The organism is Rhodophyticola sp. (genome assembly GCF_965284195.1).
GTDB lineage: Bacteria > Pseudomonadota > Alphaproteobacteria > Rhodobacterales > Rhodobacteraceae > Rhodophyticola.
On the sequence record NZ_CBDIRM010000001.1, the window covers coordinates 1,344,492 to 1,401,841 of the forward strand.

At 63.9% G+C, this 57,350-nt stretch carries 52 protein-coding genes and 2 pseudogenes (2 of these 54 cut by a window edge); 30 read left to right on the top strand and 24 right to left on the bottom strand.

The window, feature by feature from the left end; translation table 11 throughout:
• On the bottom strand, positions 1-89 hold the beginning of the coding sequence (locus ACQ651_RS06710; RefSeq protein ID WP_430448842.1) for a hypothetical protein. 523 nt of this gene lie to the left of the window's left edge; 89 of the gene's 612 nt are visible here — the first part of the coding sequence; its start codon is at positions 87-89; the stop codon falls past the left edge of the window.
• Between the two features lie 95 nt (positions 90-184).
• Here ACQ651_RS06710 and ACQ651_RS06715 point away from each other — a divergent pair, with 95 nt between their 5' ends.
• Positions 185-1,096: a LysR family transcriptional regulator gene (locus tag ACQ651_RS06715; protein WP_430448843.1), complete on the top strand. Its 912-nt coding sequence runs from the start codon at positions 185-187 to the stop codon at positions 1,094-1,096.
• Positions 1,097-1,198: 102 nt separating this feature from the next.
• On the opposite strand, the gene ACQ651_RS06720 is transcribed toward ACQ651_RS06715, so the two are convergent.
• The gene (locus ACQ651_RS06720) at positions 1,199-2,149 is read right to left on the bottom strand and encodes an AraC family transcriptional regulator (protein ID WP_430448844.1); all 951 of its coding nucleotides are present in this window, start codon (positions 2,147-2,149) and stop codon (positions 1,199-1,201) included.
• 271 nt (positions 2,150-2,420) lie between these two features.
• Here ACQ651_RS06720 and ACQ651_RS06725 point away from each other — a divergent pair, with 271 nt between their 5' ends.
• The 5 genes from ACQ651_RS06725 to ACQ651_RS06745 all read left to right on the top strand — a co-directional run bounded on the left by ACQ651_RS06725 (position 2,421) and on the right by ACQ651_RS06745 (position 8,799).
• The gene (locus tag ACQ651_RS06725; RefSeq protein ID WP_430448845.1) at positions 2,421-3,641 is read left to right on the top strand and encodes an MFS transporter; all 1,221 of its coding nucleotides are present in this window, start codon (positions 2,421-2,423) and stop codon (positions 3,639-3,641) included.
• A 155-nt stretch (positions 3,642-3,796) separates the two neighbouring features.
• Positions 3,797-4,273 carry an Isoquinoline 1-oxidoreductase subunit gene (locus ACQ651_RS06730; protein WP_430448846.1) on the top strand — a complete coding sequence of 159 codons (477 nt, stop codon included), beginning with the start codon at positions 3,797-3,799 and terminating at the stop codon, positions 4,271-4,273.
• 31 nt (positions 4,274-4,304) lie between these two features.
• Positions 4,305-4,787 carry a (2Fe-2S)-binding protein gene (locus ACQ651_RS06735; protein ID WP_430448847.1) on the top strand — a complete coding sequence of 161 codons (483 nt, stop codon included), beginning with the start codon at positions 4,305-4,307 and terminating at the stop codon, positions 4,785-4,787.
• A gap of 3 nt (positions 4,788-4,790) precedes the next feature.
• The gene (locus tag ACQ651_RS06740) at positions 4,791-6,977 is read left to right on the top strand and encodes a molybdopterin cofactor-binding domain-containing protein (RefSeq protein WP_430448848.1); all 2,187 of its coding nucleotides are present in this window, start codon (positions 4,791-4,793) and stop codon (positions 6,975-6,977) included.
• A gap of 61 nt (positions 6,978-7,038) precedes the next feature.
• Positions 7,039-8,799, top strand: a complete 1,761-nt coding sequence (locus ACQ651_RS06745) for an FAD-dependent oxidoreductase (protein ID WP_430448849.1) — start codon at positions 7,039-7,041, stop codon at positions 8,797-8,799.
• A 1,121-nt stretch (positions 8,800-9,920) separates the two neighbouring features.
• Here ACQ651_RS06745 and ACQ651_RS06750 read toward each other — a convergent pair.
• The 10 genes from ACQ651_RS06750 to ACQ651_RS06795 form a co-directional block, all read right to left on the bottom strand.
• Positions 9,921-11,039: a SufD family Fe-S cluster assembly protein gene (locus tag ACQ651_RS06750; protein WP_227286016.1), complete on the bottom strand. Its 1,119-nt coding sequence runs from the start codon at positions 11,037-11,039 to the stop codon at positions 9,921-9,923.
• 31 nt (positions 11,040-11,070) lie between these two features.
• Positions 11,071-11,778, bottom strand: a complete 708-nt coding sequence (locus tag ACQ651_RS06755) for an ABC transporter ATP-binding protein (RefSeq protein ID WP_227286017.1) — start codon at positions 11,776-11,778, stop codon at positions 11,071-11,073.
• A gap of 91 nt (positions 11,779-11,869) precedes the next feature.
• Positions 11,870-12,280, bottom strand: a complete 411-nt coding sequence (locus tag ACQ651_RS06760) for a hypothetical protein (protein ID WP_227286018.1) — start codon at positions 12,278-12,280, stop codon at positions 11,870-11,872.
• 1 nt (position 12,281) lies between these two features.
• Positions 12,282-13,127: a siderophore-interacting protein gene (locus tag ACQ651_RS06765; RefSeq protein ID WP_430448850.1), complete on the bottom strand. Its 846-nt coding sequence runs from the start codon at positions 13,125-13,127 to the stop codon at positions 12,282-12,284.
• Between the two features lie 44 nt (positions 13,128-13,171).
• Entirely contained in the window at positions 13,172-14,368 is a 1,197-nt protein-coding gene (locus ACQ651_RS06770) for an MFS transporter (RefSeq protein WP_430448851.1), read from the bottom strand.
• A complete protein-coding gene (locus tag ACQ651_RS06775) occupies positions 14,361-15,002 on the bottom strand; it encodes a hypothetical protein (RefSeq protein ID WP_430448852.1) in 642 nt (213 codons plus the stop codon). Before ACQ651_RS06775 ends, ACQ651_RS06770 begins: the two co-directional genes overlap by 8 nt.
• Positions 14,999-15,595 (bottom strand): hypothetical protein, encoded by a 597-nt coding sequence (locus ACQ651_RS06780; RefSeq protein ID WP_430448853.1) that lies wholly within the window; start codon positions 15,593-15,595, stop codon positions 14,999-15,001. Before ACQ651_RS06780 ends, ACQ651_RS06775 begins: the two co-directional genes overlap by 4 nt.
• On the bottom strand, positions 15,592-16,350 hold the full coding sequence (locus tag ACQ651_RS06785; RefSeq protein WP_430448854.1) for an ABC transporter ATP-binding protein: 759 nt from the start codon (positions 16,348-16,350) through the stop codon (positions 15,592-15,594). Before ACQ651_RS06785 ends, ACQ651_RS06780 begins: the two co-directional genes overlap by 4 nt.
• Positions 16,343-17,401, bottom strand: coding sequence for a FecCD family ABC transporter permease (locus ACQ651_RS06790; protein ID WP_430448855.1), 1,059 nt, complete (start codon positions 17,399-17,401; stop codon positions 16,343-16,345). The genes ACQ651_RS06785 and ACQ651_RS06790 overlap by 8 nt, the downstream gene beginning before the upstream one ends.
• The gene (locus ACQ651_RS06795) at positions 17,398-18,477 is read right to left on the bottom strand and encodes an ABC transporter substrate-binding protein (protein WP_430448856.1); all 1,080 of its coding nucleotides are present in this window, start codon (positions 18,475-18,477) and stop codon (positions 17,398-17,400) included. Before ACQ651_RS06795 ends, ACQ651_RS06790 begins: the two co-directional genes overlap by 4 nt.
• Before the next feature lie 879 nt (positions 18,478-19,356).
• Here ACQ651_RS06795 and ACQ651_RS06800 point away from each other — a divergent pair.
• Positions 19,357-19,845 carry a hypothetical protein gene (locus ACQ651_RS06800; protein ID WP_430448857.1) on the top strand — a complete coding sequence of 163 codons (489 nt, stop codon included), beginning with the start codon at positions 19,357-19,359 and terminating at the stop codon, positions 19,843-19,845.
• Positions 19,846-19,933: 88 nt separating this feature from the next.
• On the opposite strand, the gene ACQ651_RS06805 is transcribed toward ACQ651_RS06800, so the two are convergent.
• The 3 genes from ACQ651_RS06805 to ACQ651_RS06815 form a co-directional block, all read right to left on the bottom strand.
• On the bottom strand, positions 19,934-20,314 hold the full coding sequence (locus ACQ651_RS06805) for a hypothetical protein (RefSeq protein ID WP_430448858.1): 381 nt from the start codon (positions 20,312-20,314) through the stop codon (positions 19,934-19,936).
• A 204-nt stretch (positions 20,315-20,518) separates the two neighbouring features.
• Positions 20,519-20,908, bottom strand: coding sequence for a hypothetical protein (locus tag ACQ651_RS06810; protein ID WP_375552398.1), 390 nt, complete (start codon positions 20,906-20,908; stop codon positions 20,519-20,521).
• 17 nt (positions 20,909-20,925) lie between these two features.
• Positions 20,926-21,264, bottom strand: coding sequence for a hypothetical protein (locus ACQ651_RS06815; protein ID WP_227286029.1), 339 nt, complete (start codon positions 21,262-21,264; stop codon positions 20,926-20,928).
• A gap of 441 nt (positions 21,265-21,705) precedes the next feature.
• Between ACQ651_RS06815 and ACQ651_RS06820 the strand changes: the two genes are divergently transcribed.
• Positions 21,706-23,484 carry a hypothetical protein gene (locus ACQ651_RS06820; protein ID WP_430448859.1) on the top strand — a complete coding sequence of 593 codons (1,779 nt, stop codon included), beginning with the start codon at positions 21,706-21,708 and terminating at the stop codon, positions 23,482-23,484.
• Positions 23,485-23,498: 14 nt separating this feature from the next.
• Here the strand turns inward: ACQ651_RS06820 and ACQ651_RS06825 are convergent, their stop codons facing one another.
• On the bottom strand, positions 23,499-23,861 hold the full coding sequence (locus ACQ651_RS06825) for a hypothetical protein (protein WP_375552402.1): 363 nt from the start codon (positions 23,859-23,861) through the stop codon (positions 23,499-23,501).
• Positions 23,862-23,873: 12 nt separating this feature from the next.
• On the opposite strand from ACQ651_RS06825, the gene ACQ651_RS06830 reads away from it, so the two are divergent.
• Positions 23,874-27,035, top strand: a complete 3,162-nt coding sequence (locus tag ACQ651_RS06830; protein WP_430448860.1) for an autotransporter outer membrane beta-barrel domain-containing protein — start codon at positions 23,874-23,876, stop codon at positions 27,033-27,035.
• Positions 27,036-27,226: 191 nt separating this feature from the next.
• Here the strand turns inward: ACQ651_RS06830 and ACQ651_RS06835 are convergent, their stop codons facing one another.
• A complete protein-coding gene (locus tag ACQ651_RS06835; RefSeq protein ID WP_375552404.1) occupies positions 27,227-27,748 on the bottom strand; it encodes a MarR family winged helix-turn-helix transcriptional regulator in 522 nt (173 codons plus the stop codon).
• A 119-nt stretch (positions 27,749-27,867) separates the two neighbouring features.
• Here ACQ651_RS06835 and dctP point away from each other — a divergent pair, with 119 nt between their 5' ends.
• The 5 genes from dctP (at position 27,868) to ACQ651_RS06860 (ending at position 32,489) form a co-directional block, all read left to right on the top strand.
• A complete protein-coding gene (gene dctP / locus ACQ651_RS06840; protein WP_430448861.1) occupies positions 27,868-28,848 on the top strand; it encodes a TRAP transporter substrate-binding protein DctP in 981 nt (326 codons plus the stop codon).
• Position 28,849: 1 nt separating this feature from the next.
• Positions 28,850-29,326 carry a TRAP transporter small permease gene (locus tag ACQ651_RS06845; RefSeq protein WP_430448862.1) on the top strand — a complete coding sequence of 159 codons (477 nt, stop codon included), beginning with the start codon at positions 28,850-28,852 and terminating at the stop codon, positions 29,324-29,326.
• The gene (locus ACQ651_RS06850; protein WP_227286036.1) at positions 29,323-30,612 is read left to right on the top strand and encodes a TRAP transporter large permease; all 1,290 of its coding nucleotides are present in this window, start codon (positions 29,323-29,325) and stop codon (positions 30,610-30,612) included. The genes ACQ651_RS06845 and ACQ651_RS06850 overlap by 4 nt, the downstream gene beginning before the upstream one ends.
• Complete coding sequence (locus tag ACQ651_RS06855) at positions 30,609-31,565, top strand: alpha/beta hydrolase (RefSeq protein WP_430448863.1); 957 nt, start codon at positions 30,609-30,611, stop codon at positions 31,563-31,565. Before ACQ651_RS06850 ends, ACQ651_RS06855 begins: the two co-directional genes overlap by 4 nt.
• A gap of 126 nt (positions 31,566-31,691) precedes the next feature.
• Positions 31,692-32,489 carry a methyltransferase domain-containing protein gene (locus ACQ651_RS06860; RefSeq protein ID WP_430448864.1) on the top strand — a complete coding sequence of 266 codons (798 nt, stop codon included), beginning with the start codon at positions 31,692-31,694 and terminating at the stop codon, positions 32,487-32,489.
• Here ACQ651_RS06860 and ACQ651_RS06865 read toward each other — a convergent pair.
• A protein-coding gene (locus tag ACQ651_RS06865) for an IS3 family transposase (RefSeq protein WP_430448865.1) occupies positions 32,399-33,501 on the bottom strand; the annotation gives its coding sequence in 2 pieces (ribosomal slippage) (positions 32,399-33,249 and positions 33,249-33,501; 1,104 coding nt in all). The two genes, ACQ651_RS06860 and ACQ651_RS06865, sit on opposite strands and share 91 nt — an antisense overlap.
• A gap of 412 nt (positions 33,502-33,913) precedes the next feature.
• On the bottom strand, positions 33,914-34,726 hold the full coding sequence (locus ACQ651_RS06870; protein WP_430448866.1) for an SDR family NAD(P)-dependent oxidoreductase: 813 nt from the start codon (positions 34,724-34,726) through the stop codon (positions 33,914-33,916).
• A 481-nt stretch (positions 34,727-35,207) separates the two neighbouring features.
• Between ACQ651_RS06870 and ACQ651_RS06875 the strand changes: the two genes are divergently transcribed.
• The 7 genes and pseudogenes from ACQ651_RS06875 (at position 35,208) to ACQ651_RS06905 (ending at position 41,684) form a co-directional block, all read left to right on the top strand.
• Positions 35,208-36,260, top strand: a complete 1,053-nt coding sequence (locus ACQ651_RS06875; protein WP_430448867.1) for an ABC transporter substrate-binding protein — start codon at positions 35,208-35,210, stop codon at positions 36,258-36,260.
• 66 nt (positions 36,261-36,326) lie between these two features.
• Positions 36,327-37,418: an ABC transporter ATP-binding protein gene (locus tag ACQ651_RS06880; protein WP_430448868.1), complete on the top strand. Its 1,092-nt coding sequence runs from the start codon at positions 36,327-36,329 to the stop codon at positions 37,416-37,418.
• A gap of 3 nt (positions 37,419-37,421) precedes the next feature.
• The gene (locus tag ACQ651_RS06885; RefSeq protein ID WP_430448869.1) at positions 37,422-38,288 is read left to right on the top strand and encodes an ABC transporter permease; all 867 of its coding nucleotides are present in this window, start codon (positions 37,422-37,424) and stop codon (positions 38,286-38,288) included.
• 1 nt (position 38,289) lies between these two features.
• Positions 38,290-39,129: an ABC transporter permease gene (locus ACQ651_RS06890; protein WP_430448870.1), complete on the top strand. Its 840-nt coding sequence runs from the start codon at positions 38,290-38,292 to the stop codon at positions 39,127-39,129.
• Between the two features lie 27 nt (positions 39,130-39,156).
• Positions 39,157-40,041: pseudogene (locus ACQ651_RS06895) on the top strand (NAD(P)-dependent oxidoreductase); the annotation flags it as partial.
• Positions 40,042-40,156: 115 nt separating this feature from the next.
• Complete coding sequence (locus tag ACQ651_RS06900; RefSeq protein WP_227286045.1) at positions 40,157-40,921, top strand: SDR family NAD(P)-dependent oxidoreductase; 765 nt, start codon at positions 40,157-40,159, stop codon at positions 40,919-40,921.
• 1 nt (position 40,922) lies between these two features.
• A complete protein-coding gene (locus tag ACQ651_RS06905; RefSeq protein ID WP_430448871.1) occupies positions 40,923-41,684 on the top strand; it encodes a FadR/GntR family transcriptional regulator in 762 nt (253 codons plus the stop codon).
• Positions 41,685-41,817: 133 nt separating this feature from the next.
• Here ACQ651_RS06905 and ACQ651_RS06910 read toward each other — a convergent pair whose 3' ends face one another.
• From ACQ651_RS06910 to ACQ651_RS06920, 3 genes are all read right to left on the bottom strand, one after another.
• On the bottom strand, positions 41,818-43,533 hold the full coding sequence (locus ACQ651_RS06910; protein ID WP_227286047.1) for a choline dehydrogenase: 1,716 nt from the start codon (positions 43,531-43,533) through the stop codon (positions 41,818-41,820).
• 62 nt (positions 43,534-43,595) lie between these two features.
• A complete protein-coding gene (locus ACQ651_RS06915) occupies positions 43,596-44,006 on the bottom strand; it encodes a GlcG/HbpS family heme-binding protein (RefSeq protein WP_227286048.1) in 411 nt (136 codons plus the stop codon).
• Between the two features lie 128 nt (positions 44,007-44,134).
• A complete protein-coding gene (locus ACQ651_RS06920) occupies positions 44,135-45,019 on the bottom strand; it encodes a LysR family transcriptional regulator (protein WP_375552432.1) in 885 nt (294 codons plus the stop codon).
• Between the two features lie 109 nt (positions 45,020-45,128).
• Here ACQ651_RS06920 and ACQ651_RS06925 point away from each other — a divergent pair, with 109 nt between their 5' ends.
• From ACQ651_RS06925 to ACQ651_RS06965, 9 genes and pseudogenes are all read left to right on the top strand, one after another.
• Positions 45,129-46,298, top strand: coding sequence for a pyridoxal phosphate-dependent aminotransferase (locus ACQ651_RS06925; RefSeq protein WP_430448872.1), 1,170 nt, complete (start codon positions 45,129-45,131; stop codon positions 46,296-46,298).
• Positions 46,291-47,484 (top strand): acyl-CoA dehydrogenase, encoded by a 1,194-nt coding sequence (locus ACQ651_RS06930; RefSeq protein ID WP_430448873.1) that lies wholly within the window; start codon positions 46,291-46,293, stop codon positions 47,482-47,484. Before ACQ651_RS06925 ends, ACQ651_RS06930 begins: the two co-directional genes overlap by 8 nt.
• Positions 47,485-47,492: 8 nt before the next feature.
• On the top strand, positions 47,493-49,688 hold the full coding sequence (locus tag ACQ651_RS06935; RefSeq protein ID WP_430448874.1) for a dehydrogenase E1 component subunit alpha/beta: 2,196 nt from the start codon (positions 47,493-47,495) through the stop codon (positions 49,686-49,688).
• Positions 49,688-50,716 carry an ACP S-malonyltransferase gene (locus ACQ651_RS06940; protein WP_430448875.1) on the top strand — a complete coding sequence of 343 codons (1,029 nt, stop codon included), beginning with the start codon at positions 49,688-49,690 and terminating at the stop codon, positions 50,714-50,716. Before ACQ651_RS06935 ends, ACQ651_RS06940 begins: the two co-directional genes overlap by 1 nt.
• A 10-nt stretch (positions 50,717-50,726) precedes the next feature.
• Positions 50,727-52,223: an L-piperidine-6-carboxylate dehydrogenase gene (amaB, locus tag ACQ651_RS06945; protein ID WP_430448876.1), complete on the top strand. Its 1,497-nt coding sequence runs from the start codon at positions 50,727-50,729 to the stop codon at positions 52,221-52,223.
• Positions 52,216-53,499: an NAD(P)/FAD-dependent oxidoreductase gene (locus tag ACQ651_RS06950; RefSeq protein ID WP_430448877.1), complete on the top strand. Its 1,284-nt coding sequence runs from the start codon at positions 52,216-52,218 to the stop codon at positions 53,497-53,499. The genes amaB and ACQ651_RS06950 overlap by 8 nt, the downstream gene beginning before the upstream one ends.
• A 502-nt stretch (positions 53,500-54,001) precedes the next feature.
• The gene (locus tag ACQ651_RS06955) at positions 54,002-54,211 is read left to right on the top strand and encodes a hypothetical protein (RefSeq protein ID WP_430448878.1); all 210 of its coding nucleotides are present in this window, start codon (positions 54,002-54,004) and stop codon (positions 54,209-54,211) included.
• Between the two features lie 2 nt (positions 54,212-54,213).
• The gene (locus ACQ651_RS06960) at positions 54,214-55,059 is read left to right on the top strand and encodes a Hint domain-containing protein (protein WP_430448879.1); all 846 of its coding nucleotides are present in this window, start codon (positions 54,214-54,216) and stop codon (positions 55,057-55,059) included.
• Between the two features lie 66 nt (positions 55,060-55,125).
• Positions 55,126-55,686: pseudogene (locus ACQ651_RS06965) on the top strand (Hint domain-containing protein); the annotation flags it as partial.
• A 180-nt stretch (positions 55,687-55,866) separates the two neighbouring features.
• Here the strand turns inward: ACQ651_RS06965 and ACQ651_RS06970 are convergent.
• Positions 55,867-57,057 carry a CaiB/BaiF CoA transferase family protein gene (locus tag ACQ651_RS06970; RefSeq protein WP_430448880.1) on the bottom strand — a complete coding sequence of 397 codons (1,191 nt, stop codon included), beginning with the start codon at positions 57,055-57,057 and terminating at the stop codon, positions 55,867-55,869.
• On the bottom strand, positions 57,054-57,350 hold the 3' portion of the coding sequence (locus tag ACQ651_RS06975; RefSeq protein ID WP_430448881.1) for a hydroxymethylglutaryl-CoA lyase. 663 nt of this gene lie beyond the right edge of the window; only the last 297 of its 960 coding nucleotides appear in the window; its start codon lies off the right edge, out of view; its stop codon occupies positions 57,054-57,056. Before ACQ651_RS06975 ends, ACQ651_RS06970 begins: the two co-directional genes overlap by 4 nt.

Sequence of the window (57,350 nt, forward strand, 5' to 3'; positions counted from 1 at the left end):
CCGTTGAGCTGGAATTCCTCGGCCTGAGCTGCGGGAGCTAGCAGGCTCGCCATGGCAAGTGCGGTGAAGGCTGATATCATTCGGGTCATGGTTTTGTCCTCTGTCGGTATGTTCCCACATGACATCGCATGTATTCTGAATTAGAAGAAATCTATTCCTTCTATTGGAAACATGAAGATTTTCTATGTCAACGGCACCGATCTCTTTGAACAAACTGTTGGTGCTGGATGAAATCCTGACCAGTGGCAGTATCTCAAAAGCGGCGGGACGACTGAACCGGACCCAACCCTCAGTCAGCAAAACGCTTGGAGACCTCAGAGCGTTCTACGACGATCCACTTCTGATCCGAGAAGGCGGCGGTTTGGTTCCCACGCCATTTGCCATGACACTGATGGAGGCGCTTGCAGCTTGGCGGCGAGACGGTGACGGTTTGCTATCGATGCGCAGCCGGTTCGATCTTGGCACGACGCGGCGGCACTTCGTGATCCGGGCCTCTGATTATCACCTCACCGCGTTTGGCCCAGTCCTTCAGGATGCGGCTTTTTCGGCAATACCGACGCTGAGCTTCGAGTTTCGAAGCCCGGTTGGCACGCTTTCAGAGGATTTCCGGCAATGGGGTTTCGATTTTGCCTTCAGGGTCAACGCCATAAGCACGTCCACTTTCGGAGCCCGAGAAATCCTGTCGGAGCCTTATGTCATTCTGTTCGATCCGAAGTATCGGACCGCACCGACGAATTTCGATGAGTTCTGCTCCGCAGTTTTTGTACTTGCCTCAGCTACAGGATCAGGTCCGAGCAAGATTGATATACACTTGGCCAGGATCGGGCGCACACGCACGGTCGGCATCCGGGTTTCGCGAATATCGGATGTCGCGCGGTTCGTGCTGGCCTCACCTTTCGTGAGCGTCGTACCCAAATCGGCTGCCATGTCCGCCATATCAAGCCATTCTTTACAAATGGCGCCGCTCTTTTTCGATGTGCCAAAGGTGACGTCCTCATTGGTCTGGCCAACATCCCGGGCCTCCGATCCGGCGGTTGAATGGCTTTCAGACAAAATTGTATCGGCAATGATATCTACGCCGGATTGCAAGAAATAGCGGGCGGTTTGTCCGGCAAAACGCATAGCTCTCGCATCTCCATCGTGGGACGTCGCCAATTGATGGGTGACATGGCGGGCCTGCCTCGGCCGCGCTGGTGGCTCAGCCGCTTTTCAGCGTTGTGCGGCCCTGCCGAAACCGCCCGGGTGTTACTCCAAACTGGCGCTTGAAGGCACGGGTCAGGGCGGCCTCGGAGCCATAGCCAACCCCGGCAGAAATCCCACCGATGGTCGCCGAGCCGCTGCGCAGCAGATCTGCTGCAAGGTCCAGTCGCCAGGCGGCGATGTAGCGGGCCGGGGTCTGGCCCACGATTTTGTTGAACCGCGCGGCGAACAGTGACCGCGAAAGGCCGGCGGTCTGTGCTAGTATCTCTACTGTCCATGGTCGGGCAGGATTTTCGTGAATCGCCGATAACGCCCGCCCGATCAACGGGTCGCGCAAACCGCTGAGCCAACCAAGGTTGCGCGGGCACTTTGTGCCCCATTCGCGGATGGTCTGGATGAACATCATTTCCAGCAGGCGTTCAACCATTAAGGCCGACCCGGGGCTTGGATTGCGGGATTCCTCAAGAAGGAAGCGGATGATCAAATGCAGCCGCTCCACGAGCGATCCCTCGCGCCCATCGACATGGATGAGCGCGGGCAGCACCGCAAGCAGCCGGGGGGCAAGGACGCCGGAAAAGGCGAACTTGCCGCAGATGAGATGGGTCGCCTGACCGTCACCGCCCAGGCGCACCATGATCCCATCGCGATGTCCCGATTGGGTCATAGCCTGAATGACGGGCACGGGGGTAAGATCGGGATTGCTGCTTAGCGTATGCCCGGCACCGAGCGGCAGCAGAGCAAGATCGCCCGGTTCCAGTCGGATCGGTCGCTGCTCGTCGACGCACAGCCACGCCGACCCCCGCTCGACCACGTGAAAATGTGCGACCGGTTCGTCAAAGCGAAGGCTCCAGGGTGCGCGGTAATCACCAACACAAAAAACCTGTCCACGCATCCGCATCAATGACAAAGCGTCCGATGTCGAATCCGGCAAGCCGCTGATGAAAGTCATGTCGCGCTGCGTCCTGAGTTTCGGACGCTGGATCAAAAAATACAGCGTCCCGGTGATAAGGATCTCGATGTCGTTCCTACTATACTCAAGTTGTGTAAGTCACTCCCGTTTTTGGTTTTGATGCGAACGGCAGTAGCGCCGGAGATATTGGAATGATCGGAGTATGGAATTTGGTTTGGTGGCGGACGAAAGAGGTCGCAGAAGTTTTGGCCATAGGTGGGCGTCCAAAGGTCAGCGCACGTCGTCTGCAACTGCGCGGGCGGAGTGCAGCATGACCAATGTCGCCATCCCCCGGCCAGCACAGAGCCAGCTCCCACTCTATACTCTCGGCTTTGGCAATTTCGTTGTCGGTGTCGGGGCTTTCGTGGTGATCGGTATCCTGTCACCGGTGCTGCGCGATCTTGGACTGACAGAGCAAGAGGCGGGGTTGCTGCTGACGATCTATGCGCTGACCTATGCCGTGGCCTCGCCCGTTGTCGTGGCGCTTACGGGCCGTTTCGATCGACGCGACGTGATGCTGGCGGGCCTTGCTATATTTCTTGCAGGCACGGTTCTGTCGGCAGTATCGACCGGCTTTGCCCCACTGCTGGCAGCGAGGGTCGTGACCGCTTTGGGGGGCGCGTTGTTTACGCCGGTGGCATCATCGGCCGCGATCGGGCTTGTTGCGCCCGCAGACCGCGCCCGCGCGCTTGGCATCGTGTTCGGCGGTCTGACGCTTGCGCAGGTCGCGGGTGTCCCGCTTGGCAGTTACATCGGCTATACCTTCGGCTGGCAAGCGGCCTTCTGGGTGGTCGCAGGGTTCGGGGTAGCGGCGCTACCGCCGCTTCTACGCACGGTGCCGCGCGGCATCGAGGTGCCGCCCGCCACGTTAACTGCGCTACTACAGGTGTTGCGCAACAGCGGCCTGATGCTAGCGGTCAGCTTCACCGCGCTTTTCTGTGCGGCACTCTATGTTGTCTATACCTTCATGGGCCCGATGCTTGAGGCGCGTTATGCGCTCGGCGCCAATGGCATCACGCTTTTCCTTGTCGTCTTCGGTGTGGGTGCGGTGATCGGCAACGCGCTGGGTGCGGCGCTGACCCGGCGGCTTGGCTCGGACCGTTCGCTGATCTTGCTGGCATCGGGGCAGATCGTGCTGATGCCAGCGCTGATGGTGCTACCGCTTGGCCTGACAGCGGCGCTGGGGATGACGCTGGTCTGGAGCCTTTGCGCCTGGTCATTCATGGTGCCGCAACAGGCGCGACTTGTGGCGTTGGCACCACATTTTCAGGGATTGCTTCTGGCGTTGAATGCTTCGGCGATTTACGTCGGCGCCTCCGTTGGCGCGACCTTGGGTGGAGCGACGCTGCGCGTCAGATCTTTCGCCTGGCTTGGCCCGGCGGCGGCAATGGTTGCGGCGCTGGCGCTGGTCAGCGTCCTTATTGCCCGCCGGGCCAGCGCAGCGCCGTCGGTGACGAAAGCAACAAACAGCAATCAGGGAGAAGATGCATGACTGCTCTGGATGGCCGTGGCCACGGCACTGAACGTCGCTGGTTTAACAAGGGCAGGACCGTCCTGATGGCAGCGGGCTTGGGCGTTGTGCTTGCGGCGGTGTTTTTTGCATCATCTGGGTCATCCCAATCGGATGGTCCTTTGTCTGGCGGCACTTTGTCCGGCGATGCTGACCTGTTCGGTCCGGTGGCGGACGTTCTGGAACATCCGCGTTGCATGAACTGCCATCCGCGCAGCGATATTCCGTTGCAGACCGATCTGCGTCGTGTTCACCAGATGAACATTCAGCGGGGGCCTGCGGATATGGGAGCGCCAGGTGCACCCTGCGCCGCCTGCCATGGCTCAGCCAACCGCGAGATCGCGGGCGTTCCGGGCGCGCCGCATTGGCAATTGGCGCCGCTGTCGATGGGCTGGCAGGGGTTGGGCCGGGCGGAGCTGTGCCGCGCGCTGACCGACCCCGCGCTCAATGGTGAGCGAGATCTGGCCGCGTTGGTCGAACATATGTCGGTGGATCCATTGGTTCTCTGGGGGTGGGCGCCGGGTGTCGACCTGACGCCGGTTCCGGTCCCACATTCCGACTTCGTGGTTCAGCTTATGGCCTGGGCCGAGGCGGGTGGTCCGTGCCCAGACTGATCCCTCCCCAAATTTCTAATAGGAGACTGCCATGGCGACGATGACGACGACCAATCTGAACATCAACGGGACCGACCGCGCCGTCGAGACCGAACATGACCCCGACGATTTGCCGCTGCTGTGGGCATTGCGGGACAATCTGGGCATGACCGGCACGAAATACGGCTGCGGGGCGGCCCTGTGCGGGGCCTGCACGGTGCATGTCGATGGCGCGCCGGTGCGGGCCTGCGTCACCCCGATTTCGGCCGTGGTCGGCACCCGGATCACCACGATCGAGGGGCTGGATGGTCCCGTGGGGAAAGCAATCCAGAGCGCCTGGCGCGAGCTTGACGTCGCACAATGCGGCTACTGCCAGTCCGGCCAGATCATGACCGCTGTGGCGCTGCTTGCCGCCGTGCCCGCACCCACGGACACCGATATCGACATGGCGATGGATGGCAATGTGTGCCGCTGCGCCACCTATGTCCGCATCCGCGCCGCAATCCACCGCGCCGCCGAAACCCTGAAAGGCTGACCCATGGCACTCCTCAGCAATGAACCGACCTCAACAAGCGGCGTCAGCCGCCGCACGTTCCTAGCGGGAACCGTTGCAACAGGTCTGGTGATCGCGGTCGCCCTCCCGGTCGGCATCGCGCGGCAGGCCCGCGCGCAGCAGGTGGGTGCCGCAACCTCTCCGAACGCTTTTGTCAGAGTTGCGCCCGACAATACCGTGACGGTCCTGATCAAGCATCTCGACAAGGGTCAGGGCATAGCGACGGGGTTGGCAAGTCTGGTCGCGGAGGAGCTTGATGCCGATCCCACGACCATCCGCACCGAATTTGCGCCGGCCAATGCCGCGTTATACGGCAACGTCTATTTCGGCGGTTTTCAGGGAACCGGACAGTCCACGTCGATACGGGATTCATTTGACAAGATGCGCAGAGCCGGTGCGGCCGCGCGCGCGATGTTGGTTTCAGCGGCTGCGCTGCGTTGGGGTGTTCCGGCCCAAGAAATATCCGTCCATCTCGGGGTTGTCAGCCATACGGGTTCGGGGCAAAGCGCGGACTTTGGCGATCTCGCGCTGGCGGCGGCGGCGCTTCCGATACCGGAAGACGTGCTCCTGAAAGCGCCTGGCGGCTGGACGATTATCGGCAAGGCATTTCCACGCGTCGACAGTGCCGCCAAATCAGACGGAACCGCCATTTTCGGGTTGGATGCGCGGACACCGGACACGATTGTCGCGGTCATGAAGCGGCCGGATCGTTTTGGCGCGGTGGTCGGCAGCTTCGATGCGGCCAGGGCGAAAGAGGTGCCGGGCGTCATCGACGTCATATCAGTCGGGTTGGGGGTTGCCGTGCTTGCGCGCGACACCTGGGCCGCGATCAAGGCCCGGGACCTGATCACCGTCACCTGGGACGACCGGACCGCCGAAATCCGCGGGTCGGATGAGATGATGGCCGACCTGAGAGCCCTGTCGGAAGCGCCCGGGTTGATCGCGGTGCAGGACGGCGATGTCGAGGCAGCATTTCGAGATGCCGCGGAAATCCTCGAAGCAGATTACGAACTGCCCTATCTCGCCCATGCGCCGATGGAGCCGCTCAATGTCATTGTTGATTGGCAGGGTGACCGCTGCCGCATTACTGGTGGCTGCCAAGCCCAAAGCAGCGATCAAATGACCGCCGCGGCAATCCTTGGACTTGCACCCGAGAATGTCGAGATCGTGACAACCTGGGCTGGTGGATCATTCGGACGCCGTGCCACTCCGGGATCCGATCTCGTGGCCGAGGCGGTGTTGATTGCCAAGGCGACGAACGGTGCCGGTCCGATCCAGCTGATGTGGACGCGCGGGGATGACATAAAGGGCGGATTCTACCGCCCGATGTTTTACCATCGACTTCGTGCGGCCCTCGCACCTGACCGAATGGTCACGGGCTGGCGGCACACGCTTGCCGGTCAATCGATCAATATCGGCACGCCAATAGAAGGATTTCTGGTCAAGGATGGCGTAGATGCGATGTCGGTCGAAGGTGCCGCTGACATGCCCTATGCATTCGCGAACCGGCTGACAGAGGTGCATAACGCGCCGACTGTGGTCCCGGCGCTATGGTGGCGCTCGGTCGGCCATAGCCATACCGCCTTCGCGATCGAGTGCTTTGTCGACGAACTAGCGCAGGCCGCCGGGACAGATCCGCTGATCTATCGCCGGTCGCTGCTGGCGGATCATCCCCGCCACCTTGCGGTGCTGAACCTTGCTGCGGAAAAGGCCGGTTGGGGCACGCCGATGCCGAAGGGGCATGGTCGGGGGATTGCAGTGCATGAATCCTTCGGCACTTGGGTCGCCAATGTGATTGAGGTTGATCTGAGCCAAGGCGACCTGCGCGTGATGCGTGTGGTTTGTGCCGTTGATTGCGGCACTGTCGTGAACCCCGACAACGTCGTGGCGCAGTTCGAAGGCGGGGTCGGGTTCGGTCTGGGCGCAGCCCTGCAAAACAAGATCGTGCTGGAGGAGGGTCGGGTGCAGCAGGCGAACTTTGATGATTATCTGCCCTTGCGGATGTCACAGATGCCGAAGGTCGAGGTGCATCTGATCGACTCGGTTGAGCCGCCGGGTGGCGTTGGCGAACCGCCTGTGCCCTGTGTCGCCCCGGCTCTTGCCAATGCGATCGTGGCGGCCGGTGGCAAGCGGGTGCGCAAGCTGCCATTTCTTGATGAGGTGTTTCTTTGACTGAGTTTTCAACGCCTTGTGTAAGACAGGTTCACGCAATCTGTACCGTGAGCCGCACAAAATGAACGGCAGCGGTGCACAAACCGAAGGTGGAAGTGCCAGTTCGATCCGTCGGACGTCGTCCCCCACCGCCGAGACGCCGCATTCCGATCTGGAGCGGCAGGCATGGCCGGTCCTTGCGCCTGATCTGGTCGCGCGCCTGCGCGCCGAAGGGCAGCATCGCAAGCTCGCAGATGGCGATGTGCTGTTCGAGGTTGGGCAGAAGTCCTACGATCTTGCGCTGATCTTGCGCGGCGTGATCGATATCATCGACAGATCCGATGATCGCGTCGTGGTCACAATCGAGGCCCCCAATTTCGTGGGGGAGCTGGGCATGCTGATGGGGCAGGGCACATTTCTGGCTGGGGTTGCCCGTGGCCAGACCGAAGTGATCGTCATTGCGCAGGACCGCCTGCGCGAACTGGTGGCGACCGTACCCGAGATTGCCGATGTCGTGGTCACGGCCTTTGCCGCCCGTCGCCGCCTGTTGATGGAATGGGCGGAAGGCGGTCTGACGATCGTAGGCTGCGACAGCGACCGTGATACGATCCAGCTGCTCACCTTCGCGTCGCGCAACCGCATTCCCTATCGGTTTGTCGATCGCACCAACAAAGATGAGATGCAGCGCTTGACGGCAACGTGCGATCTGCCTGACGAGGGCAGCGCCGTAATCACCGGGCGCTCGGACGTGCTGACCGATCCGACCCCGCGCAAGCTCGCCGCGGCGCTTGGAATGGACCTCTCCCTCGACCCGGAAAACAATGAACGGAACGCGGCGACAACCGAAGGCCGCATCTATGATCTGGCCATCATCGGTGCCGGACCGGCTGGGCTCGCCACTGCAGTCTATGGCGCATCCGAAGGGCTTTCGACCATCGTCATCGAGGATGTCGCGATTGGCGGGCAGGCAGGAACCTCAAGCCGGATTGAAAACTACCTTGGATTCTCAACCGGCGTATCGGGAAGTGAGCTGGCCTATCAGGGCGAGATACAAGCCGTGAAATTTGGCGCCCGCTTTGCCGTGCCACGCCGCGCCATCGGGCTGACCGAAACGACGGGCGCCGCGCCGCAGCTGGCCCTGTCTTTGGATGACGGCAGCTGCGTGCAGACCCGCGCACTTGTGCTTGCGATGGGTGTGCAGTACCGCAGCCTGCCGCTGGACCGGCTGGAGGCGTTCGAAGGGGCGGGCATCTACTACGCCGCAACCGAACTGGAGGCGCGCTTTTGCCGGGGCACCGAGGCGGTGATCGTTGGCGGCGGAAACTCGGCCGGGCAGGCGGCCATGTTCCTGTCGCGATATGCCAGCCGCACGCATATCCTGGTGCGCGGCAATGGGTTGGCCGAGACGATGTCAGCCTATCTGACCGAGCGGATCGAGAGCGATCCGACAATCGAAATCCACCCACAGACCGAGGTTTCCGCCCTGCATGGCACCACGCGGCTTGACGGCGTCACAATCCGGACGGGCGCGTCCGGCACCGAGACGCAGATTGCCACCCATGCGCTTTTCATCATGATCGGCGCTGCGCCTAACACAGAATGGCTAGGCGACACGATCGATCTGGACCGCAGCGGTTTTGTGATTACTGGCCGAAATGATGACCAGTTCGCGACGTCCCGACCGGGCATATGGGCGGTTGGCGACCTTCGTGCCGGGTCGGTGAAGCGTGTCGCGTCGGCGGTCGGAGAGGGCTCGGTGGTTGTCTCGGCAGTGCATCGCTACCTTGCGGAAATGCCGCCGAACGTCACGCTCAAGCCGCAGGCGGACCACCACGAAGACTAACCCGGACGGCGAAAGGTTGGCGAGACAATAATTGTCGTCGCGCCGGACTCGATTTCGCTGCGGATCCGGGCCATTGTTCCACGGACGGATATGTCCGTACAGTGTAACGCACTGGCCTGACCCTTTTCTGCGATCCGTCGCACGTAGTGCAGCGTACCCAAGGGCAAATCGTCGGTCCGAACCAGGGGCACCCATCTGGTTCGAGCGGATCAAACGAGTGCAAAAAAGCACTTTGGCAGAAGAAGCTATATTTGATGCTTCGCAATCCGAAAGCAGACATCTGTTGGATGTCGGCAAAGTCCGCACCTGAGACATCTGCGTCGAGCGCAGCAAAGGTCGGCTTTTGAAGGGGACTCTATCAGTTGTATGTCAAGCCGTGGTTCCAGACCAACGAGTAAAACCCGCTGTTGCCCCCTGCCCCAAACCGACCTGCAAATCACGTAACCCTTGATTGCTGTGCTACCGGCCAAATAGCCATGTCCCATTGGAAGCTTGGGGAGGCCCATTTGTCGTTCTGGTTCCAATGCGCTTCAGTTTGACCGAGTCCGCAAAATCGCCAAACGCCCGACAGAGCGCGCCAGAAGGCGATTTCAGGTTGCACACAAAGTGCACACGAGGCGACTTAACTTGTTGAATTAAAGGGCAAACCAATCCAGTCCATCATCGGGGCGGCGGACAGGCGCGCGGCTTTAGTGGCTCCGTTATCGGGCATTCCTGGTCTCCCATGGACCGCGAACCGGGTATCGCGTCCAGGCTGCACACATACTGCACAAGAATCGGCGTGGTCCAGTCCCGGGGAGCAAGCACTGGCAGACGGCGGTAACTGAGGGAGATGTGATCGAAACCGACTGCACCGTCTTCAGGATCGGGATGCTGCCGGTTTCATGGGCGCGACGGCAAGATCCCGATCACGGGAAAACGGATATGGCAGGCCGAAGGTCCACAATGGAGCGCAAGTCCGGGGCTGTGGCGCCGATGACGGCGCGCGGCGTTTGGCTTGCGCAAGCGGCCCTTGATCCGGATCTGGCTGAGAATATGATACTCTGGTGGATACAGGAGGTGCGCCGACCAATCCGGCAAAGGCGCATCGCTGCGGGACGCACAAGCCTCCCGGGGTCGCCTCACATGCCCCCAGATTTCGCCTGTTCGATCATCTCGACGACGCGCGTCCTTACACCTGCCGGGATCGCGCCGTGATCGAGCCTCAGGAAACCCGTCACGATCAGGTTGCGCGCCGTGTCCTCGTCAAGGCCCGTGGCCATCAGGTAATCGAGCTTCTCGCTGTCGATCATGCCGACGCTGGCCTCGTGGCTCAACATCGCGCCTTCGGCCCGCGCCCGCAGGGACGGCACGGCCATGATCTCGCCGGTATCCGACAGTTTCAGCCCGTCGCAGCCCAGAAACCCGTTCGTGCCCGCCGCATCGCCCACCAGCATCGCGCTGTTCACGATCCGCCCGCCGACCGAGACCATGCGCGCCACGTCCTCGGAGCGCGCACCCTCCCCGGCCAGACGGGTTTCCGTCTCGATAATGCGCTCCGTGCCTTCGGGGGCGAAGACGATGGCCTGGCTGACGGCGTTGGTGTCGGCGTCCAGGATCGTGTGCGACCGGCTCAGGTGATGCGTAAGCGGCGCCATCATGATCGCGGTGGACCGGCTGCGCGCGCCCTCCTCCAGATGGGCATAGCCGTAGGAATAGACATCCATGGCCGCGCCCCAGTGCTCGATCGACACCGAACTGCAGGACGCGCCCTTGCGCATGTAGCTTTCGCCGATCGAGATATGGCGCCCCTTGTGGACCGACCCGGGCACCGCGGCGCCCGAGATCATCTCGACCTCCGCACCCTCGTCGATCAGCGTGACATCGTGGGTGAACTGGCGGCCCTGCGGCGTTTCCAGCAGGGTGAAGCACTGCACCGGCAAGCGGACCTTCGCCCCGGGTTTCACCCAGACGAAATGGCCAAGCGGGTCGTGCATGTGCTCGGCCACCATGGCAATATGCTCGTTTTCATCCGGAGAGACGAGGCCGAACATCAGATCCTGCACGAAATCGTAGGTCCTGAGCGCCTCGGACAAGGGCAGGATCTCGACACCGGGATCGTTCGACAGCGCCATCCGCATCTCGCGGTCGGCCAGAACGCTTGTCGCCGCGCGGGCCGAGGGGTCGTCGAAGCCGACATCGTGCAGGATGTCGCGTTCCTCGTTGCTCAATTTCGCCATGTCTTGCGTCGTGGTCGTCATCGTTGCCTCCATTTGTCCGGGTTCCCTGGCATCAAGCGGGAACGCTGTAACCGTCGGTCTGGATATGGGCGAAAAGCGCTTGCGGGTCGCCCGAATGCAGGATGCGCCCGTCCTTCATGATATGGGCCCGGTCGGCTTTCACGTGGTTCAGGATCAGGCCGGTATGGGTGATGACCAGCCCGGAACAGGCCCGCCCCTTCCTGTCGGGGCTGCGGACGGCGTGCGCGATGGCCTCGCCCACCGCGATGACATGTTCCAGATCCACCCCGCTTTCGGGTTCGTCGAAAAGCAGAAGCCGCGGATCCTGAAGCACCAGCTTCAGGACTTCCCAACGTTTGATCTCGCCGCCCGAAAACCCGACATTCATGTCACGGTCCAGAAACGCAGTGAGGTCCAGCGCGGCGGCCTCCCTCTCCAACCGGTCCCAGGCGCCGATGGCGGCCGCGAAGCTGCTCACGGTGACACCTTCCAGGCTGGGCGGGCGCTGATAGGCAAGCCCGATGCCCAGCCGCGCCCGGGCCTCAAGCGGGAGCGTCTGGATGGGCGCACCGTCGAACAGGATCTCTCCCGCAACGATCCGATAGGGCGGCAGACCGAGGATCGTCGCAAGCAGGCTGGATTTTCCCGATCCGTTCGGGCCGAGCAGGACGTGAAGCTCCCCCTCCGGCAGGGTCAGGTCGATATCCGCGAGAACCTCCACATCGTCGATCGTCACGGTCAGATTTCTGATTTCAAGCACGACACACCTCCTTTCTTTGCATATGTCGCCAAGGTCGTCTGGCGCGGATCACGGGGGGCCGGGACGACACCGTGCGGGATGCAGGCGCACCTCACGGCGTTCCCGCCGTCTCGGCCACGGGGGCGACGCCGACGATCCGGGCGGCGCATTCCTCCTGCGGCGAGAAGCCCGGTCCGAACCGGCAGGCCCCGACGATGAAGACATATTCCGTGGCCTCGTCGCACGGCGCATGGGGGGCCTCGAACAGGGCGCTGCCGCTTTCGCCCGGGGCGAGGTTCAGAAAGGACATGCCACGGCTGCGCCCCACCTGCTCGCCGTCCTTCATCGACGCCACGAAGCCGTTTATCTCGGTCAGGGTCTCGTCGCTTTCGTTGGTCATCGTCAGGGTCACGCCGCAATAATACTCGCGGAAACTGGTGCCCTCGAACTCAAGCCGGTAGTCGGCCAGCACCGGACTTGCGAGAAGGCAGGCAAGAACCGCCAAGTTCAGACGCCGTGTCATGTCATCCTCCGTTCACCTGAGAGAGCCGGGCCTCATCCGCCTCGGCCTCCGCGCGTTTCACTTTCTGATGCTCGTCTTCGGCCAGACCGATGCGCCAGTAGCCCGAGGCATAGACGTCGCGACGGTCGAGCCCCCTGTCGCCGCGCAGGAGCAGCCGAAGGGATCGCACGACGCCGGTTTCGCCCGCGATCAGCGTTCGGACCCGGCCCTCCGGCCAGCGCAGCGCCTCGACGATCCGGACCTGCTCGCAGGAGGCGCGGTGCGGATCGTCATGGATCAGCCAATGCTGAGTCACGCCGGGCGGTGCGTCGATCTGCTGCCGGTCCCCGGCGGAGGTGATCTCGAAGATGGCCATGCCCGTGGCGTCGCGGGGCAAGGCCTCCAGACCCGCGGCAACCACCGGGATGGCGGACATATCGGCAGCGAACAGATAGAAATCGGCGTCAAACTCGGTGAGCTTCGGCGCACCGGGGCCCGCGAAACCAATGACATCACCAGCCCTCGCCCGGGCTGCCCAGGCCGAGGCCGGACCGTCGTCGCCATGGGCGACGAAGTCGATGTCGATCTCGCGCGTCTCGGGACGGGCGTTGCGGATCGTGTAGGTCCGTGTCACCGGCTTCGGCCCGTCAGCAAGCTGCGTTCGGAACGCGTCGATGCTCTGCCCCGCAGCGGGCAGCATGATCTTGCAATGACCGCCCGCGCATGTGGCCGGCAGACCCGCGAATTCCGGGGCGCTCAGGGTCACGCGGATCATGTTTTGTGTGAGCCGACCTGCCTGAACGACCTGCGCCAGGGCGGTGATGCGCCGAGGCTGGCCGGTGGTCGGTTTCGAGGGAAACTTTGCCATTCGGGATCTCCGTGAAAGTGCCGTTTCGCGACAGGGATTGGCCGTCACAAGGGATGCGATCGGATACGGGAGGACGGACGCGCGGCGACCTGAATGGTCAGCGCGCAGAGCAGAAGGAGCGACGCGACGAGATAGGGCAGCCCAGACCACAGCGCGTAAAGCCCCGTGCCCAGGACCGGCCCGATCACGAAGCCACCCGCCATCGCGGCGCCGACGAGACCGCCGACAGCACCCTGTTCGTCCTCCGTCACCGACAGCGAGGCGGTCCCCTGCAAACCCGGGATCACAAGGCCCATGCCCAGACCGAGAAGGGCGTGGGCGGCAAGAATACCCGGTTGTCCGGGCCAGAGCAGAAGCACGACGGGCCCGACGATTGCAATGCCAAGACCCAGACGCACGATCAGACCCGGCGCAGGCTTTCGGTTGGCCACGAAGATCTGCGTGACAAAGATCACGGCGGCAAGCAACGCCAACGCCTGGCCCACGTTTGCGGCTGTCGTGGCGTTATCGAGATCGCCCACATCCTGAACGTAGAAGGCGATCGTCTGCTGCAGGGCGGAGATGACGACGAAGACGACGACCAGGGTCCCGAGTGTTGCTCTCAACCGCGGGTCGAGGGGGCGGAGCGGCGGCGGCGGGATGGGGGCGGCCACCAGCGTTTCAGGCAACAGACGCCACGCCAGAAGACAGACCGCACCGCCAAGCGCCGCGACCGTGTAGAGCGGCACCAGCAGCCCGAAGCCGGACAGACCCCAGGCCAGAACGGGCCCGAGGATCGTGCCGATCCCGAAGGCTGCGCCGATCATCGCCATCCCTCCGGTGCGCTCCGCGGCACTTGTGGTATCGGCCACCCAGCCGATGGCCGCCGGTTGCGCGCCGGTGACGCTCAACCCGTAGACGATCCGAGACAGGCCCAGCAACAGGAAGGCGCCGGTCCCCGCGATCCACCCTGCCCGCCCGGCCTCCAGCATCAGGGCGAAGACGAGTGTCGTCACCCCGAGGCCGGCCATGGCGAAAAGAAACACCGGCCGCCGCCCGATCCGGTCGACCTGCCGCCCCCACCATGGCGAGGTCAGGACCACGGCAATCGCGGCAAGCGAAATCACCCCGCCGATCATCACTTCGCTCATGCCCATATCGCGCCCGAGCGGCCCGAAAATGGCGAACAGCACGGTTTGGCCCATGGACATCAGCGCCAGACCGGCAAGCAGGGCCATGCGGGGCAAAACGGTGCTAGACATGGGCTGCCCCCCGGATATGCGCCGCCGTCTCCTCCGCCAGCCAGGGCAGGAACACGTCGAGGAACCGCGTCGTCGCCGGCATGAAGCCCGAGCCATGGTGGTAGATCGGATCAAGCGTCGTGATCAGCAGGCGCCCCCTGCCCCTGCGGCTGTCGATCAGAATCGGGCCGCCAGCCGCCCCTTCGTGCCACGCCGCGAGCGTGTCGCCGCCGCCGGTGAGCGTGAGGGTTCCGTGAACGTGCCATGTGAGGTCCGCCTGGCTCAGGCGGGACATGAGCGGATGGTCCGGTGCCGTGATCCGAAGGCCGAGATCGCCCTCGTTCTCCAGCCACCACCAGAAGTTGGTGGGCACCGGATCGACCGCGACACCGTCGAGAAAGAGATCAGGCCGTGTTTCGCCCATCACGACGAGAAAACCGCCCGCCTCCATATAGGCTGCCAGCTGCGCGCGCGCGCCCGCCAGACGTTGACCGTTGGTCCGGCAGGGGACGAGCAGCGTCGGGAATGCGCCGAGATCGGTCGCGCCGAGGTCCGACGGCCGGATGAGCGACATGAAAAGCCGCGCGTATTTCCCCCGGCGCAGGGTGCGCGTGTGGTAGGACATGCCCCCGTCGATCACCGCGATCCCGGTCATGCCGCCATCCAATCCAGCAGTTGCGCAAAGACCCGCGCCGACGAGTTGGGCTCCTGCGCATAGCCCCAGACATCGTTGCCCGGATGGACGAACAGCTTGGCGCCATGGGGCCCGTGCCAGACCCAGTCCGCCGGCGCCCCAGTTGCGGCAAAGCGGGTCACGATCCGGGCGTCGTCGGGCGGTGCAATGCTGCCGCGTGCCCAGAAGCCGACGACGCCCTTTCGGAAGGTGATATCCCTTGCGGAGACGCCATCGACGATTGGGTGATCGCGCGCGATCTCCAACACCCAGTCATCGCGACGGCCGCTCCCCTCGGGCCGGTGGGGCCGAAGGATGGACATGTAGGGCACGGCGATGGGCCCCATCGTGGCCACGGCGCCGCCGCGCGCCAGAAACGCGTCCAGCCCGGGGCGCAGGGTGCCGAGGTGATATTCGTCGAGATGCTGGCCGAGAAGCAGGCCACACACAGTCTCCAGCGCGTCCGGGGTGAAGGCGGGCTGCTCCAGCACGGCGATCTCGTGACCGTTCGGCGGCGCGGCAATCGCCCCGGGCGTGCCGACCGTGTTCTTAAGGAACAGGAACCGCCCGCTCATGGCGAGCCCGCCACGGCCACGGCGGCGCGAAGCGTGCCCTCGGGCGCGGCCTGTTCCAGCACCCGCACGGGCGTGTCGTAAAGCGCGCTCAGCGCATCCTCGGTCAGCACCTCCGCCACCGGGCCCAGAACCCGGCGATCCTGCCCATAGAGCAGCAGGGCCCGGTCCGCGGCCTCGAACGCATGGCCCGGCACATGGGTCGAAAACGCGATGCCGAGCCCGTTATTATGGGCCAGAGTCCGCAGGATCCCGAAAAGCTTGTGCTGGTTCTTCAGATCAAGCGCCGAGGCCGGTTCATCGAGGATCAGCAGATCGCACTCTCCGGCCAGCGCACGGGCAATCATCACCAGTTGACGCTCTCCACCCGAAAGGGTCGTGACCCTGCGATCATGCAGATCGGCCATGCCGACATGCGCCAGCGCGGCCTCTGCCGCCTCATAATCCGCCATGCGGGGGCTCTGGAAAAGGCCGAGATGCCGGGCGCGGCCCATGACCACGACCTCGCGCACATTGTAGTCGAAGCCGATCCCCGCTCCCTGGGGCACATAGGCGACTGCGCCACGGCCTTCGCGGTTTCCGGCGCAAAGCGGGAGTGCACCGACCAGCGCCTTGATCAGCGTGGTCTTGCCGCGCCCGTTGGGCCCGAGGATGGCAAGGATCTGCCCGGCGGTGACCTCAAGGGTCACATCGCGCGCAACCTCGTGCCCACCGGGCGCGATGGTCGCGTCCCGCAGAGAGACAAACGCCTCAGGCACGGCCCCACCCCCTCAGATGCAGACGCCGCAGCATCACCGCGAAGACCGGCGCACCGATCAGCGCGGTCAGGATGCCAAGCGGGATTTCCGCCGGTGTGGCCGTCCGTGCGACGGTGTCGATCATCAGCAGATAGACCGCGCCGATAATGGCCGATGCGGGCAAGAGCACCCGGTGATCCGGCCCGACGATCATGCGCGCGATATGTGGCACCACAAGCCCCACCCAGCCCACGATGCCGGCCACCGACACGATGCCGGCGACCGCCAGCGCAACCGCAGCCAGGATCAGCCAGCGCGACCGCTCGACCGAAACGCCGAGGGCGGTGGCCTCCTCGTCGCCCAGTGACAGGACGTTGATCCTGAACCGCAGGAACCAGAGCAGGACCGAGCCCGCCACGGTGGCCGACGCAAGGACGCCGAGGCTTGAATAGCTCGCCGTGGCGAAGGAGCCCATGAGCCAGTAGACGATGGCCGCCAGCGTGTCGTTCGGGTCGGCGAGATAGGTCAGCAGGCTGATGAGCGCGGAAAACGCGGCCGACACGACCACCCCCGCCAGAACAAGGGTAAGCACCTGGGCCTGCCCGTCCACCCGGGCGAGCGCGTAGACGATGGCGACGGCCAGAATCCCGAAGAGGAAGGCGAACCCGATCAGCGTCAGCACCGTGCCGAAAAGGAAGATCGCCAGCGCCCCGCCAAAGGCCGCGCCCGATGTCACTCCGATGATCTGCGGGCCCACCAGCGGATTGCGAAAGATGCCTTGTAGCGCGGCACCGGTCAGCCCCAGGGCCGCGCCCGCGATCATCGCCGACAGGACCCGCGGCAGTCGGATCAGCTCCACCACCCGCTCCGCCGTGCCGGGCCATGTGGGCTCGATCGGAACGACATTGGCCAGCAGAATCCGCAGAACGTCGACGGGCGGCACCGCGAACCGCCCGAACCCGAGCGCGCAAAGCGCCGAGACAGGCAGCGTCAGAAGCGCCAGCGCCCAGAGGCTTCGGGCAGACCAGCGCCGGGAGGCGAACTCCGCACCCTGAGCCGTCGCCAGACTCATCGCAGGAACTGCTCGTAAGCGGCGCTGACGCCGTTGATATCGACCCGCAGGATGGCGTCGATCTCCTGGTCATCGGGCGCTTGACCATAGAGCATCTCGTAGCGTGCCGAGATGTCGTCCCGCAGCCCCGCGACCGGTCGGTCGGGATGCAGGAGGCTCGCCACCCAGGCCCAGGTCAGCGGGCTTTCCTGGTTCGGGGGATCCCACCGATAACCTCCGATCGGAAGTTTGTAGACACGCCGGTTCGTCACCGCGGAGATATCCGCGAAGAGCGGGTTGGAATAGACGTCGTCGGGGGTCAGCGCCTCCTCGAAGCCGTTGAGGAAAATCACCTCCGGATCCCAGGCGATGATCTGCTCGGCGTTGACATCGTTGAACCCCTGAAAGCCCTCATCGGCCACGTTGTCCCCGCCGCCGAGTTCGATCCAGAAATCGTTGTAGGTGCCCTCGCCGGCGACCCGCAGGCTTGACAGGTAGCGCAGGAAGTAGAGCGTGCGCGGGCGGTCTTCCGCCGCGATCCCGGCGGCACGGGCCTGCATCGTGTCCAATGCCCCGAACCGCCAGTCCAGGATCATGGTCGCGCGGTCCTCCTGCCCCAGAGCCGTCCCCAGCATGGCGATCCATTGGGCCGCGTCTTCCTCGCTGCCGTACTGCAAGGTGGCAACGGTGAACCCCGCGGCTTCCAGGGGCTGGACGATGTCGGGCCCGCGCGTGCCCCATTGCAGGACAAGGTCGGGGTCGACCGTCAAAAGCGCCTCGACATTCGGCATGAACCCCTCGCCGACGATATCGGAGGGGATATCGCGCAGGCCCGGAAAAATCTCCCCGAGGATCCCCTCCACAATGGCGGTCTGCGAGAGCCTGTGCATGGCCACGATGGGCTCCGGCGTGCCGGTCACGGCCACGGCCATCGAAGCGGCGGGGATCGGGATCGTCGCCAGCCGCTCGGCCGGGCCCGGCAGCGACACGTCGCGGCCGAACTGGTCGGTGAAGGTGATCTCGTCGGCAAGTGCGGGCAATGCGGTCGCAAGGCCAAGGAAAAATGGCAGGAGAAGTCGGTTGTATCGGCGCGGCACCTGAAGCCTCCGTTGTCGCGAATGGGGGGCGAGTCAGCTGCCGAGCCGGTTGCTGCGTCAATCCTGACAAAAATGATCTGCTATTGCAATCCCAAGACTCGGACCGCCGCGACCTGCGCCCGCAGACCCTTGGGGCGGCGGGCGTCCAGACCAACGCGCCCGGCAAATCCGGAAACATTCCAAACGCCACACTGCCCGGGCGATCCCTGTCGCCGAACATGGGCAGCCCGCGTGCCTGTCGCCCGACAGGTGCGATACTGCAGGCAACACATTGCAGGCCAAGACGCGCCTGTGGATTAATGAGGGGCATCAACCATGCATTTCGCCATGGCCGCCCTGCAGTCCTGCCGCTTCCTTAATGGTCTGTTTCGTGTTTCGCTCGGACGAAGACCCGCTCCCTGGCGCGCCTTCACTTCCGTTATTCATCACGCACACCGGACACCGCCATAGAATGACACATAGCTGGAAAATGACCGGTCGCGGCCCGTCGCCCTGCCCTCAATCCCCTTCGTCGCCTATTCACCGGACATGCAGTCCTTTCCGCCATGTCCCGAACTGACCGAACCGTGTTCAGACCATGAAGCGTGTTCGGATGGCGTCGTGTCAGTCACATACGAGCAGATCCGCGCCGGTGATCCCGATGACGACAACCCCGACCGGAGCGGAAGATCGACGCCGCCCGCAGGCGGTGCAAGCAGAACGGGAGCCGCCGGACCGGACACCGGATGGCCGCAACCCCTTGGGATCAGGCAGAGAATGATGGAGGTAAGCTTCCAGAGATGCTCCCCGACGCATCCGCTGGTCGTGCAGGCACCACTGGCGGATGTCAGGGCCCCGTTCATCGGGGCATGGCTCTGGCAGACTTGTCAGGACGGGGATTTGCTGGACGATGTTGACGGGAGACCCACGAAAGCTGAGTGCGGCGCCTGTCTCGATGTGCTGCTCGGATTGGGACGGATAAGCTTTCTGTCCGAATCCCGCAGCGATTTCAGCGGCGAGCAATACGAACAGGTCGACGGTTTCGGCGGCAAGACCTATCGGCGCCACTTTCCGGCCTTTTCGAGATGGACCTTGCCGGCGCTTGTCTCGACGCGGTGCCGCGATGCATCCCCGGACCTATTCTTTGCATTCGGCAACTGGAGCTTGGGAACTCAGGCTCTCCTTCTGATGACCGGGAGCTCCCGGCCCGATCATGTGGAGAGAGACCTCCTGATGCGCGTCAACAGCGGCCGGGCGCCGAAAGACGACATACCGAACCTTCTTGCCCGACTTGTTCCGATGGTGGACGGCTGCGGTCTCATCGCCATGTCATCGGCGTCCAAGGTTATCGACGATCTCAGTTCCGCGTTCACCTCCGGGCGGCGATAGCTGAGCGCTCTGCGGACGGGGCCCTTTCCGAAATCGCCAGAGCCTTGGTGCACAGCCGACCCGATCGCGCAGGTGCGGATCTTCGGCATCAAAGGTGGGCTTCCGGCATTCCGTCGCGCCCCGTTTCCCGACACCAGGTGACCGGCCAGTCCGCAAAATCGGCGGCAGACCAGATGGAACCATCGCTCAGAGCGAAGAAGAAGAACCGCGGGGGATCGGGCCAGCCATGAAAATAGCGTTCGCGGACGATCCATATCTGCCCGGAGACCTCGGCCGTTCCATAGGTCTCGTTTCCGAAATCGCGCAGCCTTGGCAGAGCCATCGCGGCACGCTCGAACATCTCGTTGTTCAATCTCCATCGGACAGCGCGGCGCCGGCACTGCCGAAACCGCCATAACCAGAGGATCTCCGTCAGCCAGCTTTGATCCAAACCGTCGATATCCCGCCTTGGCTCGACAGGTTTCGCCATCTGTCCCCTCCCTGGCCGGGACTGCATCGGTCCGGCAATCAGATAGGTAGCGCGTCTTCGGAGTTTTCGCGACGACTGATGTGATGCAATTCCGCGGTGGCGCTATGCAGCCCTGCGCGTTCCCGACACCGCCTCATGGTGATACCGGGGATGCGGATTACGTTTCTGTCGATCTGCAATCGGGGTGGGTAGAGCGTCCGGTCCTCAGTCACACAGCAGCGGAAACACACCCGTCCCCGGAATGTGCAGCGTACCGACCGTTACGGTGTCGTCGCCCTCCACCGCGGAGAGAAGACGCACCGAGGCGACAATGCGTTCCATATTCGGATCGGCGAAGTCGATAAGGGTGCGCCTGTTCTCAAGCGAGGCTTGTGCAAGGCTCATCGGAATGGCGCCATCCGCTTCGATGAGGCTCCAGCGCTGTCCCTCGGCGCGGATGGTGGCATTCACAAGCGCGATCCCGGGGACACTGCCAAAGCCATAGGAAAAGACAGCCCCGGATGCTCCCGGCGCTTCGCAATACACTTCGCCGGTTGCGGCGGCTGGTCCGGCCGCGACTGCGATCAGAAGGGCAAGAAGGGACGTCCGATACATCGCTGTGTTCTCCAGTGCTATTGTGAACCCGCATGGCTCAGCCTGCGAGACCACGTCGTACGATCGAGCGGCTCAAAGCCGTGCGGCAGTTCATTTTTATCGACAAGATGATAGGTGCGGGGGTCCTCATCGGATTGTGCGTAGTGATACCTTCCGTCGACGCCATAGAGCCACCAGTCGCCCGATCCGGGATTTCGCTGAAGCACCCGGAAGGTCAGAATGCTGCTTTCAGCGGGTATATAGAAACCGGATTCCGTCAGCAGAAGGTAGCTGTTTGCGAGCAGGTTGCTTCGTAGAAGTGCAACAATGCCGGCGATCACCAACATTCCGATCAGACTCTTTCGGGCGAGCGCCATTTCCACCTTTCCATGACCGGTATGGCATGCGGCCGGACCAGCCGGCCTTCATCCTCTGCCGATCACATCGCGAGCGCAGACCTCTTGCCACTGAAACCGGGCTCTTGCCTAATGGGATTTGGGCATATCGCACGAACGATCTCAACCGTCACGGTCATGCATGGATGCATAGCGCCCGTGTCGTGGCGCGGGTTCTGTTCCGGCGAGGCCGGCGCTAGAAAAAACCGGCCCAACTGCCCCTGCCCATTTTGGGCCCGGCGGCGGCATGTGTTGCGGAAGGATCAAGGTTTCTTGATGGACAAAGCCCACCCAACGCATCCTGCATTCCGTCTGCATCGGAGTTCCGGCCCGGCACCGCTGTCGGGACTGCGCCGGAGCGGATCTGCGGCGATCATTCTTGGCGCGGGTCTCTGCGCCTTTCTGGCATGGTCTGACCCAGCCTTGTCCCAGACCAGCCTTGACGCGTGTCTCGCCGCACCGGAGGCCGGGTGCACGGAGGTCATATTCAACGAACTCAGGTACAGTCTGCCCGCGATAGAAGATCCGAACCAGATGGACAGGATGGCGCAGCAACTGGCCGTAACACTGGCCGAGGGCAAACGGTTCGATGAAGCCAATTCGGCGCTGTATCACATGATGGATTTTTGGGCGCAGCCCGGCATGCGTGAAATTGCGGCGCTGGACATCGTTTCGGGACTGGGGGCGCAGAGCAGGGAGTTCGGCTTGGGCTTCTTGCACATGATCGAAGATGACGAAATGTACGATCACGCCCGCTCTCAGCACATCGCCAATCTGGTGGATCATGGGGCGGTCGATCAGGCGCTTCGTGAACTGACGACGGAGAACCGAACCGGCGCACCGTTGGGGCTCGTGGGCCTGAGCGCACTGGCGCTCGCGCTTTTGGAACGAGGGCAGACCGAGGAGGCCTTGCAGCTGGTCGCCGAGAACATGGCCGACGACCCTGTCGGGCGCGGATCGTTGCTGTCCCGGATGGCGTCCGACCGCCTTCAGATGAGCCAGATCGACATGGCCCGCACCATCCTGGAGCAGATCGAAGATCCCATGTGGCGGGTGACGACAGGGGCCCGCATCGGCGAGGCGCTGGCCCGTGCGGGAGATATGGAGGCGGCGGAACAGGCCTTTGCCGCCGCGCGCAGCGAACTGGCCGCTCTGCCCGATGCGGACCGGCGCTTTCATGCATTCGGAGCCTTCGCCCGCTCGGCGCTCCTGGTTGGCCGGTACGATCTTGCCATCGCCGCGATCGCCGATGTCAGCACCTATCGGTTCGATCAGGTGGAGGCCTACAACATGCTTGCGCGGTTCGCGCTGAGCCCCCGGATCAACCTGGATGTTCGCGCTCCCCTGCAGGCGGCCATGGACGAGTTGCAGGCCGGCCCGAGAGACGGCGACGGGATCCCGCACCGTTATGACGGCGCGCTTGCCCAACTGGCGCAGACCATGGCGTTGTCCCGCGACGTCGAATGGGCGATCGACACCCTTGCGCAGATCCGTGACCGGGACAGGCGAAATCTGGAAACCTCGGATATCGCGGACAGTCTGGTTGCCGCCCGACTGCTAGACGAAGCCGTGACGGTTCTGGCTGCCGTTGATGATCCGGACGAACAGGCGCGGAGCCTGATCTTTCTGGCGCATACAGCCCTGAGGCTCCGACGTGTGGAGATCGGCGGCATGGCCATGGCGCAGCTTCTGGACATGGTCGACGGACCTGAATGGGTCCCGGTCACGGATGACACGATCAGCCGGCTGGCCGAGCTGGAGTCAAGCCTGGGGCAATACGGGACTGCCGAAACGCGCTTGCGCCACCTTGACAACACCGATCTGCAACTGCGCGGGCGCATCACCAATCTGGGCTTTGCGGCGAGATCGGGCTCGGAGGAGGACTATGCCACTTATCTTGAGATTGCCGAGGATGCGGTCTTGCAGATCGGGGATCCGGCAATCCGCGCCCTGCATATGCGCAATCTTTTGATCCAGCTGGTCTATGGCGAACGCTTTGACGATGCGCTGAGAATTGCGGGGGATGTCCAGGATCCCGAGGCGCGCGACGCCTTGCTGACGACTTTGGCGAGCGCGCTCAGCGGCCATGCGGGCCCCGCAGTGGCGATGGATGCGGTAGACGCGATCACCGATCCGACGGCCCGGTCAATCCGGAGGTTCATGATCCTGCTGTCCGCTCTCAGGCAATCGCTGGACATCTAGACACGGCCCCGCCGTCAGAAAAACGGCACCATCAACAGGGGCGCGATCAATCCGCCCGCCAGCACGACGATCCAGTGGCGATATCCGGCCATGCCCCCGGACCGCGCCCAGTGTCGAACGCCCTGCACCACGCCGGCCATGATCACATAGCCGGTGGCGACCCCCCGAAGCGCAAGGTCGATGGCCGCCCCCATTCCGCGTGGCTCTTCCATGGCAAGCGGGCCGACATAGGCCGAGCGCCAGAACAGCAGAAGCGTGATGACCGCGACCGCCATCGCCGCGGCAAGCGGTCGGCCGGGTCGGGCGAATGCGGGCCAGACATACAAAAGCCCGATCAGCGCGAGCAGCAACAGGACGCCCTCAAAACTCATGGCCATTTCGCCTCCTCATTGAACTGCCTTGCGGCACGACCGCCGGACGCGCGCGTTCACCCAACGATCCGGCAACCTGTACGAGCCAGCCTAGAGCGCGGGCGGATGTCTTGGCATCACTCTTCGGGTGTTTTCTACCTGCATCCGCGCATAGCGACACTGCAGCGCTGCGCATTCCAAATTCCACCGCCGCGTCGGATAACGGCGCCAGGCACGGATCGGGATCGGGCACATTCAGCACGGGCAAACGCAACCGGACACCTCCGACACGTTCGGGCTTCGGCGGTGCGACATCGCGCGGCACGTGATTTCGGAAATTGGGCAAAAAAAATTATGAAACCAGCATTCATCACATTCCGCCCCGGTTTGGGCCTCGGGGTCTTGATCGCCCTGGCGTTACCGGCAGGTCCGGCGCAGGCACAGGATACGTTCACCGTCAACGGACCGACCTTTGTCACCAACGGAGGGCCACTGGCAATCGTCGATGGGGATGACACGCTGATCGTCACTGCGCCCGCAGGCTCCATCACCGTGGGCGGTGTCGGCCAAAGCGCGATCCTCGCAACCGGCGACAACAACACCGTGATCATCGAGAGCGGAACGCCTTCCCCGGCCCTGAACGTCAATGGCGCCGGCGGTAACGGCATCAGCATGTTCGGCGACAATTCCCAGGCGATCGTCGATGGACGTATCGAGATTTCCGGTGGGCCTGACGGCATCGACCGGGGCTTCGGGATCTTGATTGAAGGGAACAACGGCAGCATTCAGGCTCTAGATACAATCATTGCCGCCGGCGACGAGGCCGTCGGGATTGCCGTGTTCGGCGACGACGGCCGCGTGATATTCGACGGTTCCATAGATGTGTTTTCGGACGGAAACATCGGGATCTGGGGCTCAGGAGATCGCGTGACCCTTACCAATACGGGGTCTATCGGCATCAGCGGTGTCTTTGGAAATGGAACAGGGATTTTGCTGACCTCCGAAGACGGGCTGGTCGTTAACGCAGGCTCGATCAACAATGCCGGTCCCGGTGGGCCGGACAACGTGATCGCTATCGATGCGAGCGGCGACCGGGTTCGAGTCATCAACCTGGGCACTATCGTGCAAAGTGGGGACGACAGCATCGGCGTCCAAATGTTTTCAGATGGTGGCAGCGTCCTGAACGAGGGGTCCATCGAGTTGTCTGGCGCGGGCATATCGCGCGGCATCTTTGTGAGTGGCTCGGGAAGCACGATCGACCACACAGGCACCATCGCGATGACCGATCCCACCGGAACCAACTCTTTTGGCATCCTTGTGATAGGTGATGACAACATCGTTTCGGTCACGGGAAACGGGGAGATCTGGACAGCGGGGGCGAACGGCAGAGGCATCAGTGTCTCGGGCATCGGCAACCGGGTGTTCTTTGACGGCCTGCTCATCCAGACGACCGGCGACGACGCTTCCGGTATCGTCGGCGGCGGCGGCAGCGGGATCGTCATCGAGACCGGCTCGACCAACGGGGCCGAAATCGTGACCCAAGGCAACGGCGCATCCGGCATCTATCTAATGGCGACAGCCGACATGGGCACGATCCTGAACGGTGCGAACATCTTCACGAACGGGGCCGGGTCCGCAGGCATCCGAAACGATGGTGACAATGCGCGCATCACCAATAGCGGCGAGATAACGACGAACGGGTTGCAGGCGCATGGAATATGGAACGAGGCCGCAGCGGGTTCCCAGATTGAAAACAGCGGGTTCATTGAGGTCAGTGGCCAAACCGCGAACGGCCTTTACGCCTTCGACAGCAGCGGTGCCGTCCTGATCAACAGCGGAGAAATCCTTGTCACGGGTGATGGCGGTTCCGGAATCCAGACCTTCATCGGGTCGAACCTGTCGGTGATCAACAGCGGCCTGATCCGCGCCGAAGGAGCCGCCGGAGAGGGCATCTTCGTTGTCACCGATGCAACGACTGTTCTGAATTCCGGGGAGATTCGCACCGGTCCGGGCATGCAGGGGATCGAGGTCTGGGGCGACGATGTTTTTGTGCGCAATACTGGGCGCATCTTTTCGGGTCTTGGTGGGGGTGAATTTTCATTCACCTCGAATGGGTCGGACACCCATCTGCGGCTTGACCCCGGCTCGATCATCGTGGGCGAGCTGCAGTTTCTCGCAAACGGCGCGACGTTGGATGTGGGCCTGCCGAATGCAGCGCTCACCTGGAACTTAGCGCCGCCTGACAACATCCTCAGCGATGGGCGCCCGCAACTTGTGGTCGGCACCACGCTCTATGTGTTCGATCCGGACCATTTCGCGGCCCTCGACCGGAGCGCCTTCGGCACGATCGACCGGATCGGCTTCACCCTCGATCAGCGTCGGGCTGCGGGCGGCGCGGAAGGGCGCAGTGTCTGGGCCACCGGCACCATCGCATCGGCCGACGACACCGACACCCTGTCCGGCATGCTGGGGGGCACCTTCGCCCTGTCCGCAGATCGTCGGATCGGGGGGTTCGTCGGCACGCAGGACACGGAATACGAAACCCCCTTCAGCAGCTCGCAGATCGACAGCCGCGCGACCTTCGGCGGGCTGACATGGGGCGGCACGACGGATTACGGCTTCTTTGAAACCGCGCTCAGCTTCGGCACCGTCAGCAGCACATCGACCCGCCGCGTGGCCAACAATACCGTGCCCACCGGCATCGAGAATGCGGTCTCCAGCCCCGACAGCCGGTTCTTCAGCCTGTCCGCGACCTTCGGCACCGAAACCCGCTTCAACGAGATCGACCTGCGCCCCAGCCTGCGGCTTCGCTACAGCTGGGTGCAGTCGGATGCCTTCGCCGAGACCGGATCGCAGGCCGATCTGACGGTCGAGGAGCGCAGCGCACAGCGTCTGGATCTCCGCGCGAAGGTCGAAACGGATCTCGCCCCGCGGCGGACCGCTCTGGGGCCGATGGCGGTGACGCTCTATGGCGGGCTAGATTTCGCCTATACCGATGCCGACGATGTGCGCGCGGTCGCGGCCGGACAGCCCGTGGTCTTCGGGACCGGCCAATCGGGGACTTCCCTACAGGGCTTCATCGGCGGGCATGCAACCATCGCCACCCGAAACGGCGCCAGCCTGAGCCTGTCCGGCGAGCTGGCCGCGGGCGGCACAAGCCCGGAACTGAGATTGGGCATGATGTACAGCATGCGGTTCTGAGACCAGCACGAAACCGTATCGCGAATGAGCACATCGCGTGGGCCGAACCCCGTCGCCGCCCGGGCGCGGATGCCCGAGGTCGCCGCCTCTCGCCGACCCCGACGGCGTTCAGCCACGCAGCGCCATTGCGTCCACCGACTGCATAGCGTCCTGCAAGGGCCGTGCGGAGCCGATCCCTCCCCGGCCCCGCCCTATCCCGCAGCCACCCAACCGGGCATGGCGAAGACGACTTTCGTGATCAGCCGGTTGAACTCCGCCGCTTCTCGCCGGTCGAGCGGAGCCAGCATCGCGGCCTGTCTCTCGCGGAAAAGCGGCAGCACCCCGGCCAGCAGCGCGTGTCCCTTGGCGGTCAGCGTCAGGGGCTTGGCGCGTTTGTCGGCCGTGTCAGTGTCGCGCCCGATGAGACCCTTTTCCTCAAGTTCGGTCACGGCCCGGCTGATCGAGTTCTTGGGCAGCCCCGTCACAAGGCAGATGTCGCGCGCCACCAGCCCGTCCTGATGGCAGAGACTGAACAGGATCACGAAGCCCGGGCGCGACAGCCCGAACCGGTCCTGAAGCTCGGCATAGATCGGTCCGGTAAAGAAGTTCGCCAGAAAGCTGACCCGCCAGATGGGCGACAGATCGGTGTCCATGAGCATCGTCAGCGACAGCGGGCCGAACTGGTCAGCCATCGCCCGTGCCGCATCGAAGTCTGAGTCGTTGTTCTTGGTCATGGCGCACCCTAGCCCAATCAGGTCCCATTTGGAACTTTACAAAAGGTTCCATACGGAACTATAAAATCATTTACAAGCGTTCGAGTCGTATTGTCTCCAACGCCGGAGGGAGGAAAAAGATGACGAAGATGACCATACTGGCCAGCGCGATTGCGCTTGGACTTTCCGCAACCGCGTCTATGGCGCAGGAGTTGCGCGCGGTAGGCGCATTTCCGGAGAATTTCGTGTTCACCCGCGAAGTGGCGCAACCCTTCGCCGCGCTGGTCGCCGAGGAATCGGGCGGCAGCGTGACGATCTCCTTCACCGGGCCCGATGCGGTGCCGCCGCTGGAACAGTTCGAACCGACGCAGGCGGGCGTGTTCGACCTGCTCTTCACACATCCGGCCTATCACGCCGGCACCACCCCGGTCGGGCTGGCGATCGACGCGATCGGCGCCGATCCGGTCGCGCGGCGCGCGGCGGGGATCATCGGCTTCATCGACGCGCACTATCAGGCATCGCACGGGATGAAGCTGCTCTCGGCCCCTCCCACCGGGTCGGTCGGCTTCCGCTATTACCTCCGCGAACCGATCTCCGGAACGCCGCCATTCGAGGGCCGCAACATCCGTGGAACGGTCTCCTATCATCCGATGATCGAAGCCCTTGGCGGGGCGGGCGTGGTCATGGGCGGCGGCGATGTCTACTCGGCCCTTCAGACGGGTGCCATCGACGGCGCGGCCTGGGGCCTGACCGGCGCTCTGGATTTCAACTGGCACGAGGTCGCGGGCTACATGACCGAACCCGGTTTCGGCCAGGTGGGGCTGATGATGTTCATGAATCTCGACGCCTGGAACGGGCTCGACGCCGAGGCGCAGGCCGCCATAGAACGCGCCGCGATCCGGCTTGAGACCGACAGCGTTGCGCGCTTCGACCTGCTGGCGGCCGACGAACGCGCGGCCCTTCTGGAACTTGGGATGCAGGTGACCGACTTCGCGCCCGAGGACGCCGCTCAATTGGATGCGCTCTGGGCTTCGGGCGTGTGGGCTGTCGCCGAAGGCGCCTCGCCCGAAGCTGTTGCGGAGCTGAGGTCGCTGGCCCAAGCCGCCAATCTGTCCGACTGACATGCGCCGCCTCGGCGATCTGCATGACGCGACCTCTCGCTGGTTGTTCGCACTGGCGGGGGGCGCACTGGTGGCCGCGGTCTCTCTCTATGTCTTCGAAGTCATCATGCGCTACGGGCTCGGCGCGCCGACGACATGGTCGGGCGAGGCGGTGCAATATGCACTGGCCGCCATGATCTTTTGCGCCCTGCCCGACATCACGCGCCGCAATGCCCATGTGGCCATCGACATCATCCCCCAAGCGCTGCCCGGCGGCCAGGCAATCTGGCTTGGCCGTTTCAATGCAATACTGGGCGCGGTCGCCTGCGGAGTGACCGGCTGGATCGTTGCGGGCGAAGCACTCAGGCAGTTCGAGCGCGGCTTGATGACAAACGCGGCCAACCCGATCCCGCGCTGGTGGATCACCACCGTGATCGCCGTGGGCTTCGCCTCTGCCGCGTTGCATTTCCTGCGCCAGATCGCCGGGCGCCGGCAATGAGCTGGGCCGTTCTCCTGATCCTCGCCATCGGGCTTTTGCTGGCCATTCTCTTTTCCGGCGCGCGGATCTTCGTGGGCTTTCTTCTGCTCAACATCCTGGGCGTTCTCGTGCTGATCGGGCCGAGGGGCTTCGGCATGTTCTCCAACTCGATCTTCGAAACCGCCACCTCCTCGACGCTGGTGACCGTGGCGCTTTTCGTGCTGATGGGAGAGATCCTGTTCCGCTCCGGCACAGTGGACGTGCTGTTTTCAAGCATAGACAGGCTGATCGGGCGGCTTCGCGGCCGGCTCTATGTCGTGACCATCGCGCTGTCGACCGTCTTTGGTGCGCTTTCGGGATCGGCGGTGGCGGTGGCGGCGATGCTTGGCCGGTCGGTCCTGCCGCTGATGGCCGCGCGCGGCTATGCCTCCCGCACCTCCGCCACGACGATCCTTGCGGGCGCAAGCCTTGCGCCGATCATTCCGCCAAGCCTGCTGGCCATCATCGTCGGCTCGCTTGCGGATGTGTCCATCGCCGGGCTTCTGGTCGCCGGCATCATCCCCGGGCTGCTCTTTGCCACGCTGACCCTTGCCTGGGTCTATCTGCGCGGCGGCCCGATGCCGGAGGCGGACATCACGCAGGCGCAAACGCCGGTCTGGCGCGCGGTTCTCGCCATGGCGCCGTTCCTCATCGTCGTCTTCTCGGTGATGGGGCTCATCCTGCTCGGGGTCGCCTCGCCATCGGAATCCGCGGCAACCGGTGTTGTGGGCGCCATGGTGGTGGCCGCGATCTTCGGGCGGCTCAACTGGGTCATGCTGCGCGAGGCTGTGGCAAGTGCCGTCACGATCTCGGTCGTCATCCTGATCATTGTCGCCTCGGCCAAGCTGTTCAGCCAATTGCTGTCTTTCTCGGGCGCGACCAGAGGCCTTGTCACCCTCATTGCCGAGCTTGGGTGGAGCCCTGCGATGACATTCCTTCTGATGATGGCGATCCCGTTCCTGCTGTGCATGTTCATCGACCAGATCGCCTTCATGCTGCTGGCGATTCCGATCTATCAGCCGATCGTCGCGGCAATGGGCTTCGATCCGATCTGGTTCTGGACGATCTTCCTGATCAACCTCACAGTCGGCAGCCTGACGCCTCCTTTCGGCTACACGCTTTTTGCCCTGAAAGGCGCGGCCGACGGGATGAGTACGGCACAGGTCTTCCGCGCAGCCTGGCCCGTGGTCGGCATCTTCCTGACCGGGATGGCGATACTCTGGGCCGTTCCCGATCTCGTCACCGCGATCCCGAGGGCCCTGCAGTGACCTGGCGCGACCACGACACCGCGGCGTCCCACTTCATCGCCTCGTCGGATGAGCCCGGTCTCAGGCTGCACATCCGCGCCCATGGGGACGATCCGGCCCGTGCGCCCGTGCTGTTCGTCCATGGCGCGACCTATGCCAGCCGCCTTTACGACATCCCTCACCCGGGGGCGAGCTGGCTCAGGGCGACGGCGGAAGCGGGCTTCGCGGCCTATGCGCTCGACATCCGCGGCTACGGGCTGTCGCATTCGCAGGTGTTCGAGACGGCGGAAGAACCTTATGCCCGTGCGTCCGAAGCGATCCGCGACATCGACGATGCCGTCGCGTGGATCTGCGCGCACCATGCGGTCGAGAGCATCTGCCTGATCGGCGGGTCCTGGGGCTCGATCACCACGGCCCTCTACGCCTCGACGATCGGCGCCGCGCGGGTCGAACGTCTCGTGCTCTATGCGCCGATCTTTGCCGAGATCAATACCGGCTGGCTGACGATCCTGGCTGACCCGAACGACCCGGCCAGGTTGGACCCGCGCCACGGCGCCGCGCGGCTGGTGACCCAGGCCGCCACGCGGGAACGGTGGGATGCGGAGATACCGGATGGGGCAGACTGGCGGGATGAGGCCGTCTTTCAGGCGCTGGTACAGGCGTCGCTCGTCGATGATCCCCGCTCCGCCGGCCACGATCCGCCCGCCTTCCGTGCGCCCAACGGAACATTTCTGGACCTGTGGGAGGCCTTCAACGGACGCCGGCTCTATGACCCGAAAGACGTGCACTGCTCCACCCTCCTGATCCGTGGCGGCGCCGATCCGACATCGACCCGGACCGATGCCCTCAGGCTCTTCGACGGCCTCGGAAGCGCGGACAGGCAGTATGTCGAAATCGCGAACGGCGCTCATTTTGCAAGTGCCGAAAAGCGCGCGCACCGTGTTTTCCAGGCAGTCAACGCGTTCCTTGTTTGAGCACTAACCGCCTTGTCTGCTATAGCACTGCAATGCGCATTTTGAGCCCAATCTCCCCGATTTCTGCAGGATGGCGAAAGTCGGCTTCCACTGTAGTATTCGGCAAAGACCAGGTTTCAAGGCCGAGTGAACATCGGCGATTTCACAACCACGCTGCCAACGGGAACTGCGCTTCAAATGAACGATGATGGATACTTTGGTGCAAAGGTCGCAAGAACCTATGATCAGGACCATGGTGGCAACGACCCGATCGTTATCGATCGTGTCGTCGCTTGCCTGAAGGAACTCGCTGGTACAGGCGAAGCTCTAGAGTTTGCCATAGGAACGGGGCGTATTGCGCTGCCGTTATCCGCGAGCGGCTGCAAGGTGAAGGGCATTGAGCTATCCAATGCAATGGTGGCGGAGCTCCGAAAAAAAGAAACCGATGGCTCCTTGCAGGTTGAGATCGGAGACATGGTATCTGCGCGCATACCGGGCGCATTTTCGCTCGTTTATCTGGTCTTCAACACGATCGACAATCTCGTCACGCAGGAGGCGCAAACTGCTTGCTTCGAGAATGCAGCAAGGCACTTGGTGCCTGGTGGACGGTTCCTGATCGAGACCCGCGTACCTCCTGTTCAACGCATCCCCTTTGGTCAAACCACTCTCGCATTTGCATGTGACGAGAAGCATATTGGGGTCGATGAGTTCGATTTGGTGAATCAAACATATACTTCAAACCATGTTTGGATGACCGGAGACCGGCACGAGTTTCTATCGATCCCATTTCGCTATGCATGGCCGAGTGAGATGGACCTTATGGCCTGGGGTTCACCCTGTTTTTGGTCCGGTCTTCATGCGACCTTTCGGGTTTCCTTCAGTTGGGCCGTAAATTCGTTCGGCGTCAAGTTTCCGAGCGACGAATGCGGCCTGGTTTCGTTGTAATCGGTTCTCCAACTGTTGATCCGGGTTCGAGCGTCGTCCATGGAAAGAAACCAAGACGCGTTGAGGCATTCCTGCCGAAGGCGGCTGTTGAACGCCTCGATGTAGGCATTGTCTGTTGGTTGCCCGGGTCTTGAGAAGTCCAACTCGACCTTGTTCAGGTAGGCCCACTGGTCGAGCAGCCGGCCGGCGAACTCCGGTCCATTGTCTGAGCGAATGCTTCGAGGTTTGCCCCTGATCCGCGCGAGCCGGTCCAGTTCGTCGATCACCTGGTAAGCCCGGAAGTTCGTCCTCGCAGAGGTCGCGAGAGCTTCTCTCGTAAAGCAATCCACGATGGTCAGAATCCGGAAGGGTTTCTCGTCGAACAGCCGGTCTGACATGAAGTCCATCGCCCAGACATCGTTCATGCCGTCGGCATTCGATCGGCCGGATCGGTATCGGCAGGCACGTCGTCGTTTCGGGCTTCGCGTCCGGATCGACAGGCCTTCTTCACAGTAAAGGCGATACAGGCGTTTGTGGTTCACCTGCCAGCCTTCGCGTTGCAGCAGGATATGCAGACGACGATATCCATACCGCACGCGGCTCTCGGCCAGTTCTTTCAGGCGCATCCGCAACTCCACCGCCGGATCACGCCTGGATTGATATCGGTGAGAAGCCCGCCCAAAGCCCATGGCATTACACGCCCGGCGCTCCGACACCTCAAACACGTCCTGATAGTGCCGGACAACCTCGCGACGGCGGACAGGCTTCACCACTTTTTTCGCAGCGCATCCTGAAGCATAGTCTTGTCCAGGGTCAGATCCGCGACCAGACGTTTCAGCTTGCCGTTCTCATCCTCGAGCTGCTTTAGCCTTCGGATCTCCGACACGCCCATGCCCGCATAGACCTTCTTCCAGCGATAGAACGTCGCTTCCGCAATCCCCATCTTTCGGCAAATCTCACCAACCGTGGTTCCGGCTTCCGCCTGCCTCAAGGCAAAGGCAATCTGCTCATCGCTAAAGCGTTTCTTCGGCATCGGTACACTCCTCTGTTGCCAGAAATGTACCCAAAATTTCGCACTCAGCTCGGACCAGTTGCAGGGGGCAAGACCAGGCCAAACTCGCGGGGCTTGAATTGGAATACCGGTGGGCCGACTGGGACAGATCGCCCTTCGACCATTTGAGCGCATCTCACATCTCGGTATGGCGAAAAGCAGACGTTTGATCGCCTAGCTTAAGCGTACGCTCCGTCCGCACACCGGCCGTTAGGGGCGTGGCCGCCTTGGCGCTTTGGCCTCTAGAGTAAAAGCAGGCCAAGTCATCCGGACCGCTTGGAGGTCGGAAAGAGGTCCCGCGCATCCGTAATGGAGCGCCCTTCGGCCTCGTCTGCTCACGCCCGGCACCTGCCGCAAGGACGCATTGCCGGACCTCTTCGGCCGGACCTCGCAGTCAGGCTTTCGCAAGCCAGCCATTGTCGACCACAACCGCCTCTCCATTCACGAAACGCGCGTCGTCGCTGGCCAGGAAAAGCGCCACATCGGCCACCTCCTCGGGCTCACAGATGCGCAATTGCGTCGCCGCCAGATCATCGTCGCTCCAATCGAAGCCAAGTGCCTGGAAGTCCTTGATTTCATTCAGACCATGCGGCGTGCGGACAAAGGCGGGACACACCGCGTTGCAGCGGATGTTGTCCTGCCTGTACTCCACGGCGATATTCATCATCATCGCCTGAACCGCAGCCTTGGAGACCCCGTAAAGCGCCTCCAGCGCAAAGCCGCGCATGGACGAGACCGAGGACATCAGGACAATCGCGCCGCCGCCCTCTGCGATCATTTGCGGGATCAGCCGGCGGGTGACCATGAAGGTGGATTTGACATTCACCGCCATGAGCCGGTCGAAATCCTCCTCGGTACATTCCACATAGGGTTTGACCAGAACGATGCCGGCGTTGTTGAACAGCAATTGCGCGGGCCCCAAGCTGGCTTTCGCCGTTTCGAGAGCGCTTTCGACGGCATCGACATCGGAGAGATCGACCGCGACGGCACAGGCGGTGGCGCCGAGGGCCGCGATTTCATGGGCGACCTCCTCTGCCCCGCTCTTGTTGCGGTCGAGTATCGCTACTCTGGCGCCTTCGGCGGCGAGCCTCAGAGCCTGTGCCCGGCCCATGCCGCTGGCCCCGCCCGTCACGAGGGCGGTCTTTCCCTCGAACCGATCCTGAAAAACACGGTGTGTGCTGACGGGTTGGTGGCTCTTGGCATCCATGATGGCTGACTCCCTCATATCACTAAAGGCATGGCTACCGTACCATTAGGAAGCAGCCTGCTGTCAACTGACGAACCCGCCTCACACCGGAAACCTGTATCTCCACCTTGGCCGGGGCTGGAAACTCTGCGCCGTTGCGAGGCCTTCGCGCCTCCGGCGGCGACTTAGACCGATCTGGAATAAGTGCTTTGGCGCAGTTTTGGTCTGATCGGCATTCGGAAGAAGATCCGGGCGCCACGCCCGGCGCGCGAACAGGAGGACCTTCTCATGGGCGGGCAAGGCCTTGGGCGCGGAAACCTTCGTCGGACCGGGTTGACACGAATCTCAAACTAAAATGGTATGTTGCGTATACCTTACTTTGGCTGCTCCGGTCTAACGGCCAGATCGCCTGCACAACCCAGTTGAGTTCTTGCCCGCGGTCGGCGCGCCGCCACGACAAAGCGCCGCACAGTCTTCACCGTCTCGCAAGGGAGCTACCGATATGGCCAAGACCACGCCACTTAAAACGATCCTCACGACATGCCTTGCCGCCGCCGTTGCCCTGCCCGCCTGGGCCGAGGGCGAGTTGAGCCTGCTGACCTGGGAAGGCTATGCCGATGACAGCTTCATCGCCGCATTCGAGGCCGAAACCGGCTGTCGCGTTTCGGCGACCTATGTGGGCTCCGGCGAAGAAATCATCGCCAAGATGGCGGCGGGCGGTGGGGTCTACGACCTGATCACGCCCGCCTCCGACATCACGAAACTGATCATCGAAGCCGGTTTCGTCGAACCCATCGACATCAGCCGGATCGACGAGTGGGAGAACATCTATCCCCAGTTCCGGGAACTCGACAACATCCAGATGGACGGCGAATACTACGCGATGCCCTACACCTGGGGCGCTATCGCGTTCATGTATCGCAACGATGCCTTCGAAACGCCGCCGACCTCCCTTGCAGCACTTTTCGACCCCCGGAACGAAGGCCGCATCGCGCTCTGGGACGACAAATCGGCAATCTATGTGGCCGCCCGCTATAATGGCGACACCAACATCTACACGCTCTCGGACGAGCAGATAGCGGCGGCGGTCGAGACGCTGATCGAGCAAAGGCCGCTGGTGCGCAGATACTGGTCCACCGCGGGCGAACTGGTCGATCTCTATGTCGGCGGCGAGGTCGATATCTCGAACACATGGGCGGGCTACCAGTCGGCGCTGATCGCCGCGGAAGGCATCGAGGTCACGGAGTTCATCCCGGAGGAAAACGCGGAAGGATGGATGGATTCCTGGATGATCGCCGACGGCTCCGCGGACAATGCATGCACCTACCCGTTCCTGAACATGCAACTCAGCGAACAGGGCCAGTGCGGGGTGGCCAATGTGAACGGCTACTCGGTCGCCAATCCGGTCGCCGCGCGCAACTGCATGACCGAAGAGCAGTTCGTCGCCCTGCATCAGGACGACCCGGCCTATCTGGACGCACTGCTGATGTGGCAACCCCTGGGCGACCGGATGGGCGCCTATGTGAACGCCTGGAATTCGGTCAAGGCGCAGTAACGACCGCAAGACAGGGGCCGGATCGGCCCCCTGCCCTTTCACGCAACTGGCAAGAGGCTCCGGCCCATGGCGGCGATCATCGAGCTTGACAGCATCAGCAAGCATTACGGGCCGGTGGTCGGTGTGAACCATGTGGATCTTGCCGTCGAAGACGGGGAGTTCCTGACGCTTCTGGGCCCCTCGGGATGCGGTAAATCCACCCTGTTGCGGATGATCGGCGGCTTCGAAGTGCCCACGGCGGGCACAATTCGCATCGCCGGGGCCGATGTCACCGCCGCGCCGCCGCAGCAGCGGGACGTCAACATGATGTTTCAGGACTACGCGCTCTTTCCCCATATGACCGTGGGCAAGAACATCACCTACGGGTTGGAGCGCAAGGGCATCAAGGGCACCGCCGCGCGGGACAAGGCGGAGGCGGCGCTGGAGCTTGTGGGGCTGTCCGGCATGTTCGAGCGTCATCCCCACCAGCTTTCGGGCGGTCAGCGTCAGCGGGTCGCCCTGGCCCGGGCCGTGGTGCGCGAGCCCAAGGTGATCCTCCTCGACGAGCCGTTATCAGCCCTGGATGCGAAGCTGCGCGAACAGATGCAGGTCGAACTGAAACACATGCATGAAAAGCTGGGCATCACCTTTCTGATGGTGACCCACGATCAGACCGAGGCGCTGGTGATGTCGGACCGGGTGGTGGTGATGGAGGCCGGCGAGATTGCGCAGGACGGCACACCCGAAGACCTTTATGAGCGGCCCGCCACCCCTTATGTGGCCAATTTCATCGGAACCACCAACTTTCTGAGCGCCAGGGTCGTGGCGTGCGGCGCCGGGCTGGTCACGCTGGAGGCGGGCAATCAAAAGCTGAAAGCCACGGATGTCATGCCCTTGGGCGGGCAAGCCATCGGGCAGATCGGGATCCGGCCCGAAAAGATGCAGATCCTGAAGGACACCGAGTGCCGGCCCGCCAATGTGTTGCCCGGAACCGTGGTCGAGACCATCTATCAGGGTCTGGCCCTGCGGACGGTGGTGCGCCTTTCCTCGGGCGAGGAGGTGCTGGTGGACGAGATGCTGCGCCAGGGCATGCTGCATTCCGACCATCCGCGTGAGGGGGACCCGGTCGCACTGGGGGTCGAGCCGCACAACGTCCTCCTCTTTGGCGCGGAGCGATAGGCGATGACCCTGCGCATAATCGACCGGATCGGCATGGGGTTCTTTCTGGGACTTCCGATCCTGTGGATCGTGCTTTTCATGCTGGTGCCCTACGGGGTGCTCCTGACCTACAGCTTCTGGATCAAGAGCTACCCGCTTTTCGAACCCGCCTTTCAGTTCGGCAATTACCTGACGCTGCTGAACGAACCGCAGTATCTGAGCGTCATTGGTCGGACCCTGAAGATCGCCGTGATAGTGTCGGTCACGGCGCTTGTTCTGGCCTATCCCTTTGCCTATTTCCTGGTCTTCCGGCTGAAGAACGCAACGATCCGCAAGGTGCTGTTTTTCGGCGTGATAGCGCCCCTCTGGGTGTCGTATCTGCTGCGCGCGTACCTTTGGAAGACGATACTTGGCACGCAAGGGGTGCTGAACAGCACGCTGATGGGGCTGGGGATCATCGGCGAACCGCTCGATGTGTTTCTCTACAGCCAGGCCGCCATGGTGATTACGCTCACCTATATCTTCATTCCGTTCATGGTGATGCCGATCTATGCGGCGCTGGAGAAGATCCCGCGCAACCTCGACGAGGCCTCCGCCGATCTGGGCCAAAGCTCCTGGACGACCTTCTGGCGGGTCACCGTGCCGCTCTCCCTGCCGGGCGTCGTCGCGGGTTTCACCCTGACATTCTGCCTGTGCTTCGGCGATTTCGTGGCGGCCTTTCTGGTCGGCGGGCCCGACGGCCTGATGGTGGCCAATGTCATCACCTCGCAATTCGGCGCAGCGCTCAACTGGCCGCTCGGGTCGGCTCTGGCGGTGGTGATGCTGGTGGTGGTTCTTGCAATCATCTCGCTGTCGGACAGGTTCGAACAGCGCGCGAGGGTGCAGTTCTGAGATGGCCGATATCGCTCTGACCCGCTCCAAGCCGCGCAAGCCCCCGCTGTCTATCCCGAAAGGCGCGGCGGACGGGGCCTTCATCACCTATGCCAGTCTTCTGCTGGCCTTTCTCTATATGCCGGTGGCGATTCTGATCATCTTCAGTTTCAACGACTCGCGGGTTCTGGCCTGGCCGCTCTCGGGCTTCACGCTGGACTGGTACAGGACGCTCTTTGCCAATGCGGACCTGCTGGAGGCCGTGGGAAACAGCTTTTACGTGGCCACCCTGTCGACGGCCCTGGCACTTTGCATCGGGATCCCCGCGGCCATGGCGCTGCACCGGTTCGCCTTTCCGGGCAAGGCGCTGTTTCGGCGGCTGCTGCTTCTGCCGATCGCCCTGCCCGGGATCGTCACCGGCATCTCGATGCTCAACTTCTTCAACCTCATGGGCTTCAACCTGAACCTGCACACGGTCGTTCTGGGCCATGCCACGGCCCTTCTGGCGGTGGTGGTCATCCAGGTATTTGCCCGGCTGCAGCGGCTTCCGCGATCCCTTGAAGAGGCCTCCTCCGACCTCGGCGCAAACGCGCTGGTCACCTTCTGGTATGTCACGCTGCCCAATATCAAGACCGCGATCGTCGGCAGCGGGCTTCTGGTCTTCGTCCTGTCCTTCGACGAAATCCCCGTGACCTTCTTTCTGACCGGGCGCGATAACACCCTGCCGATGTATATCTATTCCACCATGCGGCGCGGCGTGACGCCGGAAATCAACGCGGTCGGGACTTTGCTTATTCTGTTCTCGGTTGTCCTGATCCTCCTGGCGGCGTTCCTGACCCGGGCGCCGGGGCGGAAACGCTGAGGCAGCCGCAGAAGCCATGAACGAAACCCACCACAGGAAGGATCAGATATGTCTCTAGCGATCATAGGCTTAGGCAATATGGGCAGCGCCATCGCCGAGGCCGCGATAGCCGGCGGCCACCATGTGGCCGTATGGAACCGCACCGCCGACAAGGCCGCGACATTCGCGGACCGGGCCACGGTGGCCGAGAGCGTGGCCGAAGCCATTGCCGCCACCGATATACAGGTCTGGGTGCTGTCCGACTACGAGACGACCGAGGCCGTGCTTGCAGAGACAGACGTCTCCGCCGCCCTCGCCGGCAAGACCTTCGTGCAGCTATGCAGCGGCACCCCGGCAGAAGCACGCGCGCTCAGCGCGAAGGTGACGGATCTGGGCGCGCGGTATCTCGACGGCAAGATTTTCACCTACCCGGCCAGAGTCGGCGCCGAAATGACCCGTTTCGCCTATTCCGGTGACGAAGCGGTCTACAAGGCCTGCGCGCCGACGCTGATGACCTTCGGCGCGAGGTCAGGCTGGCTCGGGCCCGATCCGGGCTTTGCCGCGGCGGCAGACCTCGCCTGGCTGTCCTATCTTTACGGGTCCATGGTCGGTCTCTTTCAGGGCCTTGCCTTCACCCGGGCCGAGGGGATGCCGGACGAAGCGGTGTTCGGCTCCGTCCCGTCCTGGCTGGTGGAGATCGACGCGGAGGCCCGATACAGCAAGGACCTGATCGAACGGGGCGATTTCCACGGGGGGCAGGCGGAACTGGATGTGCATTTCGCGGCGATGCAGCACCTGCTGGACACCGCACAGGCCACAGGCATCTCCGACGCCTTTCCCAGGATGATCGTCGATGTCTTCGGCGAGGCGCTTGAGCGGGGGTATGGCGGCATGGAGATCACCGGCGGCCTAGACGTCTTCTGCAAACCCTAGCCGAGTATTTACTGCCCCTGCCCGATTGCGATAAGCTGGCCCGACTGAAAGGGCCGTTATGGCGGTGAGCCATCGCCGCCGACCCTTTCCTGATGTCAAACGGAGGCAGGACCGCTTGCAGCGCAGGAAGCTCGAGAACCTCGTCGCCGTGATCACCGGCGCGTCCAACGGCTGCGGCCGGGCTGCGGTGCGGGAGTTCATCAAGGAAGGTGCCGCCGTGGTGGGCGCCGACCGGGATGAGGAAAACGGGCATGCCCTGTCGGAGGAGTTGCAGAGCGACCGGTTTCTCTTCGTACCCGCCGATGTCTCCCGGTCCGGGCATGTGAAGGCGGTGGTGGAGGCGGCGCAGGCCAGCTTCGGCGGCATCGACATCCTGTTCAATCAGGCCGGCGAGATCCAGGTTCAGCCGCTTCTGCAGGTGACCGAGACCGATTTCGATTTTCTGATCAACAACAACGTGCGCAGCGTGGTCCTGATGACCCAGGCCTGCCTGCCCTCGATGCTGCAAAAGGGCCGCGGGGCGATCATCACGACCTCCTCGGTCTCCGCCTCGACGGCCACGCCGATGGAGGCGATCTATTGCACCACCAAGGCCGCGGTCACGCAGTTCACCCGCTCCGTCGCGGTGGAGTTCCGGGACCGGGGCATCCGATCCAACGTGATCAGCCCCGGCTTTGTGCGCACCAAACACGGCGAGTTCGAGATGGAGCAGTTGCGGCAACTGAACGTGCCCGCCAGCGAAGAGGATATCCGCACGCTGCAAGGGCGGATGTGCGAGCCCGAGGAGGTTGCCCGCGTCGCCGTTTTCCTGGCGTCCGACGACGCCAGTTTCATCAACGGGGCGGACATTACCGTCGACAACACATTTACAGTGATCTGAGATGTTCTGGACCGGCATCCGCATCGAAGGCGCACCCTTTCACGGCATCGCCTACGACCTGATCAAACGCCAGGTCGAGATCGGCGCGATGCGCCCGGGCGAGCAGTTTCCCGCAGAGCGCAAATTGTCGGAATCCCTGGGTATTTCGCGTGCGACCCTGCGCGAAGCGCTGAAACGGCTGGAGGCCGAGGGGTATCTGGTGTCCAGCCGGGGGGCCAAGGGGGGAAACTTTGTCGCCGACGAGGATCAGATCAATCATCTGGCCCACACCTCCCTGCTGACCCGGCCCGATATGGCGTGGCGCAGTCTGGAGTATCTCAAGGCAATCCTCGAAGAGGCCGCGGTGCTGAGCTGTGAACGGCGCACACCGGCCGATCTGGCCGCGCTCGAAACCGCGCTTGGCATGCTGGACCTGGCCCGGCAGGCGGGAGATCTCCGCGAGGCGCAATACCTGTTCTTCTCGACCCTAGGGCACAGTTCGCGGAACCCGTTTTTTGTGGAGGGGATCGAGCGAGCCCTCGCGGGTCTGAACACGCCCGTGCGCCCGGACAGCGTGGCGGATCGCGTGGCCGAATGGCGCCCGATCTGGCGCGCCCTTGCCGATGCGGTGGGTAACCGGCTGCCGGACGCGGCGGCGAAATCGGCGCGGCGTCTCTTTGACGTCAAGTCGCGTGAGGTGATCGCGGCCATGACCGCAACCGCGCTGAACGACCCGCCCGATGCAGATGGAAGCACCGAGGCGACCGAGGGTGCCCTGAACTGAGCAGCCGGTTCAGATGCCGCTCCGGACCGCTCGGGAGCAGCCTGTCTACGGGCGCCACAACCTCCCTGCGCAAGCGCATATCGGTCGCCGGTTCGGGCGCGCGATGTCTGACGGCCCATGGGCGCACAGGATCTCAGGCGGTCAGTTCGACCGGCGGGGTTTCATTACCCAGAACGCTGGTCCGTGACAGTGGCTCGCCGGTCGGCACCGGGACATCGGCCGGGGCCAGCAGCTGTTTGCCAAGGATCAGATCGGCGGCCCGCTCGGCAATCATGATCGTCGTGGCATTGGTATTGGCGCTGACGATCGAGGGCATCACGGAGGCGTCGACCACGCGAAGCCCCTCGGTCCCGTGAACCCGGAGTTCCGGGTCGACCACGGCCATCCGGTCCGTCCCCATCTTGCAGGTGCCGCAAAGGTGAAAATCGCCCGCGGTATTGTCGCGGATATAGTGGTCGAGCGCTTCACGGGAGGCCACGCCGGGCCCCGGGTCGACCTCCCTGACGCCAAACCGGGCATTGGCCTTCTGCGAGGCGATCAGCCGCCCAACCTCGATGGCGTTGCGCATTTGCTGCATGTCGTGGTCGGTCGAAAGGAAATTCGACATAAGGCGCGGTTGATCCATCGGGTTGGCGGAGCGCAGTTTCAGCCAGCCCGACCGTTCGATCCGGGTGGGGCCGATGCAATAGGTAAAGCCGTGCAAATCGGGGCTGAGACCGTCATCATGGTCCATCACAACCGGCAGGTACTGGATATACATATCCGGGTGTCGCACGGCGGGGTCGGAACGCACGAGGGCCGCGGCCTCCACATTGTTGGTGGCCCCGGCGCCGGACTGGGTGGTGACCCACTGCGCGCCGGTGAACAGCATCAGATCCTTGCGCATGTAGCGCGACATCGAAATGGGCTTGTCCACATGGAACTTCATGTAGACCAGCGGATGGTCCTGCATGTTCTGGCCCACGCCGGGCAAGTCGGTGCGGCAGTCGATCCCCATCTCGCGCAGGTGATCCGCCGGGCCGATGCCCGACAGCATCAGCATCTGCGGGCTGCCCGCCGCGCCCGTGGTCAGGATCACCTCCCGTTCGGCGCGGGCGGAATATCCGTGGTCCCCGAAGCGGGAGAAGTTGACCCCCACGACCCGGTTGCCTTCGTGGATCAGACCGCTGGCCTGGGCCTGGTCGATCACGGTGAGGTTCTTGCGGTGCCGGTTGGGGCGGATATAGGCCTGCGCGGTGGAGGCGCGCACGCCGTTGTGGACGTTCATCTGGAGGTGCCCCATCCCCTCGGGCTGGGCACCGTTCAGATCGTCGGAAACCGGATAACCGGCCTCAGAGCCCGCCTCGATGAAGGCGTCATAGAGCGGGGTGGGAAAGCTGCCCTTCCGGACCGAGATCGGCCCCGAGCCGCCGCGATAGGTGCCTTCACCGCCTTCCCATCGCTCCAGACGCTTGTAATAGGGCAGAACATTCTGCCACGACCAGCCCGCCGCGCCCTCGTCGACCCAACGCTGGAAATCCAGCGGATGCCCGCGCAGAAAGACCATGCCGTTGATGCTGGACGAACCGCCAAGCACCTTGCCTCGCGGCTGGAAGATGCGGCGGCCGTGCATCGTGGGCTCGGGCTCCCCCTCCATCATCCAGTTGTATTTCTCGTTTCGCCAAACCCAGTCGAAGGCGGCGGGCATTTCGATCTTCCAGTAATCCGTGAGCCCGCCACGGCTCTTGCCCGCCTCGATCAGCACGACCCTGATCGTGGGATCCTCGGACAATCGGGCCGCCAGAGCGCAGCCGGCGGAGCCACCCCCGACCACGACATAGTCGGCAATTGCGGTCTTGTCCTTGTCCATCGCGACACCCTTTCGGCCGTGGGTTCTGAAGCTGTGGCGCGCCCTGCCCGCCGGTCCGAGTTTCAGCCCGGGAAGGCGGCCAGCATGGCCTGTGCGATCAGCACGTCATGCTCCACCGGCCCGCCGGAAACACCAACGGCACCAATGCACCTGCCCGCCCTTTCGACCGGAAAGCCACCTGCGATGGCGGTGAAGCTGCGCCCGCGCCCGGCCGTTTCCAGGTTGAAGATCTCACCGCCCGGCTGGACATCCGCCGACAGATCGCCATTGGGCATCTTGAAGGCGGCGGCGGTGTAGGCCTTGGTCAGCGCGATCTCGGCGGTGCCGAACATCGCCTCGTCGCTGCGGGCAAAGCCTGCGATATTGCCGCCCTGATCGACGATCGAAACGCAGGAGGGCTCCTCCAGCTCGGCGGCCTTGGCCAGTCCGGCGGCCAGCATCGCCATGATCTCGTCGCTGGTGATGTCAGTCATGTCCGTGATCTCCCCAATGGTTCTTAATATAGACCATTGTGGGAGTGGCGCGGTCTGTCAAGCCGAAATCCCTCAACCATCCCGCCGGCGAAATGCGCAGGCCGGCGCAACGCCGGACGTGCCGCATCTCACGCCACAGGCGCGTCCAGCCAGGCGATGAGCTTTTCCAGCGCCGCACTTGGCTGCGAATTCGCTTGCCAAACAAGGTAGTAGGCCCCGCCCGCCGGGACGGGCCTGTCATCCAGAGGCGCCAGGCGACCGGCGGCGATCTCTGCCTCTGCCAGATATTCCGGCATCAAGGCGACGCCAAGCCCCGCCGCCGTGGCCGCCGCAAGGCTGGCGAATTGGTCAAAAACCATACCTCTGAGCCGGGTCGCAGGTACGCCCTTGGCCGCAAACCACTCCTCCCAACCGCCCGGCCGGCTGTCGAGATGCAAAAGCCGGGCATTGAGCAGAGACGCAGGCTCGGGCAGTGCGGCGGGTGCCGCCGAGGCCGCGCAGACCGGGACCATCCGCTCCCGCGCCAGTTCCAGATACCTGACCCCGGGCCAGTCCCGCGCGCCGTAGTGCAAGGCCGCATCGAAGCTTTCGAGGTCGAAATCGAAGGGCGAGAGGCGCGCGCGCTGGTTGATGTAGATATCCGGGTTCCGGTCGCAGAACCCCTTGAGCCGGGGGGTCAGCCAGACCGCGCCGAAGGTGGGCAGGACGGCAAGGTTGATGATATCGCGGTTCCCGCCCGCCTTGATCTCCAGCGAGGCTTTGGCGAGGCCATGCAGGACCTGACGCACCGAGGCCGCGTAGCGGGCCCCCGCCTTGGTCAGCGCGAGCCCCTTGCCATCCCGGACGAACATCGACACGCCCAACTGCTCTTCGAGCACCTTCAGCTGACGGCTGATCGCAGAATGGGTGAGCGACAGTTCCTCCGCCGCGGCAACCGCGGTGCCAAGCCGGTCGAACGCCTCAAGCGCGAGCAGCGAACTGATCGAGGGCAGAAATCGCCGGGGCGCGATCATGTGACGAATCCTCCAACCATTGTTCAGAACCTTCAATATTCCATGGTGAGTGGTTTTGGTAGGTTGGCGGTACAAGTCAGTTTCAGGGCGCGTCAGGGGGACAGGGATCATGGCGTTTCACCGGGCAAAGCGCATCGCGGCGATCGAGGTATCCGAGATCGCCCGCCTGACCGAGGCCGCGGCTGAAATGCGGGCCAAGGGCATCGATGTTGTGGCGCTGTCGACCGGAGAGCCGGACTTTGCAACGCCCGCCCATGTGATCGAGGCCGCCCATGCCGCCGCCCTGCAAGGCCAGACCCGTTATCCCGCAACCCGTGGCACAGCGCCCCTGCGCGCAGCCATCGCGGAGGTCGCGGGGGCCGACCCGGCCGAGGTGATTGTCTCCACCGGGGCCAAGCAGGTGCTGGCCAACGCCATGCTCGCCAGTCTCGATCCCGGGGACGAGGTGATCATCCCCGCGCCCTACTGGACCAGCTATCCCGATATTGTGGCCATGGCCGGGGGGCGGCCGGTGGCAGTGGCCTGCCCGATGGCGCAGGGCTTCAAGCTGACGCCGGAAGCACTGGCCGCCGCCATTACGCCCCGTACCCGCTGGCTGGTCCTGAACACCCCCTCCAACCCCTCCGGCGCGCTTTATTCAGAGGCCGAGCTCGGCGCTCTGGCGGAGGTTCTGGGACAGCATCCAGATATCATGGTGCTGGCCGATGAAATCTACGCCCATCTGGCCTATACCGCCTTCCGGTCGTTCCGGGACGTGGCCCCCGCCCTGCGGGACCGCGTTCTGATCGTCAACGGCGTGTCGAAGGCCTATGCCATGACCGGCTGGCGGATCGGCTGGGGGATCGGGCCGCGCCCGCTGATCGACGCGATGACCGCGGTGCAGGGGCAGATCACCTCGGGCGCCTCGTCGATATCGCAGGCCGCGGCGCTGGCCGCGCTTACCGGTCCGCAGGACCTGCTGGCCGAGCGGCTGGCCGTGCTGCGCGACCGGCGCGACGGCGTCGTGGCGCGACTGGCCGCGATGCCGGGGTTCAGATGCCCGGTACCCGATGGCGCCTTCTACGTCTTTCCCAATGTGGAGGACGCCATGGCCCGGCTCGGCTTCGACACCGATGGGGCCTTTTGCGCGGCCCTCTTGGAGCACCGGCAACTGGCCGTGGTGCCGGGCAGCGCCTTCGGGCTGCCGGGGCATCTGCGGCTTTCCTTCGCCTATTCCACCGAAGATCTCGATCGCGGCCTGAGCCGTATCGCCGAATTTCTGGGAGCCGAGCATGCTTGACGTGGCCATCCCCACCTTCGATCCCAAGGATCCGTTCCTGCTGACCGGGCAACTTGAGGAAGAGGAGCGGCTGATCGCCGAAAGCGCCCGCGCCTTTTGCCGGGAGCATTTGGCCCCGCGGGTGAAAAAGGCCTACGAGACCGAGGAGTCGGACCGCACCATCCTCCAGGAGATGGGCGCCCATGGACTGCTCGGCGTGACCCTGCCCGAAAGCGACGGAGGCCTGGACGCGGGCTATGTCGCCTATGGGCTGATCGCCCGCGAGGTAGAGCGGATCGACAGCGGCTATCGCTCCATGATGTCGGTGCAGTCGAGCCTCGTGATCCACCCGATCCACGCCTATGGCAGCCGGGCTCAGCGCGACAGATACCTGCCAAAGCTGATCAGCGGGGAATGGGTCGGCTGCTTTGGCCTGACGGAGCCCGATGCCGGATCGGATCCGGGCGGGATGACCGCCCGCGCGGAAAAGATCAAGGGCGGCTACCGTCTGACCGGCAGCAAGACGTGGATTTCGAACGCCCCCATCGCGGATGTCTTCGTGGTCTGGGCCAAATCCGATGCCCATCAGGGCAAGATCCGCGGCTTTGTGCTGGAGCGCGGAATGGCGAAGCTTTCGGCACCCCGGATCGGCCACAAGCTGTCGCTGAGGACTTCGGTCACCGGCGAGATCGTGATGGACGGGGTGGAGGTCGGCGACGACGCGCTCCTGCCGGGGGCGGAAGGGCTCAAGGGGCCCTTCGGCTGCCTGAACCGCGCGCGCTACGGCATTGCATGGGGCGTCATGGGCGCGGCGGAGGCCTGCTGGCATGCGGCCCTGCAATACGGCCTCGACCGTGTGCAGTTCGGCAGGCCGCTCGCCGCCACGCAGCTTTACCAGAAGAAGCTCGCCGACATGCAGACGGAGATCGCGCTTGGCCTGCAGGCCAATCTGCGGGTGGGACGGCTCTTTGACGAGAACCGTGCCGCGCCGGAAGTGGTCTCGCTGATCAAGCGAAACAACTGCGGCAAGGCCCTCGACATCGCCCGCGCCGCCCGGGACATGCACGGAGGCAATGGGATTTCCGGCGAATTTCCGGTGATGCGGCACATGATCAACCTTGAGACGGTGAACACCTATGAGGGGACGCATGACATTCACGCCCTGATCCTCGGGCGCGCGCAGACCGGGCTTCAGGCGTTCATGTGAGGTTGGCCATGGATCGTGCAAGCATCGTTCACGAGGCCTTTCTCGGCCGGGTCGCCGCCGGCGACCTGCCCCCCGGCGTTCCGGCGAGCGGGCCGCTGACGCCGGAACTGGCGGTGTCGATCTATCGGTCGGGGTGCCTGTCGCGGGCGCTCGACCGGATCAGCCGGGAGATGCAGGCGCAAAAACAGGGGTTTTACACCATCGGGTCCTCGGGGCACGAAGGCATGGCGGCGGTGGCGGCGGCGCTGCGGCCCACAGATCCGGCCTTTCTGCACTACCGCGATGCGGCGTTTCAGATCCAGCGCGCGGGGCAGGTGCCCGGCCAGTCGGTAACCTGGGACATGCTTTTGTCTTTCGCATGCTCGTCGGAGGATCCGATCTCGGGCGGGCGGCACAAGGTTCTGGGCTCGAAAGCGCTGAACATTCCGCCGCAGACCTCGACCATCGCCAGCCACCTGCCGAAGGCGGTCGGTGCGGCCTACGGGATCGCCGCAGCCCGGCGCAACCCGCCCGAACACACCGCCTTTGCCGAAGACGCCATCGCCTTCTGCAGCTTCGGTGACGCCTCGGCCAACCACTCCACCGCGCAGGGGGCCTTCAACACAGCGGCCTGGACCGCCTATCAGGGCGTACCGCTCCCTCTTCTCTTCTGCTGCGAGGACAACGGGATCGGGATTTCGGTCAAGACGCCCGAGGGCTGGATCAAGGCGACCTTCTCGCGCCGCCAGGATCTTGCCTATTTTGCCTGCGACGGGCTGGATATCTACGACACATACGCCACGACCCGGGCCGCGGCGGAGTATGTACGCAAGCGGCGCAAACCCGCGTTTCTGCACGTCCGAACGGTCCGGCTTTACGGCCATGCGGGCGCGGACGTGGCCAGCGCATATCTGTCGAAGGCCGAGATCGAGGCCGATGAGGCCAACGATCCACTGCTCCATTCGGTGCGCCTGCTGGGGGAGGCCGGGGCGCTGGACCGCGCCTCGGCCCTCCGGATCTACGAAGAGACCGACGCGCGGGTCCGGCGGGTTGCCGCCCGGGTGGTGACCCGCCCCCGGCTGCAAACCGCCGAGCAGGTCATGGCAAGCCTCATCCCTCCGCCGCGCGTCTGTGCGCCGCTGATCGGCCCCGAACCAGAGACGCGGGCGCAGGTCTTTGGCAGCGATCTCAATGCCATGGTCCAGCCCCAGCCCATGTCCAGGCTGATCAACTGGGCCCTCACCGATCTCATGCTGGAGCATCCGGAAACGGTGCTGATGGGCGAGGATGTGGGCCGCAAGGGGGGCGTCTACGGCGTCACGCAAAAGCTTCATGGCCGGTTCGGGGCGCATCGGGTGATCGATACCCTGCTCGACGAACAGTCGATCCTCGGGCTGGCGATCGGCATGGCCCATAACGGCTTTGTCCCGATCCCCGAGATCCAGTTCCTCGCCTATCTGCACAATGCGGAGGACCAGATCCGGGGAGAGGCGGCCACCCTGCCCTTCTTCTCCAACGGCCAGTTCACCAACCCGATGGTGATCCGCATCGCGGGCCTGGGCTACCAGAAGGGCTTCGGCGGCCATTTCCACAACGACAACTCGCTGGCGGTGCTGCGCGATATCCCGGGCGTCATCCTCGCCGTGCCGTCCGACGGGGCCGTTGCCGCGCGGATGCTGCGCGAATGCGTCCGTCTGGCCCGCGAGGAGCAGCGCGTCGTGGTCTTTGTCGAACCCATCGCGCTCTATCCCACGCGGGATCTGCACCAGCCCGGCGATGACGGCTGGATGCGGCTTTATCCGGATCGGGACGCGCGGATCCGTTTTGGCGAGGTCGGGGTCCATGGCACCGGGACGGATATGGCGATCGTGACCTTCGGCAACGGCACCTACATGGCGCACCAGGCGCTGCCTCGGATCGGCGCGGCGGGCATTTCCGCCCGGGTGATCGACCTGCGCTGGCTGGCGCCGCTCCCCCTTGCCGCGCTGGATGCCGCTGTCGCGGGCTGCGACAGGGTGCTGATCGTCGATGAAACCCGGGCCTCCGGCGGAGTGGCCGAGGCGCTGATGACACATTTTGCAGAAAAAGGGCTTCACGCGACACGGCGGCTGACGTCTCTGGACAGTTTCATCGCCACCGGCCCCGCCTATGCCGCCACCATGCCCTCGGCAGAGGGGATCGTGGACACCGCCCGCGCCTGGGCCGGCGCAAAGGTCCGCGCCTGATGCGGACGGCGGTGGTCATCTGCCCCGGCCGGGGAACCTACAATGCATCCGAACTGGGATATCTGGCCGCGCATTTTCCCGATGCGGACGTGATGGCCGATTTCGAAAACCAGAGGCTGGCGGGCGATCAGCCGTCGCTGGCGTCGCTTGACGGGGCCGACCGCTACAGCGCCCGCACCCATGGCCGGGGCGACAACAGCGCAGCGCTGATCTATGCGGCCTCCCTCGGCGATTTCCTGGCGCTGGACCGCTCCGGAATCGAGGTGGTCGCGGTCACCGGCAACTCCATGGGGTGGTACACCGCGCTCGCCTGTGCCGGCGCGCTCAGCGCCGCAGACGGCTTCCGGGTGGCCAACACCATGGGCGGGCTGATGCAGGCCGCGATGATCGGCGGCCAGATGGTCTACCCATGGGTCGGCGAGGACTGGGTTCCGGAGCCGGGCGTCAGGACCACTTTGCTGAACCTGATCGCCGAGATCGGCAGCCGCCCGAACCACAGCCTCGCCCTTTCGATCGATCTGGGCGGGATGCTGGTGGTGGCGGGCGACACGGCGGGGCTCGCCGCCTTCGAGACTGCTGTGCCCCGGCGGGAGGACCGGTTTCCCATGCGGCTGGCCAACCATGCGGCCTTTCATACCGCGCTGCAGGCTCCGGTTGCGGCCCGGGCGCGCGCGACACTGCCGGCTACTCTCTTCGGTCAGCCCGCGCTGCCCGTGATCGACGGGCGGGGCGCGATCTGGTGGCCCGGGGCCAGAGCGCGGGACACTCTCCGCGACTACACATTGGCGGCGCAGGTGACCGAAACCTATGATTTCACCAGAGCCGTGGCGGTCGCCGCCCGGGAGTTCGCGCCCGATCTTTTCGTCATTTTGGGCCCGGGCACGACCCTGGGCGGCGCCGTCGCGCAGGCGTTGATCCTCGCAGGCGTGCAGGGGCTGGCCAACCGGACCGATTTCAAAGACCTTCAATCCAGAGAGCCGCTTGTGCTGTCCATGGGACGGCCCGATCAACGCGCGCTTGTTACCTAAGGAGAGTGCCATGCAGCATCTAGCAATTCTGAAGTCCTTCGATCTGGCGACCCCTGTGCCTGCCGAAGGCGGGTTCCCGTCCCGGTCCCCCATCGACGGCAGCGAGCTGGCCCGGGTGCCGGGCACCCCGCTGAGCGAGATGCCCGAGGTGATCGCCCGATCCCGGAAAGCGTTTCAGGCCTGGCGCAGGGTTCCGGCCCCCCGCCGGGGAGAACTCGTGCGGCTTCTGGGCGAGGAGCTGCGCCGGGCCAAGGCCGATCTGGGCGGGTTGGTCACCCTTGAGGTGGGCAAGATCGTCTCGGAGGGTCTGGGCGAAGTGCAGGAGATGATCGACATCTGCGATTTCGCCGTGGGCCTGTCGCGCCAGCTTTACGGGCTCACCATCGCCTCGGAGCGCCCGGGGCATGCCATGCGCGAAACCTGGCATCCCATCGGGCCCTGCGGGGTGATCTCGGCCTTCAACTTCCCGGTGGCCGTCTGGTCCTGGAACGCCGCGCTGGCGCTGGTGTGCGGCAACCCGGTGATCTGGAAGCCGTCGGAAAAGACGCCCCTGACCGCGCTGGCCTGCCAGGAGATCTTCAACCGCGCCCTTGCCCGGTTCGGCGATGACGCGCCCGCCGACCTCCTGCAGGTGGTCATCGGTGGGGCAGACCTGGGCGAAAGCCTTGTCGACAGCAAGGATGTTCCCGTCCTGTCGGCCACGGGCTCCACCCGGATGGGCGCCATCGTCGGGCCACGGGTCATGGCGCGATGGGGCCGCCCGATCCTTGAGCTGGGCGGCAACAACGCGATGATCGTCGCCCCCTCGGCGGATCTGGATATGGCCGTGCGCGCCATCGTGTTCTCTGCGGTCGGCACCGCGGGCCAGCGCTGCACCAGCCTGCGCCGCCTGATCGTGCACCGCGACATCAAGGAGGCGCTTCTGGCCAAGCTGAAGTCGGCCTATGCCAGCCTGCCCGTCGGCGACCCGCGCGAGGCGGGCACGCTGGTGGGCCCCCTGATAGACGCAGACGCCCTGGCCGCGATGCAGGCCGCCCTTGATGCCGCCCGGTCCGAGGGCGGCACGGTCTATGGCGGCGAGGTGCTGGAGGCGGTGTCCGGTGGAGCCTATGCGGCCCCGGCACTGGTGGACATGCCCGCCCAGACCCGGACTGTGGAGGCGGAGACCTTTGCTCCGATCCTCTACGTCATGACCTATTCCGACTTCGCCGAGGCCATCGAGATGCAGAATGCCGTTCCACAGGGGCTCAGCTCCTGCGTCTTCACCCTCAACCTGCGCGAGGCCGAACTCTTCATCTCCGCCGAAGGCTCCGACTGCGGTCTGGCCAATGTCAATATCGGCCCGTCGGGCGCGGAAATCGGCGGTGCGTTCGGTGGCGAGAAGGAAACCGGCGGCGGCCGCGAAAGCGGCTCGGACGCTTGGAAAGGCTATATGCGCCGCCAGACCAGCACGGTGAACTACTCCGACGCATTGCCCCTGGCCCAGGGCGTCCGCTTCGATGTCTGATCCGGGCGGCAACCTCTGGACCCATAGCGCCGAGGAGGCCGTTTCCGCCCCGCCCCTGAACGCGGACACACAGGCCGATCTGGTGGTGATCGGGGGCGGCTACACCGGTTGCGCCGCGGCGCTGGAGGCCGCGCGGCAGGGGGCAAAGGTCGTTCTGCTTGAGGCGGAGACCATCGGCCATGGCGGATCGGGGCGCAATGTGGGGCTGGTCAATGCCGGTCTCTGGTTGCCGCCTGACGAGATCGTCAAGGCGCTGGGGGCCGATGCGGGGGGCCGGCTGATCGATGCGCTGGGGCGCGGCCCGCAGATGGTCTTCGACCTGATCGCCCGGCACGGGATCGATTGCGAAGGCAACCGCAACGGCACCCTGCATCTGGCCCACGGGCCCACGGGTCTGGAGGATCTGCGCAACCGCTTTCGTCAGGGCAACCGCCACGGCGCGCCGCTTCAGCTTCTCGACAAGGCCGAGACGGCACGGCGCACGGGCACGGCGGCATTTCACGGCGCGCTCTTCGATCCACGGGCCGGCACGATCCAGCCCCTGGCCTATTGCCGGGGCCTCGCCCGCGCGGCGCAAGACGCGGGCGCCGCCCTGCACGGCCGGAGCCCGGTGGAGCGGATCGCGCGGGAGGCCGAGGCATGGTGCGTCACCGCGGGCGGCCACAGCGTGCGGGCGGGGGCGCTGCTTCTGGCGACCAATGCCTACCACCGGTCGATGAAAGGCATCGCCGCGCCGCAGTTCATCCGCGTCAACTACTGTCAGTTCGCCACCGCGCCCCTGCCGCCCTCGATCCGCGCACAGATTCTGCCCGGCGGCGAGGGATGCTGGGACACTGCGCTGGTGATGAGTTCCGTTCGTACCGACCGGGCGGGACGGCTGATCGTCGGCGGTATGGGCGACAGCGAAGGATTTGGCGGGCGCGCCCACAAAAGCTGGGCGCGGCGCAAGCTGGCCAGCCTTTTCCCGGACATCGCTGAGGCACAGATCGAACACCAGTGGTCCGGACATATCGCGATGACCTCCGACCATATTCCAAAGATACTCGACATCGGACCGAATGCGCTGGCCGTTTTCGGCTATTCCGGACGTGGCATAAGCCCCGGCACGGTATTCGGGACAGCCGCCGCAAGGAGCCTCCTCCGGCCAGAAACCGGCGCCGCGCTTCCCGTTCAGGTTCAGGACAGGCATATCGAGCGGTTTTCGGTCGCAAGAAGCTATTACTATGAGATCGGGGCGACACTCGCCCACGGGATCTCGGCCGCAACGGGGCGCTAGGGGCCTTCTGCACGCTGATACGTGGCACATCGATTCTGCGCCATGTCACGGGCGGTGTGCCGGTGGTGATGTTGGCCGAAAGCCACCCGCGCCCGCAAATCGCATCCGCGGACTGGTTTGAGCCCGGAACGCCCGTTGGAGCGGCACCAAACCGGGCGCTCAATGCTCATCGATGCCTGCGTGATCGGAAGCCTGTCACCCTCACCATATTGCACTTGTCCTTGACATCTCATTCATTTTGATTGACTAAACGCGAATCGCGCGGACCTGTCCTGGCACATCGGCAAGGGCACCAAGCGGGATCACCGACGCAGCCGCAGCAGACACCAAGGCAAGCAAGCCGCTTGTGGGTCTGGCGCGGTCAAATCGGTGAAATGTTAAGCAGTTTCTTCATATTGGCCGATCCCCGCCGGAAAGCTGACATAGTTTGTTCATCTTTCGCGCCTAGCACAGCCTTGGGTCGATGTGTGGAAAACGCATCTGTAGTAAAGGGTAAAATGCAATGGCAGACTATCAACTTCTCGTCTTCTCGTGGAACGATCTCTTCCCGGGCCTGACTCAATCCGGCACTGCGAGCAGCCTTGTCGGCCAGACCTTCACCTTCAATGGCGGTGGCGACATCGTTACATACCGCGACACGGACCAGTTTCAGGCAGTTTCGGAGACCACGGTTTCGTTACGAACCAGATTATCGGCAATATCGACGGCGTGAACGTGGATAACGCCCAGGTAAACCCGGAATACACGTTTACGGTGCAGGACTCCGCCGGCAACACTGTCGGCAAGATATGGGCCATCACACCAAACAACAACAATCTCTCGGACGTCGTTGCGTTCACCCTCGATTTTGAGCCGACCAAGGGCGAAACCTATACTCTTTCTCGGTTCAACGACACCGATGCGACGCCTTACAGCAACCTCTACGTGTGTTTCGCGAGCGGCACGTTGATCGACACGGACCGTGGGCCGGTCAAGGTCGAGGATATCCGGCCCGGTGACAAGGTCATGACCCGCAATAACGGCGCACAGCCCGTGGTCTGGACCGGGGAGCGAAGGCTGAGCTATCAGCATCTCGCCTTCCACGGCAAGACCCGCCCGATCCTGATCGAGGCCGGGGCTCTTGGTGCCGGCTCGCCGTCCCAGCCGCTCGTCGTCTCGCCGCAGCACCGCGTGGTCATCTCCTCGAAGATCGTCAAACGCATGACGGGCGAGGACGAAATGATGATCCCCGCCAAGAAGCTGCTTGAACTGGATGGCGTCGAACAGATCGTCCCCGACACCGGCGTGATCTATCACCACGTCCTGTGCGAGACCCATGAAGTCATCACCGCCAACGGTGCGCTGGCCGAAACGCTGTTTCTGGGGGAGCAGGCGACCGAGATGCTCAGCCCCGAGCACCGGCAGGAAATCGAAACCCGTTTTCCGGGCCTCGCCGACCGGATGGAGATGCATCCGCTGGCAAGATCGGATCTCGAAAATCGTGGAAAGATCGAGAAACTCGTCAGCCGGCACGCCGCGAACCACAAGGAAATCGCGGAGAGTTCCGCCGCGGCGCTCTAGGCCACGCGACCTGTCGGGATTCAGCCGAGGATTCGATCCTGATACCGCCCCGAACGCGCCGGCGATCTTGTTCTGACCCGCGATCGCGGGCCGCAGCAGGTGGGATGGCTCGGCTTCCACAAATTCACGGTCGCCGACCTGCTAACCCATCCGAATTGGTGCCCTATCCGCATTCAAGCTGGCGCATTGGGCGCGGGCGTTCCAAGTGCTGATTTGGTCGTGTCGCCCCAGCACCGTGTGGTCGTCTCCTCGAAAATCGTCAAACGTATGACGGGCGAGGACGAAATGATGATCCCCGCCAAGAAGCTGCTTGAACTGGATGGCGTCGAACAGATCGTCCCCGACACCGGCGTGATCTATCACCACGTCCTGTGCGAGACCCATGAAGTCATCACCGCCAACGGTGCGCTGGCCGAAACGCTGTTTCTGGGGGAGCAGGCGACCGAGATGCTCAGCCCCGAGCACCGGCAGGAAATCGAAACCCGTTTTCCGGGCCTCGCCGACCGGATGGAGATGCATCCGCTGGCAAGATCGGGTCTCGAAAATCGTGGAAAGATCGAGAAACTCGTCAGCCGGCACGCCGCGAACCACAAGGAAATCGCGGAGAGTTCCGCCGCGGCGCTCTAGCCACCGCGACCTTTCGGCATTCAGCCGAGGATTCGATCCTGATACCGCCCCGAACGCGCCGGCAAAGCGTGTCGGGGCGGCACCAACCTCTGCGAAAGATTCAGCCCGCCCCAAAGCCTCTTTCAAGCGGAACTCATCGGAACAGCCGCGACCCGGATCCACTCAAAGGCCGGGAGCGTTTCAGATGACGTTGCGCGCCCTCAACCGGGCAATATCGGCATCGGAATAACCGGCGTCGCGCAGCACCGCATCACTGTCGCCGCCCAGATCGGGTGCCGGGTGCCGGACCCTGAGCGGTGTGGCGGCGAATTTCATGGGAAAGCCGGTCATCCGTACCGTCCCGTGGCCGGGATGCGGCACGTCCAGCACCATCTCCTGCGCGGCCACTTGCGGGTCGTCCAGCACGTCCAGCATGGACTGCACCCGTCCGCAGGGCACACCAGCGCCGTTCAGCCGGGTGATCCAGTTGGCCTGCGTATCTTTCGACAGCGCCGCGTTGATCATCGCATTCAGCTCCGCGCGATGCTCAAGGCGCTTGCCGTTGGTGTCGAACCGCGGGTCGGAAAGGACATGGCCCAGATCCAGTTCGGTCATGAACTTGGCGCAGATCGCCTCGGTCGACGGGGCCACGGCGATGTCCCCGTCTGCGGTGTGAAACAAGCCGTAGGGCGATGCGATCGGATGATCGTTGCCCGTGCGCGCAGGGTCCTTGCCGCTCGCCAGCGCACCTGCGGACAGATAGGCCATCATCGACAGCATCGACATCATCATCGACGCCTCGACCTTCTGCGCCGGCCCACCGGCCTCCCGCCCGCGAAGCGCCGCAACTGCGCCAAGGGCCGCATAGAGCCCGCAGATCAGATCCGTGATCGGGTTCGCCGCCCGCAGGGGCCCGGTCTCTTCGGTTCCGTTGGTCGACATGAACCCGGACATGGCCTGCGCGATGAAATCGAAGGCCGGACGGTCCGCATAGGGCCCCGTGGACCCATAGCCGTTGATGCTAGCCACGATGAGCCCGGGGTTGATCTCGGCCAGACGCTCGGCGCTCAGGCCCATCTTGTCCAGCACGCCGGGGCGGAAGTTTTCGGTCAGGATATCGGCGTCTTTCAGCAGGCGTTCGAGCACCGCCTTGCCCTCCTCCGCGCGAAGATCGAGCGTGAGCGAGCGTTTGTTGCGATTGAACCCCGCGAAATACCAGGACATCCCGTCGACGATATCGCCCTGCCGCCGAACCGCATCGCCGTCGCGGCCTTCGATCTTGATGACGTCCGCGCCAAGATCGCCCAGGATCATCGAACAGAACGGCCCCGAAAGGATCCGGGTCAAATCGATAACGCGCACACCCGCGAGCGGAAGCATGTCGTCGGTCATCCTGCGGCCGTCGCGGTCAGCTCCGGGTCGAACCGGCGCAGGCGCGGGCCCGCCTTGAGCACCTGCCCCGGCAGATCGCGACCCACGGTGTCCTGCGTCATCCGCGCGACCTCGATAAGCGCGCCGAGGTCAAGCCCGGTCCGATAGCCGCTTTCCTCAAGCAGATAGGCCAGATCTTCGGTGCAGATATTGCCCGTCGCCCCCGCCGCGAACGGACAGCCGCCCAGACCGCCGACCGAGGCATCGAAATAGCTCACGCCCTCCGCCAGCCCGGTCATGACGCAGGCAAGGCC

Excerpts from the sequence above, each read along its gene's own strand:
- ACQ651_RS06890 (WP_430448870.1), top strand. The coding sequence starts at position 38,290 with ATGGCCGATATCGCTCTGACCCGCTCCAAGCCGCGCAAGCCCCCGCTG.
- ACQ651_RS06815 (WP_227286029.1), bottom strand. The coding sequence starts at position 21,264 with ATGGCGCTCGCCCGAAAGAGTCTGATCGGAATGTTGGTGATCGCCGGC.
- ACQ651_RS06910 (WP_227286047.1), bottom strand. The coding sequence starts at position 43,533 with ATGGACAAGGACAAGACCGCAATTGCCGACTATGTCGTGGTCGGGGGT.
- ACQ651_RS06845 (WP_430448862.1), top strand. The coding sequence starts at position 28,850 with ATGCGCCGCCTCGGCGATCTGCATGACGCGACCTCTCGCTGGTTGTTC.
- ACQ651_RS06825 (WP_375552402.1), bottom strand. The coding sequence starts at position 23,861 with ATGGCCATGAGTTTTGAGGGCGTCCTGTTGCTGCTCGCGCTGATCGGG.
- ACQ651_RS06875 (WP_430448867.1), top strand. The coding sequence starts at position 35,208 with ATGGCCAAGACCACGCCACTTAAAACGATCCTCACGACATGCCTTGCC.
- ACQ651_RS06810 (WP_375552398.1), bottom strand. The coding sequence starts at position 20,908 with ATGTATCGGACGTCCCTTCTTGCCCTTCTGATCGCAGTCGCGGCCGGA.
- ACQ651_RS06935 (WP_430448874.1), top strand. The coding sequence starts at position 47,493 with ATGGATCGTGCAAGCATCGTTCACGAGGCCTTTCTCGGCCGGGTCGCC.
- ACQ651_RS06930 (WP_430448873.1), top strand. The coding sequence starts at position 46,291 with ATGCTTGACGTGGCCATCCCCACCTTCGATCCCAAGGATCCGTTCCTG.
- ACQ651_RS06745 (WP_430448849.1), top strand. The coding sequence starts at position 7,039 with ATGAACGGCAGCGGTGCACAAACCGAAGGTGGAAGTGCCAGTTCGATC.
- ACQ651_RS06870 (WP_430448866.1), bottom strand. The coding sequence starts at position 34,726 with ATGGATGCCAAGAGCCACCAACCCGTCAGCACACACCGTGTTTTTCAG.
- ACQ651_RS06970 (WP_430448880.1), bottom strand. The coding sequence starts at position 57,057 with ATGACCGACGACATGCTTCCGCTCGCGGGTGTGCGCGTTATCGATTTG.
- ACQ651_RS06760 (WP_227286018.1), bottom strand. The coding sequence starts at position 12,280 with ATGACACGGCGTCTGAACTTGGCGGTTCTTGCCTGCCTTCTCGCAAGT.
- ACQ651_RS06765 (WP_430448850.1), bottom strand. The coding sequence starts at position 13,127 with ATGGCAAAGTTTCCCTCGAAACCGACCACCGGCCAGCCTCGGCGCATC.
- ACQ651_RS06735 (WP_430448847.1), top strand. The coding sequence starts at position 4,305 with ATGGCGACGATGACGACGACCAATCTGAACATCAACGGGACCGACCGC.
- ACQ651_RS06905 (WP_430448871.1), top strand. The coding sequence starts at position 40,923 with ATGTTCTGGACCGGCATCCGCATCGAAGGCGCACCCTTTCACGGCATC.
- ACQ651_RS06950 (WP_430448877.1), top strand. The coding sequence starts at position 52,216 with ATGTCTGATCCGGGCGGCAACCTCTGGACCCATAGCGCCGAGGAGGCC.
- ACQ651_RS06885 (WP_430448869.1), top strand. The coding sequence starts at position 37,422 with ATGACCCTGCGCATAATCGACCGGATCGGCATGGGGTTCTTTCTGGGA.
- ACQ651_RS06780 (WP_430448853.1), bottom strand. The coding sequence starts at position 15,595 with ATGAGCGGGCGGTTCCTGTTCCTTAAGAACACGGTCGGCACGCCCGGG.
- ACQ651_RS06915 (WP_227286048.1), bottom strand. The coding sequence starts at position 44,006 with ATGACTGACATCACCAGCGACGAGATCATGGCGATGCTGGCCGCCGGA.
- ACQ651_RS06925 (WP_430448872.1), top strand. The coding sequence starts at position 45,129 with ATGGCGTTTCACCGGGCAAAGCGCATCGCGGCGATCGAGGTATCCGAG.
- ACQ651_RS06850 (WP_227286036.1), top strand. The coding sequence starts at position 29,323 with ATGAGCTGGGCCGTTCTCCTGATCCTCGCCATCGGGCTTTTGCTGGCC.
- ACQ651_RS06805 (WP_430448858.1), bottom strand. The coding sequence starts at position 20,314 with ATGGCGAAACCTGTCGAGCCAAGGCGGGATATCGACGGTTTGGATCAA.
- ACQ651_RS06790 (WP_430448855.1), bottom strand. The coding sequence starts at position 17,401 with ATGAGTCTGGCGACGGCTCAGGGTGCGGAGTTCGCCTCCCGGCGCTGG.
- ACQ651_RS06720 (WP_430448844.1), bottom strand. The coding sequence starts at position 2,149 with ATGACTTTCATCAGCGGCTTGCCGGATTCGACATCGGACGCTTTGTCA.
- ACQ651_RS06775 (WP_430448852.1), bottom strand. The coding sequence starts at position 15,002 with ATGACCGGGATCGCGGTGATCGACGGGGGCATGTCCTACCACACGCGC.
- dctP (WP_430448861.1), top strand. The coding sequence starts at position 27,868 with ATGACGAAGATGACCATACTGGCCAGCGCGATTGCGCTTGGACTTTCC.
- ACQ651_RS06725 (WP_430448845.1), top strand. The coding sequence starts at position 2,421 with ATGACCAATGTCGCCATCCCCCGGCCAGCACAGAGCCAGCTCCCACTC.
- amaB (WP_430448876.1), top strand. The coding sequence starts at position 50,727 with ATGCAGCATCTAGCAATTCTGAAGTCCTTCGATCTGGCGACCCCTGTG.
- ACQ651_RS06940 (WP_430448875.1), top strand. The coding sequence starts at position 49,688 with ATGCGGACGGCGGTGGTCATCTGCCCCGGCCGGGGAACCTACAATGCA.
- ACQ651_RS06880 (WP_430448868.1), top strand. The coding sequence starts at position 36,327 with ATGGCGGCGATCATCGAGCTTGACAGCATCAGCAAGCATTACGGGCCG.
- ACQ651_RS06920 (WP_375552432.1), bottom strand. The coding sequence starts at position 45,019 with ATGATCGCGCCCCGGCGATTTCTGCCCTCGATCAGTTCGCTGCTCGCG.
- ACQ651_RS06750 (WP_227286016.1), bottom strand. The coding sequence starts at position 11,039 with ATGACGACCACGACGCAAGACATGGCGAAATTGAGCAACGAGGAACGC.
- ACQ651_RS06740 (WP_430448848.1), top strand. The coding sequence starts at position 4,791 with ATGGCACTCCTCAGCAATGAACCGACCTCAACAAGCGGCGTCAGCCGC.
- ACQ651_RS06955 (WP_430448878.1), top strand. The coding sequence starts at position 54,002 with ATGGCAGACTATCAACTTCTCGTCTTCTCGTGGAACGATCTCTTCCCG.
- ACQ651_RS06715 (WP_430448843.1), top strand. The coding sequence starts at position 185 with ATGTCAACGGCACCGATCTCTTTGAACAAACTGTTGGTGCTGGATGAA.
- ACQ651_RS06835 (WP_375552404.1), bottom strand. The coding sequence starts at position 27,748 with ATGACCAAGAACAACGACTCAGACTTCGATGCGGCACGGGCGATGGCT.
- ACQ651_RS06770 (WP_430448851.1), bottom strand. The coding sequence starts at position 14,368 with ATGTCTAGCACCGTTTTGCCCCGCATGGCCCTGCTTGCCGGTCTGGCG.